Genomic DNA, 55,694 nt, shown 5'->3' on the forward strand with positions numbered 1-55,694 from the left:
CCCGACGCAAAACCGAGCAAGTCATACACTCCAGGCCCGAAAGCACCAGAATCCGACTCAAACCCGCAGGCGAGAAGAAGAAGAGGCAAGTGTCAATCCTAGGCGTGAAACCCCGGCACCGCAAACGCGACAACCAGAAGATTTATGGCTAAGATCCTGTTCCCGCTTGAGGCCGGCCTGCGTTTTCCGCTTCCAAACCTGTGGGGCAACAAGGAAGACATTACGCGGCATCCGCCCACCTGCGCAAAAACAGGACACCCCCGGGCGTGTCGCGCAGCGTGACGCGCAGCGTCACGAAAGGCGGCAGCCCCACCCCCGGCAGACTCAGCAACGGCCACCGCTGCTGGTGCGGTTTCGACAAGCTCAACCAGCGGAGCAAGCGCCACTACGACGAAGGCCCCGGCCCGAGCAGATGCTCAGACCGAGGCCTTCCTCAGTACAGCGGTTTCGACACGCTCAACCAACGGAGTGGTGGCGGCGCGCCAACGCTGGTTTCAACCCGCTCAACCAGCGGAGTGGTGGCGGCGCTCCAACGCTGCCCCCTCGACGTCGACGTTCGGCATGATGCGGTCGAGCCAGCGCGGAATCCACCACGCGCTCTTTCCCAGCAGGTGCATGAGCGCCGGCATCAGCAGCATGCGCACGATGAAGGCGTCGATGAGCACACCGAAGGCCAAGCCGAATCCGATCGAGCGGATCATGGTCGACTCCGAGAAGATGAATCCGCCGAACACCGACACCATGATCAGGGCTGCGGCCGTCACGACGGAACGCCCAGCGCGGAAGCCCTGCGCAACGGCATCCCGAGCATTCGCACCGTGCACGTAGGCCTCACGCATGCCGGACGCCAGGAACAGCTGGTAGTCCATGGCCAGTCCGAACAGGATTCCGATGAGGATCACCGGAAGGAAGCTGAGGATCGGTCCTGTGTTGTGCAGACCGATGATGTCGGCGAACCAGCCCCACTGGAATACCGCCACGGTGGCGCCGTAGGTCGCCAGCAGCGAGAGCACGAAGCCACCCGTTGCGATGATCGGCACCAGAATCGAGCGGAACACCAGAATCATGATGAGCAGCGACAGCCCGACAACGAGCAGCAGGTACGTCGGCAGCACGTCGAGCAGGCTCTCGGAGATATCGATGTTGATCGCCGCCTGGCCGGCAACGCCCAGCGTGATGTCACCGTTCACCGGAGGCAGGGCGCGCATCTCGCGCACCAGCGCATCCGTCGACTCCGCGTTCGGCCCCTCGGCCGGAATCACCTGGAAGGCGGCAAGGCTGTTGTCGTCGGAGACGGCGATCGGCGCGACCGCGGTCACATTGTCGAGGCCGTAGAGCTCCCGCGCGACCGCGAGTTGCGCCTCGAGCACCTCTGTGTCGCCGCTCAGCCCTTCCGGCAGCTCGGCGGTCACCAACAGGGTCGCGTTCGAACCGGCCCCGAATTGTTCGGCACTGATCGTGTAGCCGTTGTAGGTGGGAGAGCCTTCCGGCTCTGAACTGCCATCGGGCAGGCCGACGCGCATCGAGAGTGCCGGGATGGCGACGACCAGAAGCAGCGCGACACTGAGCACGGCGGTGACGACCGCGCGCCAGGTCGACATCGCCTTGACCGGCTTCTCCGTCTTCGCGCCATCGGCCAAACGCGCGCGGGCGCGGCGACCGATCAGTCGTTCGCCCGCGAGCCCCAGCAGGGCCGGGGTCATGGTGACCGCCAGCAGAACTGCGACCAAAACACAGACGGCTCCGACCGTACCCATGAGGGCGAGGAACGGCACCCCGGTCACGTTGAGCGCGAGCAGCGCCACGATCACGGTGGCACCGGCGAACACGACGGCGTTGCCCGCCGTGCCGTTGGCGAGGCCGATCGACTCACGCACCTCGGCGCCGGCGAGCAGCTGCTTGCGGTGCCTGTTGATGATGAAGAGCGAGTAGTCGATACCGACCGCGAGCCCGAGCATGACACCGAGCACCGGGGTGACGGAGGTCATCGACACGATGCCTGAGAAGGAGAGCGAGGCGAGCACTCCGATGCCGACACCGACGAGAGCGGTGATGAGCGGGAAGGAGGCAGCCAGGAGGGATCCGAGCATCACGATGAGCACGATGGCGGCCATCACCAGACCGACCGCCTCGCCGACGCCGAAGATGCTGGGCACGCTTTGGCCGATGGTGGTCGAGTAGGAGACGTCGACGCCGTCGATCGGGGATCCCGTGAAGTAGTCGATCGCTGCCGCCTTCGACGCCTCGTCGAGCTCGAGCATCGGAACGCTGAACGACACGTTGACGACGGCCGTCGAGCCATCCTCTGAGACCATGCGGATGCTCTCCGCCATCGAGAGGAGCTCGGTGCCCATCTCCGCCGTGTGCGCGCCCTCATCGAGTTCGGCCTGTTTGGCATCCAGTTCGGCGAGGCCGGCCGTGACCTGCTCTGCCTGCGAATCGAGCTGGGCCTGCTGCGCGTCCAGCTCGGCCTGCTGGGCGTCGAGCTGCTCTGTGGGCATGCCGGCGACGTCGAGTTGCGCGCGCGCATCGTCGATCTGCAGTTGTGCAGCGTCGAGCTGCGCTTGGCCGGCGTCGAGCTGAGCCTGCCCGGCCTCGAGCTGCTCGCGGCCCGCGTCGAGCTGGGCCTGTCCATCGGCGAGCTGCTGCTCGGCATCCGCCAGCTGCTGCGACTGCTCGGCCCGTTGTTCTTCGGTGGCGAAGGGATCAATCACGGTGGCGACGTCGGGCAGCGACTCGGCGCCCTCGACGAGGGCGGAGATCTCGGCCTGCTGCTCGGCAGACAGCGCCGATCCGTCGGAGGTGGAGAAGATGATCGTGCCCGATGCACCCGCGTAATCGGGAAGCTCCTCGGCCAGCGCGTCGGTGACCGCGCCGGATGCGGTTCCGGGGATGTCGAAGTTCGAGGCGAGCGAACTGAAACCGACGAGGAATGCCCCACCGGCGACGGCGAGAACGGCCAGCCAGGAGAGGATCACCAGCCAGGCGCGTCTCGCAGAGAATTTTCCAAGCCGGTACAGCAGTTCAGCCACGTCGTTCCTTCAGGTCAAGTCCGAGTTGTCACGTTACGGAACGGAGTGTCTCGTTGCAAAATCCGCTGCTCGGTTCCCAGCCCGTACCCAGCCCGGGCGGCGCGGCCGACGCCGTGTGCCCACCCGCTGCGGGTGCCGCGGCCGGCTGCACCGGAATATGGTGGGGTGCATGAGGAGCACGCGACCGGGACGAGCACGCAGCGAGAGCGCACGGCTGGCGATCATGCACGCGGCCGTGCGACTGTTGCCCGAGCTGGGGTTTTCCGGTCTCACGATCGAACGGATCGCATCAGAAGCGGGCGTCGGCAAGCAGACCATCTACCGCTGGTGGCCGTCGAAGAGTGCAATCCTCGCCGAGTGCGTGCTCGACGGACTCACACCGGGTTTCTCGCCCGTTGTCGCCAACAGCGGCGATCTCGAAGCCGATCTGACCGAATGGTTGGCCGTGCTGCAGACGGCGCTGGATGAGCCGGGGTTCCGCTCGCTCATGCGGGGCATGGTGGTCGCGGCCGTCGAAGACGACCGATTGCGCTCGGCGCTCTACGAGAACCTCGCCCTCCCGAGCGAGCCACTCCTCGTTGTGCGGCTCGAACAGGCCCGGGCGAGTGGTCAGCTCCGAGGCGCCGCGAGTCCCGGCGTGCTGGCGGAGTCACTCGTCGGCGCCGTGCTCTACCGACTGTTGGCGACCGCGGCCGATCAGAGCGTGCGCGTCGATGACCTGGTGGAGCTGGTGGTTCAGCCGCGGCCATGAGGTCCCGGTGTCACCGGGTCGCCCGCCGATTGCTTGCCGGTGATTGAGCCGGCTCAGGCGGAGGGGGCGTGCACCTTCTGCTGCGCGGCGAGGATTCCGTCGGTGATGACGAGCTCGACGGCATCCGCGGCATCGGAGAGCAGGTTCGGCAACACGGAGCGTTCGGTCGAGGAGAAGCCCTGGAGCACGAAGTCGGCCGGATCCTGCCGACCGGGCGGGCGACCGACGCCGACGCGAACGCGCACGTACTCCGGCGAGTTCGCGGCCTTGGCGATGTCGCGCAGGCCGTTGTGACCGCCGTGACCACCGCCGGACTTGAGCTTGACGGAGTCGAACGGGATGTCGAGTTCGTCGTGGACGACGATGAGGCGCTCCAGCGGCAACGAATAGAACTTCAGCAGGGCGGCGACGGGGCCACCCGAGGTGTTCATGTAGCCATTCGACTTCGCGAGCACGAGCTTGGGCCCGCCGGGGCGCAGAAAGCCCTCGGCCACCTGGGCGGGAGTCTTGTGTTTCTTGAACGTCGCGCCGAGGCGGGAGGCAAGCTCATCCACGACCATCTGGCCGACGTTGTGGCGGTGGCTGGCGTAGCCGGGCCCGGGGTTGCCGAGCCCGACCACCAACCAAGTGTTGCCGGGCACAGAGTTCACAGTTTGCTCCTTCTGTGCCCGACGAAACAGGGTGAAAATGATTACTCGGCTACTTCAGCGGTCTCGTCAGCCTTCGCTGCGGCCTGCGTGTGCACGGCGATGACGAGGGCGTCAGCGTCGGTGAGCAGCGTGGAGCCCTTGGGCAGCTCGATGTCCTTGGCGAAGACCTCTGCGCCGTCTTCGAAGCCCTCGACGTTCACGACGACGTGCGTCGGGATGTGGGTGGCCTCGGCCTCGAGCAGGAGGGTGTGCAGACCCTGGTCGACCAGGGTGCCACCGAAGGACTCGCCCTCGACGTGGATCGAGACCTCGACCTGAACCTTCTCGCCCTTGCGGACGACGATGAGGTCGATGTGCTCGATGATCTGGCGAACCGGGTCCTTCTGGACGTCCTTGACGAGGACGAGCTGGCTCTTGCCGGCGATGTCCAGGTCGAGCAGCGCGTTGGACTTGCGCAGGATCAGGCCCATCTGGTGTGCCGGAAGGGTGACGTGCTGCGGCTCGGTGCCGTGACCGTAGATGACGGCAGGGATCTTGCCGACGGCGCGGATCTTGCGGGCAGCGCCCTTGCCGAAGGACTCGCGGACCTCGGTTGCAACCTTGTCTACGTCGCTCATGATGATTCTCCTTGTGGGCCGGTGCTGATACGCACAGTGCCCAGATCGATGTCTGACCAGACCGGGGGTCTGGATTGTCAACTCGAACGCATGTCAGCGTGAGGACAAGCCGTGAAGCCCCTCCCACCGCGTCGATAACGGATGCCAGATTCACCCGTACGGGCGTTTCGAGGGGCATCCCTCGCCGAAGTTCAGTGGCCTAGTCTACCCGGGAGTTTGCGAGTTTGCTGACGCTGCCACGAGAGCGTGCTCGCAGCGCCATCCGGCGCCGGCGTCAAGCCCGATATCCTCATGACATGAGCTCCCGTCTGCACCAACTTGTGATCGAGAGTCTCGGTCAACGAGTTGTGAGTGGCGAATTGGCCGCCGGCGACACGATGCATGCCGAACACCTCGAGAATGAACTCGGTGTTTCGCGCTCCGTGGTCCGCGAAGCCGTGCGCGTGTTGGCCTCTCTCGGCCTCGTGGAATCGGTCAAGCGCATCGGCATCCGTGTGTTGCCGATGAGTTCATGGTCACTCTTCGACCCCTCCGTCATCCGTTGGCGCATCGCCTCGGAGGGCAAAGGTGCGCAACTCCGGTCGCTCACCGAGCTGCGTTCGGCGGTTGAGCCTGCCGCCGCCGAGCTGGCCGCAGAACATGCACCGGATGACACGGCGGCCGAGCTGATGGCCGTTGCCGCGCAGATGCGGGCCGTGGGCCGCTCCGGCGATCTGCAGAAGTTCCTCGAGCTCGATATCCACTTCCACAGCCTCGTGCTCTGCGCATCCGGCAACGAGATGTTCACCGAGTTGCGCGGCGTCATCGGCGCGGTGTTGCGCGGTCGCACCGACTACGGGCTGATGCCGCGGCATCCGCACGAGGAGGCGTTGCAGTGGCACGTCGACGTCGCCGATGCGATCCAGGGCCGCAGGCCGGATGCCGCGCGCGCCGCCATGGACAAGATCATGCGCCGCACCACCAACGAGGTGGAGCAGGTCTGGCAGGATCAGCCCCGCCAGTTCCTGAACGACTGACGCGGCGGTTTCGACAGGCTCAACCAGCGGGGTTTCGACAAGCTCAACCAGCGGGCTCGCTCAACCAGCGGGGCGGGGCGGATACGACGACAGGCCCAACCGGCGGGACACCCGCTGATTGAGCCTGTCGAAATCTGGACGCTAGGAGAAGCGGAGCAGAACCTTGCCGCTGGTCGCAGAATCGCGGGCAACGTCGAACGCCTCCAGCGCGTCCGCGGCGTCATACTCGTGCGTGACAACCGGCCCCACCTGCAGCGATCCGTCGGCCAGCGCCGCAATCACCTCGTCGATCTCGTCGTTGAAGCGGAACGAACCGACGAGCTCTAGCTCGCGCGTGATGGCGAGCGAGATGAGCGCCGGCTGCTCGCCGGATGGCAGCAGTCCCACCATGACGACGCGCCCGCCGCGGGTCGCGCCGCGCACCGCGGAGGCGAGTCCCCGGTAGTTGCCGGAGGTCTCGAAGGCGATGTCGGCCTGCACGGCGGCGATCGCATCGGCATCCGTCGCCACGATCGTGCGCGTCGCTCCGACCGCCGTGGCGATCTCGAGCGGCTTGTCGAACATGTCGACGGCCACGATCTCGGCGGCACCCGCGCGCTTCAGCACGGCGACGACGAGCGCGCCGATCGGCCCGCTGCCGACGACGAGCACGCGCTTGCCTGCGACATCGCCAGCCCGGGCGACGGCGTGCCAGGCCACGGCGGCCGGCTCGACCAGGGCGGCATCGCGCAGCGAGAGCCCGGCGGGCAGCGCCCGCAACATGCGCGCGGGCAACACCGCGTAGCGCGCGAACGCCCCCTCGGTGTGCGGGAAGCGCGCGGCGCTGCCGAGGTAGGTGCATCCGGGCGAGAGGTTCGGGCGGTCGGCCGGGTAGGGCGATCCGTCACCGGGTCCCGGCGTCGCCGGGTGCACGGCGACCTCGGTCCCGACTGCCGGCCCGCTGCCGTCGGCGGCCGCAACGAGCACGCGCCCGACGACCTCGTGGCCGAGCAGCATCGGCGCCATGAGCCGCGACTCCCCCGCCGCGCCGTGCTGCCAGTAGTGCAGATCGGAACCGCAGATGCCGCCGTAGGCGATTTCGACGACGGCCTCGTCGCCGGCCGGGGTGGGGACCGGCACGGATTCGATGCGCATGTCGCCCGCGCTGTGCGCGACGACGCCGAGGGTCTGGGTCGGGACAGTTTCGGTGGGGATGGTGCTCATGTGTGTCTCCCGTGTGTCGGTGCTGCTAGACGACGACGGTCATGCCGCCGTCGATGAAGACGACCTGACCGTTGACGAAGTTGGAGCCGGCAGAGGCCAGCCAGACGGCCGGGCCGACGAGGTCGTCGACGGTGCCCCAGCGGTGTGCGGGGGTGCGGCCGAGGATCCACTCGTTGAAGACGGTGTCGTCGACGAGCTTCTGGGTCATCTCGGTGTGGATGTAGCCGGGCGCGATCGCGTTGATCTGCAGGCCGTGCTCCGCCCATTCGGCCGTCATCGCACGCGTGAGGTTGCGGATGCCGCCCTTCGACGCCGTGTACGGCGCGATGGTGGGACGGGCGAGATCGGTCTGCACCGAGGCGACGTTGATGATCTTGCCCGCACCGCGCGGGATCATGTGGCGCGCGGCCTCGCGTCCGACGAGGAAGGCGCTGGTGAGGTTGGTGCGGAGCACCCGCTCCCAGTCCTCGACGTCGAGGTCGAGCATGGGAACGCGGTGCTGAACGCCGGCGTTGTTGACGAGGATGTCGAGCGGACCCACCTCGGCCTCGACCCAGTTGATTCCGGATGCCGCGGCCGCGGCATCCGTCACGTCGAAGCCGATCGCGCGCACGCGCTCCTCGCCGAACTCGGCCGCGAGTGCCACGCGGGCACCCTCCAGTCGCTGCTCGTCGAGGCCGTTGAGCACGACCGTGGCGCCCGCCGCGGCGAGGCCGCGGGCGATGGCGGAGCCGATGCCCCGGCTGGAACCGGTGACGAGGGCGACCTTGCCCGTGAGATCGAACATGTTCAGTGTCATTGCTCTCTCCGTTTCAGTGTGCCGGCGTTAGAACGTGCTGGCGATGAGGTAGATCGCGAGCGAGAAGACGAAGCCGCAGATACCGATGAGGGCCTGACCGACGGTCCACGTCTTGAGCGTCGTCTTGGTGTCCATGCCGAAGAACTTGCTGACGAGCCAGAAGCCGGAGTCGTTCACGTGACCGGCGAACACCGAGCCGGCGGCGAGGCTGAGCACGATCGCGACGGTCTGCACGGCGTTGAACTCGGGGTTTCCGAGTACGACGGGCTGGATCAGCGCGGCGGCGGTGGTGAGCGCGACGGTGGCCGAACCCTGCGCGAGGCGCACGACGGCGGCGATGACGAAGCCGGCGACGATCACGGGCAGCCCGATCGCGTCAAGCGAGTCGGCGATGGCGTTGCCGATGCCGCTGGCGCGCAGGACGCCACCGAACATGCCGCCGGCGCCGGTGATGAGGATGATGGAACAGATCGGCCCGAGCGCGCTGTCGACGACGGTCTCGACGAGCGAGCGTTCCTTCTGCTGGCGCCATCCGAGCAGCCACATGGCCAGCAGCACGGTGATGAGGAGGGCGATCGGGGTCTCGCCGAGCGCACGGAGTGCCTGGACCCAGCCGTCCTCGAGCGAGACGACGCCGGCGGTGCCGAGCATGTTGAGGCCGGTGTTGAGGAAGATGAGGCCGAGCGGGAGCAGCAGCAGGAAGACGATCGTGCCGAGCTTCGGCGAGGAGCGGAACTTGTTTTCGATCGAGTCGGCCGGGGCGTCAAGGATCGTGGGAACGGGAATGTTGAAGCGGCGGCCGAGGACGTGGCCGAAGAGGTAACCGGTGAGGTACCAGGTGGGGATCGCGACGAGCAGACCGAACACCATGACGAGTCCGACATCCGCGCCGAGCAGCCCGGTCGCGGCGACGGGGCCGGGGTGCGGCGGCACGAAGATGTGCATGACCGAGAAGGCGGCCGCGGCGGGGAACGCGTAGGTGAGCAGCGAGCCGCCGAGACGGCGGGCGACCGTGAAGATGATCGGCAGCATCACGACGAGGCCGGCATCGAAGAAGATCGGGAATCCGAACATCAGCGAGGCGATCGAGAGCGCGAGCGGGGCGCGCTTCTCACCGAAGGTCTTGATGAGCGCGTTGGTGAGCACCTCTGCACCGCCGCTGACCTCGAGCATGCGGCCGAGCATGGCGCCCAGACCGACGAGCAGCGCCACGCTGCCGAGCGTCGAGCTGAAGCCGCTCATCAGGGTCGGCACGAGGCCGACGGCCGGGATGCCGGTGGCGATCGCGGTCACGACGCTGACCACGATCAGCGCCACGAAGGCGTGAATGCGGAACTTCATAATCAACACGAGCAGCAGGGCGATCGCGCCCACCGCAACGAGCAGGAGCCCGGGTGTGTTGAGCGTCCAGTTGAGCTCGAGGTCAGTCATCGTTGTCTATTCCTTCTTGTGATTCATGTCGCACATCGGGATCAATGCGCTGGTTCCGGCGTGCGCGCGGGGGTTGCGCACGGCATGAAGTTGTGGGGGCGGCTGTTCCCGGTGATCAGACGCCGCTGGTGAGAGCGCGAAGCTCCGCGCTGACGTAGTCGACGATCTCGTCTGGGCTCTTCGTGAGGTCAACGATCACGGCACGCTCGTCGCTCTGCAGCGGTTCGAGCGTGGTGAACTGGGAGTCAAGCAAGGTGTTCGGCATGTACTCGTGCACGCGGTGGCTCTGGCGCTCGGAAATCACAGAGCGCTCCCCGTTCAAGTGTACGAAGACCGTGCTGGGAGCGTAGGCGGTCAGCTGCTCGCGATACTTGCGCTTGAGCGCAGAGCAGGCGACGACGATCGGACGGCCGTCGGCTAGTTCGGAACCGATGCGCTCGGCGATGATCTCGAGCCAGGGTGCCCGGTCCTCGTCGTTCAGCGGATTTCCTGCGGCCATCTTGGCCTTGTTCGCGCTGGGGTGCAGATCGTCACCGTCGATGAACTCGATGCCGAGCGCCTCGGCCAGTGCGGTGCCGATCGTCGACTTGCCGGAACCGGAGACGCCCATGACGATGAGTGGCGGAACGCCCGACAAGTTGCTCGCGGTCGCGTTGCTGACAGACACGGTGTTTACTCCTCAGACGCTTCATTACATCTGATTCTTCATCGATACGAGATCCATAAATCAGATTTATTACGAAAACTGTATCACGCGGTTTTACGCCCAGCTCCCCCACACGGCGCGCTCATTCGGCGTTCAGAGTGCTCCCAGAACGACTGAGTTTTCGACGCTGCCGCGCGGGTGCGCCGTCACACAACGGCCGGTTGAAACCGACGCCGCGCAGTTTTGCTACCGTGTATCGCGGGTGCATCACTCTGCACGCCATCTCCCCACTGCGCATTAGGAGTATCCCCATGTCAGAAGCTCAGGCAAACATTGGCGTGATCGGAATGGCGGTGATGGGCTCGAACCTCGCCCGCAACCTCGCCAGCCGCGAAGGCAACACGGTCGCCATCTTCAACCGTTCCGCCGAGAAGACGCGCGCCGTCACGGCTGAGTTCCCGGATGCCGGCTTCGTCGCATCCGAGACCATCGAAGAGTTCGCCGCCTCGCTGCAGAAGCCGCGCACCGCGATCATCATGGTGCAGGCCGGCCGCGCCACCGACGCCGTGATCACCCAGCTGACCGAGGTCTTCGAGCCCGGTGACATCATCGTCGACGGCGGCAACGCGCTGTTCACCGACACCATCCGCCGTGAGGCCGCCGTGCGCGCAACGGGCATCAACTTCGTCGGCGCCGGCATCTCCGGCGGCGAAGAGGGTGCACTGCTCGGGCCCTCGATCATGCCGGGCGGATCCGCAGAGGCGTGGGAGACGCTCGGCCCGATCCTCAAATCGATCGCCGCCGTCGTCGACGGTGAGCCCTGCGTCACGCACGTCGGAACCGACGGCGCCGGCCACTTCGTCAAGATGATCCACAACGGCATCGAGTACGCCGACATGCAGCTCATCGCCGAGGCGTATGACCTGATCCGTCGCGGAACCGGCAAGACCCCCGCCGAGATCGCCGACATCTTCGCCGAGTGGAACACGGGCGATCTCGAGAGCTACCTGATCGAGATCACCGCCGAGGTCCTGAAGCAGATCGACCCACAGACCGGCGCCCCGCTCGTCGACGTCATCCTCGACCAGGCCGGTTCCAAGGGCACCGGCGTGTGGACCGTGCAGACGGCCCTCGACCTCGGCATCCCCGTCTCGGGCATCGCCGAGGCTGTGTTCGCCCGCTCGCTCTCGTCGAAGCCGGCACAGCGCGCCGCGGCATCCGTGCTCCCCGGCCCGGACGGCGACTTCGTCGTCGCCGATGCCGACGCCTTCGTCGAGGACGTGCGCCTGGCCCTCTACGCCTCGAAGGTCATCGCCTACTCGCAGGGATTCGACGCCATCGTCGCCGGCGCCGAGCAGTACGGCTGGGACATCAAGAAGGGTGAGATCGCCAAGATCTGGCGCGGCGGCTGCATCATCCGGGCCCGCTTCCTCAACCGCATCACCGAGGCATACGCCGAGAACCCCGCACTCGTGGCCCTGGTCACAGCGCCGTTCTTCGTCGACGTGATGACCAGCACGCAGGCGGCCTGGCGCCGAGTCGTCGTGGCCGCGGCAGAGGCGGGCATCCCCTCGCCCGCATTCTCGTCCTCGCTCGCGTACTACGACGGGCTGCGCGCAGAGCGCCTTCCGGCCGCGCTCGTGCAGGGCCAGCGCGACTTCTTCGGTGCGCACACCTACAAGCGCGTCGACCAGGACGGCACCTTCCACACGCTGTGGTCGGGCGACCGCAGCGAGATCCAGGCCGTCGACTCTCACTGACTCGACGCCCACTGATCGGGCCCGTCGCCAGCGCAGAACGCGCCGTCTCACTCGGTGAGGCGGCGCGTTTCGCCGTTCAGGCGTCGGTGCGACGTCGAGCCAGACGGATGCCGCGCGCGGCGAGCCCGATGCCCAGCACGAGCGCCGCGATCAGCACTCCCTGCCACGGCAGGGTGAATGCCAGCAGCGCGCAGCCGAACGCGCCGGCGATCGGCACCGCTCGGCTCAGCCAGCGCTCCGTGCGCGGCTGCCGCAGCGCGGCCAGGTGCGCGATGGCGTAGTAGACGAGCACGCACGTCGCCGAGAAGCCGACGAGCCAGGCCGGGTCGAGCAGCAGCACGGCCGCAATCGCGAGCGCGGCGACGCCCGCCTCGGCGACCACGGGCGAGCTCGTGCGCGCCGAGACACGGCTGAGCGCGCCGGGCAGCTCGCTGTCCCGCGCCATGGCGAGGCCCGTGCGGCTGAGGCCGGCCAGGATGCCGAGCAGCGAGCCGAGGCAGGCCAGCGCCGCGACGAGGCTGACGACGAGCACCCAGCCGCCGGCCGCACCGGCCGTGTCTGGTTCGCTCGGTGCGCCCGTGACGACCGCGGCGAGCTCGGCCAGCGGAGACGCGGAGCGCGCGAGCCGGTCTGGTCCGAGCACGAGAACGCAGGCGGTCCCGACGGCCGCGTAGAGCACCAGCGCGACACCGAGTGCTGCCAGGATGGCGCGCGGCAGGGTGTGCCGCGGGTCTCTGGCCTCCTCGCCGAGCGTCGCCATGCGCGCATAGCCGGCGAAGCAGAAGAACAACAGCCCGGCCGATTGCAGGATGCCGAGCCAGCCGGCATCCGCCCCGCCGAACTCGCCGATCGGCGCGCCGACCGCCTGGCCTCCCCCGGAAAGCCAGAGCGCCACGAGCAGCAGCAGTGCGCTGAGCCCGGCGAGCACGACGGCGACGACGGTGGCGCTGACTCTGGCCGTGCTGCGCACCCCGAGGGCGTTGACGGTGCCGAGCACGAGGATCACGGCAATGGCCACGAGCCGCTCATGGCCCGGCCACAGGTAGCCGCCGGCGATGAGGGCGATCGCCCCGGCCGACGCCGTCTTGCCTGCGAGGAAGAGCCAGCCGGCCGAGAAGCCCCACCACGGCCCGAGGAGTGCTCGCCCGTAGGCGTATGCGCCGCCGGAGACCGGGTGCGCCATGGCGAGTTGGGCCGAGCTCAGCGCGTTCAGCGTGGCCACAACGGCGGCGATCAACAGCCCGATGAGCAGTCCGGACCCGGCGACCGCGGCGGCGGGTGCCCAGACGAAGAAGACTCCCGCGCCGACCATCGAGGCCAGGCCGATGGCCATGGCTCCGGGAATGCCGAGGTGCCGTTGCAGCGTGTTCACCCGCTGATCGTAGCGAAACGGGGTGAACGGCCAGTGACGAATGGCCGGTGGCGAATGGCCGGTGGCGCCGCCCGGCATCCGCAATACTGGAAGCCGGCAAGCAACGAGGAGCATCGAATGCAGAACCCCCGGTGGCGACAGCAGGGCGAAGAGCCCGACTACCGCTTCACGCTCGCGAATGAGCGCACCTTCCTCGCTTGGATCCGCACCGCGCTCGCCCTCTTGGCCGGTGGCGTGCTGCTGCACCAGTTCTCGAATTCTCTCGGCCCACGCTGGGTCGTGGTCGCCCTCGCCGTGCTGCTGGCCGTGATCGGAGCCGTGCTCAGCGTGATCGCGTACACCCGCTGGCGCGCGAACGAGATCGCGATGCGCACCGGTGAGCCGCTGCCGTTCACGCTGTTGCTGCCGCTGCTGGCGGGATTCTCGCTGGTCGCTGCCGCCGTCATCGCCGTGCTCATGGTCTTCGGCTAACCCTCGATGAGCAGCGCGAACCCAGCCGCTCGCCCGCCGCGCGACCCCGGCCTGCAGCCGGAGCGCACGGCGCTGGCGTGGAACCGCACGGCGCTGGCCGTCGCGGTGAACGGCGTGCTCGTGCTGCGCGCCGGCATGGTCGGCAACGCTCCGCTGTTCCTCGGCGTGGGGGCCATGCTGTTGCTCGCCGCCGCGGGCGCGACCGCTTACTCCTCGGTGCGCAAACGCCAGCTGCTGCGTGCGGTCGGCACTCCCCCGACGAGCAGCGCAACGGCGCTGGCCCTGGCAGCGCTCGTGGCGCTGCTGGCCAGCGGCGCCGGCATCGCATCGATCCTGACCATCCGCTGACGAACCGACGGCCCCCGCCTCTCATGCCGGGCTCGCTCGAGTCGCGCGTGCGAACCGACGCGCGCGAGCTGAGATGATGGAAGCGATGACCAACTATCCAGAGCTCGCCATTCACGACGACGACGATTCTCGGCCACTGCACGGCAATCGGCGCAGACGGCTGACCCAGATCGTTGTGCTGCTCTGCGTGCTCGGCCTGGTTCTGCCGACGATCCTCACGACCGTCGGCGTGTCGACGGCGACCGCCGATAGGGCCTGCCAGGTGACCGTCGCCACCCTTGTGCCGGATGCCGGCGGCTCGCGCTCCGGATTCGAGCTGTTCGGCGAGGGCGGCCCCGGCTGGCAGTGCTACTCGCTCAACCAGAGCGGAGCGGAGCGGCACCTCGCACCGCTCGGGTTCCTGCCCGGGGTCCCGTCCGGGATCGTGCGCGGCCAGCAGAGCTAGCGCACCCTCACCTTCTCCTCTAGTCGCTCGGGAACACCCGCTTGTAGCGGCGCCCGTCCGGCAGCTCCACGGTCTGCGCCTCGAGCTGGCCGCGGGACACCCGCAGATAGATCGCCTGCACGGTGACGCCGAGTTTCTCTGCCGCCTCGGCCACCGAGAGTCCGGGCAGATCGGTGGGCTTGGCGCTTGGGCGGGCCGAGCGCTTGCGACCGGCCTCGTGTCTGGCGGCGATCTCCTCGTCGCTGCCCTGCCACCGCGCCTTTGCGGCGGCGGGGCTGAGCCGCGCGGCCTCTCCCAGCCGGTCCCAGCTCACGCCGGATGCGACCGCCTGTCGGACGGCGGCGAGCGTTGCCGGTTCAGCCTCGAGCGCGGCAAGCAGGCCGCGCATGGCGGCGAGGCGGTCGAGAGCGGCGGCCGCGGCATCCGGTGATGCGCCGGCGTTTGGTTCCGTGTCGAGTGAGAGCAGCAGCTCGAGAGCCGCGCGGGTGTCGGGGGCGAGGAAGGCGATGGCGGGCTCCGGAAGGTTGCAGGGCGAACGACTCTGCGCCGAGTTTAGCCGGGCGGATGCCGACGGCATCCGATCGAGAGTGCAGGAATTGCGCAGTGTCGGGCGAGAAGTGCGCAAATACTGCACTCTCGGCGTGGGCCGGATGCCGAGGCGGCGTGCGGAGGAGCGCGGCGAGGCTGGCGCCCGGCGACAGCGGCTCAAGGAGCAGCCGAGCAGAGGCGGGCGCTTCCCACGGCGGCTGAAGGAGCGCCAGCGACTGAAGCCCTGAGACATGCGGCTGCTTCGGGCGCCGCGGTTGAGCAGACGGAGCGGGTCAGACTCTGCTCAGGGGCGTGCGTGCGGGCGGAGGCGCACCAGCATCGGTGGCGGTTCCCGGGGTTGCCTGAGTACTGGCTGCCGCCTTTCTTGCCGCTGGCGCGACGAGCCTTTCGCCGCCTGATAAAAGGCGCGCAGCGCTCTTTTCTATGCCGCGCCGTCGAACATGCTCGTGACGGAGCCGTCTTCGAAGACCTCGTGGATGGCGCGGGCCAGCATCGGAGCGATGGGCAGCACCGTGAGGCGGTCCCACTGCTTGTCGGCGGACAACGGCAGGGTGTCGGTGACGACGACCTCGTCGATGAAGTCGCTCTGCAGCAGCTGGGTCGCCGGGTCGCTGAAGACGGCGTGCGTCGCGGCGACGACGACGCCGATGGCGCCGGCGGCCTTGAGCGCCTCGGCGGCCTTGACGATGGTGCGGCCGGTGTCGATGAGGTCATCGACGAGCAGGCAGACGCGACCCTCGACCGGGCCGATGATCTCGTGCACCGAGACCTGGTTCGGCACCAGCGGGTCGCGGCGCTTGTGGATGATGGCCAGCGGGGCGCCGAGCTTGTCGCTCCAGATGTCGGCGACGCGCACGCGGCCCATGTCCGGGGAGACGACCGTGAGGGTCGAGGGGTCGAGCTTCTGCTGGAAGTGCTTGAGCAGCACCGGCATGGCAAAGAGGTGGTCGACGGGGCCGTCGAAGAAGCCCTGGATCTGGGCCGCGTGCAGGTCGACGCTCATGATGCGGTCGGCACCTGCTGCCTTGAACAGATCGGCGACGAGACGGGCGGAGATCGGCTCGCGGCCGCGGCCCTTCTTGTCCTGGCGGGCGTAGGGATAGAACGGGGCGACGACGGTGATGCGCTTGGCCGATGCACGCTTGAGCGCGTCGACCATGATGAGCTGCTCCATCAGCCACTCGTTGATCGGGGCCGTGTGCGACTGGATCACGAAGGCGTCGCAGCCGCGAACACTCTCGTCGTAGCGGGTGTAGAGCTCGCCGTTGGCGAAGGTCCTGGCATCCGTCGGCACCAGCTCGGAACCGAGCTCAGACGCGATGTCGAGTGCAAGCTGCGGGTGCGCGCGCCCCGACACGAGAACGAGGCGCTTTTCTCCGCTGGACTTGATTCCGGACACGTGTGGTCTCGCTCTCCCCGACGGCTGGCCGTCGATTTTGTTGTGTTGGGTGCTGCGGTGATGCTGCGGTGCGTGGCGTTACGCCGAAGCGGCCTGCGCCGCGTCATCCGCAGCACTGCCAGCACGGTTGGCGTGAACCCAACCGTCCATGTTGCGCTGCGGGGCGACGTTGATGGCCAGGGCACCGGCAGGCACGTTCTTGCGAACGACAGTTCCGGCACCCGTGTACGCTCCGTCACCAATTGTAATCGGCGCGACGAAGACCCCGTGCGACCCGGTGCGCACATGCGACCCGATCCGCGAGGAGTGCTTGTTGACGCCGTCGTAGTTGGCGAAGATCGATCCGGCGCCGATGTTGGAGTGCTCGCCGATCGTGGCATCGCCGACGTAACTCAGGTGCGGAACCTTGCTGCCCGTGCCGATCTTCGCGTTCTTCGTCTCGACGAAGGCGCCGATCTTGCCGTCGGCGCCGAGGCTGGTGCCCGGGCGCAGGAAGGCGAATGGTCCGACGGTTGCCGCGGCGCCGACCACCGCGAGCGTGGCGTCGCTGCGGCGCACCTCGGCGCCTTCGCCGATCTCGCAGTCGCGCAGGGTCGTGTCCGGGCCGATGATCGCGCCGGTCTCGACGACCGTGGCGCCGAGGATCTGAGTGCCGGGCAGCACGGTGACGTCGGGGGCGAGCTTCGCCTTGAGGTCGATCCAGGTGCTCGCCGGGTCCTGGATGGTGACGCCGGCCAGCTGCCAGCCGCGCACGATGAGTGCGTTCAGACGCAGCCCCGCCTCGGCGAGCTGGGCGCGGTCGTTGACGCCGGCGACGAGCCACGCCTCGGCGACCGGAACGGCGCTGACGTCGGAACCGGCGGCGCGCAGCAATCCGATCACGTCGGTCAGGTACTTCTCGCCCTGGGCGTTGTCTGTGGTCAGCTTGCCGAGCTGCTCGCGCAGCGCTGCGGCAGAGAATACGTAGATTCCGGCGTTGCCCTCGCCGATGGTGAGCTGCTCCGGCGTCGCATCCTTCTGCTCGACGATGCCGTCGAATGCGCCCGATTCGCCGCGCACAATGCGGCCGTAGCCGGTCGCGTCGTCGTAGACGGCCGACATCACGGTGGCGGATGCCGCGCTGGCACGGTGGGCGGCCACGAACTGCGCGAGCGTCTCGGCGTCGAGCAGCGGCACGTCGCCGTTGACGACGAGCACGTCGCCGTCGAAGTCCTCTGGCAGAGCCGTCATGGCCTGCTCGACGGCGCGACCGGTGCCCGGGATCTCGTCCTGGTCGACGATGATGCTCTCGGGGAGCTGGGCGGAGACGACCTCGACGACCCGGTCACGCTCGTAACGCACGACGGTCACGACGCTCTGCGCGTCCAGTGCGGCGGCGGTGGCGAGCACGTGGCTGACCAGTGGCAGGCCAGCGATCGGGTGCAGAAGCTTCGGGAGCGAGGACTTCATTCGGGTGCCCTGCCCTGCCGCGAGGACGACGATGGCCAGCTTCTGATCGGTCATGAAGACGACCCTCTCTCTCAAACGTGAGTGCTCCGCCGCCAGGACTCGAACCTAGACCTAACAGCTCCAAAGGCTGTCGTGCTGCCATTACACCACGGCGGAATGCGCAGAATCGGATTCCGCGCGCCCTCCAGTCTGCCAGATCGAGCCTTCGCTTTTTGACGTCGCTGCACAGTCGTTTCGCGTCTCCGTGCGTCGGGCGGCCGGCATCCGCCCGCGATAATAGGAGAATGCCCACGAGTGATGAAGTCGACCGCATCGTCGATGCGTGGCTGCGCGAGCGCCCCGATCTGGATTTCGCGCCGCTGCAGGTGCTCTCCCGTGTCGGCCGGCTGGCCAAGCACCTCGACCGGGCCCGGCGCACCGCCTTCGCGCTCTCCGAGCTCGAATCCTCGGAGTTCGATGTGCTCTCGGCGCTCCGTCGCGCAGGCAGCCCGTTCCAGCTCTCCCCCAAGCAGTTGTTGCAGCAGACCCTGGTCTCCAGCGGCACCATGACGAACCGCATCGACCGCCTCGTCACCCGGGAGCTCGTGCAACGCCGCACCGACCCGAACGACGGCCGCGGCATCCTGGTCGTGATGACCCCGGCCGGTCTCAGCCGGGTGGATGCCGCCATCACCCGCCTCGTCGACGCCGAGGCCGAGCTGCTCGGCGCCCTCAGCGCACCGGAGCAGGAACGTCTCGCCGGCCTGCTCCGCAAGCTCAGCCTCGACTTCGACTGAGCGCCAGACACCCGCACCCACTCGGAGGATCGCATGACCGAACCACGCGTGCTGCCGAATGAGACGACGGTTCCCCTGCTGCCGTGTGCCTTCGTCGACGAGACGCTCGAGTTCTACCAGGCGCTCGGCTTCGAGGTGACATACCGGATGACGAAGCCGTACCTGTACCTCGCGTTCCGGTTCAGCGGCATCGACCTGCACTTCGGCAAGCCACCGACCAGCTACGACCCCGCCCGTGACGACGGAGGCGGCTGCCTCGTGCTGGTCGACGCCGTCGCCCCGTACCACGCAGCGTTCTCGGCCGCGCTGCGCGCGACATACGGCAAGGTGCTGGGCACCGGCCAGCCGCGAATCACGCGCTTCCGGCCGGGTGCGTCACGGTTCACGGTGGTCGATCCCTCCGGAAATTCCCTGATCTTCATCCAACGCGACGAGCCCAAGGACCTCGAGTACGGCGGTGCGGCCGGGCTCACTGGGCTGGCGAAGGCACTCGACAATGCGCGCATCCTGCGGGAGTTCAAGGATGACGACCGTGCGGCGCTCCGGTCCATCACCTCGGGGCTGCGACGCCATCGGGACGGCGCGACGGCGCTCGATCAGGCGCTGGCATTCGCGAACCTCATCGAGCTCGCCACGGAGCTGAACGAACCGGAGCCGATCGACGGCTGGCTCACCGAACTCCGCGCGATCACGCTCAGCGACACCGAGTGGCAGCGACTCGCCGGCGAGCTGCCCGCCGTCGCGAGCCGGGTGCGCCCCGCCGCTGAGTGAGCGATCCGCCCGCTGCTTGAGCGATCCACCCGCTGATCGAGCGATCCACCCGCTGCTTGAGCGATTCACCCCGCTGATTGAGCGACCCACCCCGCTGATTGAGCTTGTCGAAATCGAGGTTTCGACAAGCTCAACCAGCGGCGGCTCTAGCGGCGGAGCGCCTTGCGCGCCAGCTTGTTGCCGAGGAACTGCACAAGCTGCACGAAGATCACGATCAGGAAGACGGCGGCCCAGGTGACCACGGGTTCGAACTGCCGGTACCCGTAGAGCTGGGCGAAGTAGCCGAGTCCTCCACCACCGATGAAGCCGGCCATTGCCGTCATGTCGATGATGGCGACCACGATGAAGGTGTAGCCGAGGATCAGCGGCCCGAGCGCTTCGGGGATCACGATCGTGCGCAGGATCCGCACAGGTCCGGCACCCATCGCCCGACCGGCCTCGATGACGCCGGGCGACACCGTGATGAGGTTCTGTTCGACGATGCGGCCGATCGCGAAGGAGGCCGCGAGCGAGAGCGCGAAGATCGCAGCGTTGTTGCCGATTCCCGTTCCGATGACGGCGCGCGTAAGCGGCTGCAGGGCGGCGATGAAGATGATGAACGGGATAGGCCTGAAGAAGTTGATCACGACGTTCAGGATCGTGAAGATCGTCTTGTTGGGAAGCAGGCTTCCCGCCCTGGTCGAGTAGAGGCCCAGGCCGAGCAGGAGTCCGCCGAGACCACCGAAGAGCAGTGTCGCCGAGACCATGTAGAGGGTCTCGAATGCGGCTTCCCAGAATTCTGGCTGGAGTTCGAGGAGCTTGTCCATCAGCGCGCCTCCGACACTTCGGTCGTGGCGGCAATGTCGGTGAGCACGCCGTCGATGACGGCATCCTCACCCCGCAGTGCCAGCGTGAGGTGTCCGAAGGCCTTGCCCTGGATGTCGTTGATGCCGCCGTAGACGAGCTCGAACTCGATCCCGGCCTGGGCGAGCCGGAGGAACACGGATGCCTGGCTGGCGTCGCCGTCGCGGAAGGACAGCGTGACGATGCGCCCGGCGTGGCGCTCACGCAGCACGGCGATCTCGGCCGGCGATGGCACGCCCTTGACCACTGTGCCGACGAACTTCTGGCTGGAGGCGTTCTTGGGGCTGGAGAACACGTCGAAGACCTCGCCGCTCTCGATGATGCGGCCCTTGTCCATCACTGCGACCTTGGTGGCGAGGCTCTGGATCACCTCCATCTCGTGGGTGATCACCACCATCGTCACGCCGAACTCCTCGTTGACGCGCTTGAGCAGAGCGAGCACCTCCTGCGTCGTCTCAGGGTCGAGCGCGCTTGTCGCCTCGTCGCAGAGCAGGATGCGCGGCTCGGTCGCCAGGGCGCGGGCGATGCCGACGCGCTGCTTCTGGCCTCCGGAGAGCTGCTCAGGATAGTTCTTGGCCTTCTCGCTGAGCCCGACGAACTCGAGCAGCTCGTCGACGCGAGCCTGGATTTTCTCCTTCGATGCGCCGGCGACGCGCAGCGGGTATGCCACGTTGTTCCACACCGTCTTGGCGCTGAACAGGTTGAACTGCTGGAAGATCATGCCGATGCCGAGGCGCACCGGGCGCAGCTGCTTCTCCGGCAGCCCGGCGAGCTCCTGACCGTCGACGAGGACGCTGCCACTCGTGACCGGCTCGAGGGCATTGATGAGGCGAACGAGGGTGCTCTTGCCTGCACCGGAATAGCCGATGATGCCGTAGACGTCACCGGCCTCGATGTCGAGACTCACGTCGTCGATGGCGACGACGGCGTCTCCGCCGTCCGGGTTCGGGTACGCCTTCGTGACGTGCTGCAGGCTGACAAGAGCCATGGATACTCCTTAGCGGCGGGGCGCGGGGTGGTTGCCGGCCGCTGACTTGTTAACGGGGGGTGCGGCCGGGCGGGGAACCTGGCGCCATTGTGTGGCGCAGGTGCCCCGCCGGGCCGCGTGGTGATGCGGTGGCTCAGATTACTTCTGGGCCTTGGTGTCTGCCTCGACCTTGGCGAGTGACTTCTCCAGGTCGGCGACCGGGGTCTGCAGCGCAACGGCGGTGTCGCCCGATGCCTCGAGCAGACCGGCCTGAACGGCCTCGTCGGTCTGGAAGATCTCGACGAGCTTTTTGTAGGTCGCGTTGTCCTTGTCCTCGGCGCGGGCGGCGAAGATGTTGACGTAGGGCAGCGCGTTGGCGTCGCTCGGGTCGTCCTGGGCGATCGCGTCGGCGAAGGTCAAGCCCGCGTCCTGCACGAAGTCGTTGTTGATGACCGCGGCGGCCACGTCGGGAAGCGAGGTGGCGGTGAGTGCGGCCTCGAGCGCGGTGACCTTGACCTTGGACTTCGCCTCGTCGACGTCGTTCAGGCCGGAGAAGATGCTGCCGCCATCCTTCAGTTCGATGAGCTTGGCGGACTGCAGCACGAGCAGGGCGCGGGCCAGGTTGCTCGCGTCATCCGGAACCGCGACGGTCTCGCCCGCGGGGATGTCGGCGACGCTGTCGTACTTGGTGGAGTAGAGGCCGAGCGGGTAGATCGCCGTCGAACCGACGACCGCGAGGTCTTCGCCGGAGGAGACGTTGTAGTCGGCGAGGTAGACGATGTGCTGGAACTGGTTAAGGTCGAGGTCACCGGCGCTGAGCGCGGGGTTCGGCTGAGCGTAGTCGCCGAAGTCGACGATCTCGACGGTGATGCCCTCGGCCTCGGCTGCGTCAACGAATGCCGGCCACTGCGGGTCGCTCTTGCCGACAACACCGATCTTCACGGTTTCGTTGGCATCGCTGCTGCCGGAGCCGGCGGTGTCGCTCGTCGTGGCGCAACCGGCGAGAGCGGCGAGCAGGGGCAGGGCGGTGAGAGCGGCGAGGACCTTGGCGGACTTCTTCGAGATGGACATAACTACCTTTCGCTGTGGGTACCCGAGCGGCCGGTCGTCACGTATGTCGATCACGGAGTCTGATCACGTCTGGGCACAGCTTCGCCCCGGTGGTGTTCGGAGGGATTGTGTGCCGCTGCTGCGCGGGGTGATTACAACGGTACGCGGCAAAACTGCGACCGCAGAACCACTGCGCCTCAATTCGTCACAGTTCCTGCGGCGCTATCCCTCGATCAGCTCAGATACTTCGACCCAGCGGGCTTCGTGCTCCACCACGTCACGCTCGAGCTTCTGCAGCTGGGTCGAGAGGGCGGCGAGACCGTCGTAGTCGCTCTGGTCGTGCACGGCCAACTTCTCGTGCAGCTCGACGATCTGCTGCTGCCACTTGGCGAGCTTGCGGTCGATGGATGCCAGCTCCTTCTGCGCGTTGCGGAGTTCGGCTCCGCCGATGGCCGGCTTCTTCGGGGCGTTCTTCGCCGCGGCGCCACCGCTGCCTGAGCCACTCCCGTTGCTTGTCGAAACCCCGGAGTCTCCGCCTCCGACGACGCTCGCGAAACCGACGTTGTCGGCATCCGCCGCGACCTGCTTCTTGCGCATCTCGATGTACTGCTCGACGCCGCCGGGGAGGTGGCGGAAGTGCCCCTCGGTGACGGCGTACTGCTGGTCGGTGACGCGCTCGATCAGGTAACGGTCGTGGCTGACGACGAGGAGCGTGCCGGGGAAGGAGTCGAGGAGATCCTCCATTGCGGCGAGCATGTCGGTGTCGAGGTCGTTGGTCGGCTCGTCGAGGATCAGAACATTCGGCTCGTCGAGCACGATCAGCAGCAGCTGCAGACGGCGCTTCTGGCCACCGGAGAGGTCCTTGACCGGGGTGGAGAGCTGCGAGCTCATGAAGCCCATGCGCTCGAGCAACTGGCCGGGCGTCATCTCCTTGCCGCCGGCGACGTAGCTCGAGCGCTGACGCCCGATGACCTCGCTGACGCGGTCGTTCTGGATCGCCTTCAGCTCGTTGAGCTGCTGGGTGAGCACGGCGACCTTGATAGTCTTGCCGCGCTTGACGGTGCCGCTGGTGGGCTGCAGGGTTCCGGCGACGAGGTTGAGCAGCGTGCTCTTGCCTGCGCCGTTGACGCCCAGGATGCCGGTGCGCTCACCCGGTGCGATCCGCCAGGTCACGTCGTTCAGCACCGTCTTGGCCGGCGAGTGCTCTGTGGCGGGGAACTTGACGGTGATGTCGATCAGGTCGACGACATCCTTGCCGAGGCGCTGCATGGCCATCGACTGCATCGAGACGGTGTCGCGGGGCGGCGGCTCGTTCTCGATCAGTTCGTTGGCGGCGTCGATGCGGAACTTGGGCTTGGCCGTGCGGGCTGGGGCGCCGCGGCGGAGCCAGGCCAGCTCCTTCTTCATCAGGTTCTGGCGCTTGGCCTCGGAGACGGCGGCGGAACGGTCGCGCTCGACGCGCTGCAGGATGTACGCCGCGTAACCACCCTCGAACGGCTCGATGATGCGGTCGTGCACCTCCCACGTGGCGTTGCAGACCTCGTCGAGGAACCACCGGTCGTGAGTCACGACGATGAGCCCGCCGGCATCCCGCGGCCAGCGCTTCTTGAGGTGACCGGCGAGCCAGGCGATGCCCTCGACGTCGAGGTGGTTGGTCGGCTCATCGAGGAAGATCACGTCGTGGTCGCCGACGAGCAGCGCTGCGAGGGCGACGCGACGACGCTGGCCACCCGAGAGGGAGCCGATGATGCCATCCCAGGGGATGTCGCTGAGGAGGCCGCCGATGACGTCGCGCACGACGGGGTCGCCCGCCCAGACGTGCTCGTCGATGCCGCCGACAACGGCCTGGGCCACGGTCAGGCTCGAATCGACGGTGTCGGCCTGGTCGAGCATGGCGAGGCGCACGTCGCGGCGGCGTGTGACGCGGCCGCCGTCCGGTTCCATGCGCCCGGCCAGCAGGCTGAGCAGCGTGGACTTGCCATCGCCGTTGCGGCCGACGATGCCGACGCGGTCGCCCTCATTGAGCCCCACCGTCACTTCGTCGAAGATTACGCGGGTGGGGAATTCGAGGTGCAGCCTTTCGGCGCCAAGCATGTGTGCCATATCGCCCCCAACTCTATCGGCACCGCCTGTGCGCTCGCCCCGCGCTCACCCTCCCCTCGCCGAGACTGCAAGTTCGGGCGTTATGCGGCCTCTTACCGCCCGAACTTGCAGTCTCGGCGGGGTGGATGTCGGGCGCGGGCTCAGACGAGAGCGCCGCGGGCACGCAGGCGCGCACGGACCCGGGCGAGCGTCTCGTGCGGGCGATGGCGGATGTCGTCAATCGAGATGTAGATCACGGTCCAGCCGCGATCCTCGAGCCGCTCCCGACGTGCGATGTCATTGCGGTGCTGCGGGCTCGCCATGTGCAGGCCGCTCTGGTACTCGATCGCCACCTTGTACTCCGGGTAGGCGAGGTCGATCAGAGCGAGGAGGGCGCCGTCGTCATCGAACACGGGGTGGTTGAGTTCGGGCTCCGGCAGCCCATGAGCCACGAGGAACAGTCGCGTTGTCGTCTCCATCGGCGACATCGAACCGTAGCGGACGAGGGCGAGTGCCTCGCGCAGCTTCCGCACGCCGCGGCGGCTCCCATAGCTGTAGACGGCGTTCTTCAGCTCGTCCAGTGTCGCAAGCGGCGGATTGCCGGAGTATGGCTCATCCCCGGTGACCAGGTAATCCCCGGCCGCGACAAGCTCCTCGATGCTCAGCTCGCGCCACAGCTCACACCACGTATCCACCGGGCTGCTCAGGAACAGCTCACCCCGACGCACGGGTTCACGGTCCCACGCCTCGTGGTGTCCCCGGACTCCCTGCGCTCGCGGAAGACCGCCCGCGGGGCGAGCACTGACGTGGATCGTCTGCGCCCGCTCGACGGCGCGTGGCAGCGGGATCCCGTAGAACAATGCGGCTGTGCTGTGGCTGAAGAACTGTGTCTGCGGCATCCGCAGGGCGTACGCCTCGGCTCGCGCTCGGTGATCCATGGGAGCCGAGTGCGCTGAGACAACGCCGTGGAATGGCCGCGCGAGAGTCGGATGCCGCCACTGCGCATCGCTCACCCCGAGCCGTGTGGCTTCAGCTCGGCTCAGGCCGGGGCGCCGCCGGAAGGATTCGGGAATCTCACCGCGTACTCGCATGCGTCACAGTGTGCCGCTCGCGGAGCGCCCCTGCGCGGTTATCCACAACCGCCGTCGCCCGCGCCGGTTCTCCACAGTTTCGCGCCACCCTCCGCACGCGCCGAGACTGCAAGTTCGGGCGCTATGAGGCGCTATTCCACCCGAACTTGCAGTCTCGGCGAAGGCGGGGTGAGCGGCGGCTAGGAGTGGAGGACGCGGGCGCCGTGGACCGGGCCGTGGGCGCGGACCGCGGTCAGCCGCGAGGCCGACAGGGCCACCTGGAGTTCGAGGGCGGTGTCGGCGTCCGGTGCGAGGAACGCCAGTGTCGGGCCGGATCCGGAGACGATGCCGGCGAGTGCCCCGTTGGCCTCGCCGAGTTCGAGGATCTGGCCGAGGCCGGGTGCCAGTTGCAGCGCCGCAGCCTGGAGGTCGTTGTGCAGCGCCTCGGCGAGCAGCGCGGAGTCGCCCGCGCGGAGCGCGTGCAACACGCGGGCGTCCACCTGCGGGGATGCCGGCGCCGGCGCGATGTCGGCGAGGTGGCGCGCGCGGTGGCGGTCCAGCTCGGAGTAGACGGCCGGGGTCGACATGCCGAACTCGGCGATGGCGAGCACCCAGTGGAAGTTGCCCTGGGCCAGGGCCGGGCTGAGCTGGTCGCCGCGGCCCGTTCCGATGGCGGTGCCGCCGGCGAGTGCGAACGGCACATCTGCGCCGAGCTTGGCCGCCAGCGCGTGCATGTCGTCTTTGCCGAGATCGGTGCCCCAGAGCGCATCGCAGGCGATCAGGCTGGCCGCGGCATCCGCTGAACCACCGCCCATCCCGCCGGCGATCGGCACGTTCTTCTCGATCTCGAGGCGCACGCCGCCGCGGAAGCCGGTCTTGCGGGCGAGGAGCTTGGCGGCCCGGATGGCGAGGTTGCTGCCGTCGACCTCGAGGGCGGAGGTGTCGACGCTGCCGCCGAAGCTCACAGAGAAGTCGTCGGCCGGATAGGCCCGCACGTCCTCGTAGAGCGAGACCGCCTGATAGGCCGTTGCCAGGTCGTGGTAGCCGTCGTCCTGCAGCGCACCGACCGCCAGGAAGACGTTGATCTTGCCCGGCGCTCTCGCATGCACGACCGGGGAGGCAGCAGCGAGAGTCATATCCTCACGCTATCCCACCCGGGCGGCGGCCTGCAGCCACCCCTGCAGGCGGAGCTTCGCCGGAGCGACGTCCTCTGGCTCCTCGAGCCTGCTCCAGGTGAGCGACACCGAGGTCTTCCCCGCCTTCGACGGAGCGGCCGTTGCCAGGATCGAGCCGGTCTCCCCTTCGTGCCCGGACAGGGGCCAGCGCGCGGTGATGTGGCGGACGGCCCGGCTCTCGGACGCCGGCGCGCCGAGCTCCGCCGCGACGGCGGCGATCACGGCGTCCAGCGTCTCCTGCTGTTCACGCGGCAGCGTCTTGGATGCGCTGACCTCGTAGCTGCCGTCCTGGCGCTGGCCGGGGTTGCGGATGCCGCGGGCCTGCTCATAGCCGACGGTGACCCCCTGAGCCCACCAGCCGCCGAGCGGGTAGTTGGCGTCGAGCCAGCGCGCGATGACGGAGTGCTTCCATGCCGCTGCCCCCTCGGCGTCGAGGATCGCGAACCATTCCGCCCAGGTCTTGCCCGTTGCGGCACGGAGAGAGTCGTCGCTCACTCCGTCTTGACGCCCCGTGACGATCTCTTCAGCCATGCTCGCCACGCTACTGGCTGTGCACGCGGACACGCCAGTGCCGCGGCTACGCTCGGGCGGACGCCGCTCTCGCGATGCGCAGGAAGTCGTGCACCGTCAGCTGCTCGCCGCGCTCGGTCGGGCTGACCCCGGCCGCCTCCAGCACGGCGCTGGCCGCGGCCGTGTCGCCGAGCACGGGGGCCAGCGACTGCCGCAGCATCTTCCGACGCTGCTGGAAGGCGGCGTCCACGAGCGCGAAGGTCGCGACGCGCTCGGCCTCCGTGCCGATCGCGCCGGTCTCGTCGATGGCCGCGTCACCGGAGCTCGCGGCATCCCGCCGATCGAATCCGACGAGGATCGAGTCGACGTTCGGCACCGGCCAGAACACCTGGCGCGACACCTGACCGGCCGTGCGCCAGGAGCCGTACCACTCGGCCTTCACGCTCGGGCTGCCGTAGACCTTGGATCCCGGTGTCGCCGCGAGGCGCTGGCCGACCTCGGCCTGCACCATGACGATGCCGGAACGGATCGAGGGGAAGTGCTCGAGGAAGTGCAGCAGCACCGGCACGGAGATGTTGTACGGCAGGTTCGCGACGAGCCGTGCCGGATCGCCAGGCAGCTCGGTGACGCGCATCGCGTCCTGCGTGATGACGGTGAGCGGCACGCCGGGCTGCATGAGCTCGACCGTCTTCGGGAGTTGCTCGGCCAGGCGCTTGTCGATCTCCACCGCCGTGACGGACGCACCGATCTCGAGCAGGCCGAGGGTGAGCGAGCCGAGTCCGGGACCGATCTCGACGACGTGCTCGCCCGGCTTCACGCCGGCGGTCTTCACGATGCGGCGCACGGTGTTGGCGTCGATGACGAAGTTCTGCCCGAGCTTCTTGGTCGGTGTGACGTCGAGCAGCTCGGCGAGGTCACGGATCTCGGCCGGCCCCAGCAAGCGGCCATGACCCGGCACGGTCTCCGGGATCTCTTCTTCGTGGCGGTGTGCGGTCATGCGATGCCTCCGATGGCCTCGGTGCTGGCGGGAAAGGCGGTGTTGGCAGAGCGGGCAGCGACGGCGCCGACCTCGGCCGGGTGGGCTGCGGATGCCACGGGCTCTGCGTCCCAGCGGCCGTAGACGAGTTCGGTGTTCGAGGTGATCTGCGCGGCGAGCACCGAGGCGTCCGTTCCGAGTTCCGCGGCGATCGCGCGCAGCGTCAGCGGCAACAGATACGGTGCGTTCGGACGGCCCCGGTACGGGGTCGGCGTGAGGAAGGGGGCATCCGTCTCGATCAGGATCTGAGAGCGGGGAATCACCTGGAGGGCGTCACGCAGGTTCTGCGCGTTCTTGAAGGTGACCGTTCCGGCGAAGGAGAGGTACCAGCCGTTGTCCGCACAGAGCTGGGCCATCTCGGCATCGCCGGAGAAGCAGTGGAACACGGTGCGCTCCGGCGCGCCGACGCGCAGCAGCGTCTCGATGACGGCCGCGTGCGCATCGCGGTCGTGGATCTGCATGGCCAGGCCGTGGCGCTTGGCGATGTCGATGTGCGCCTCGAAGGAACGCAATTGGGCGGCGCGGCCCTCTTCGCCGGTGCGGAAGAAGTCGAGCCCGGTCTCACCGACGGCGACGACGCGTGGCAGGCCGGCCAGCCGGTCGATCTCGGCGATGGCGGCGTCGAGTCCGCCCTCCCAGCTGCCGTCTGGGCCGCCGGCGGTGTCGTAGAGCGGCGCCTCGTTCGGGTGGATCGCGACGGCGGCCAGCATGCGCGGCTCGACCGCGGCGGTCGCAGCCGACCACTGCGAGGTCGGCACATCGCCGCCGACCTGGATCACACCGCGCACGCCGACGGCCGATGCCCGATCGAGCTGCTCGCGGTAGTCGATCGGGTTCTCGCCGTCGGCGATCTCGAGGTGCGTGTGGTTGTCGTAGACACCGACGGTGAGCGCCTCGGGCAACGGTGGGTAGCTCAGCTCGCGTCCCTCGGTCTGCTCGCGCTTGCGCACGTGCGCCGAGGTGTCCATGTTCGCGTCGCTCATCGTCAGTTCCTTGTGGCCTTGGTCTCGACACCGCCGTGGGCGGCCCACTCGACCAGCGGGTGAATTGCGGTGTTACTCGGTCGTCTCGATGCGCGGGAACAACGCCTCGAGCGGGGCGACGGATGCCGCACCGCTCCACTCCCAGGCGTGGTCGATGCGCTGGTCCTGCACGGCGCCGTCGCCGCCGAGCGCGGTCCACAGCTTCGCGGTCGCCTTGGGCAGCACCGGCGAGAGCAGCACGGCGAGTGTGCCGAGGCCGCGGACGGCCGTGTACAGCACCGTCTCCAGGCGCTCGCGCTCCTCGGGCTTCTTGGCCAGCGCCCACGGCTCCTGCTCGGTGATGTAGCCGTTCAGGCCGTCGACCAGCGTCCACACCTCGTGAATCGCCTCGTGGATGGCGAGGCGGTCGATGGCGATGGATGCCGTGGCGGTCGCCGTGCGCTCGATCGCCTGGATGGCGACATCCGCCTCGCTGAATGCGCCGGGGGCTGGAATGACGCCGTCGCAGTAGCGCGAGACCATGGCGATCACGCGCGAGGCGAGATTGCCGAAGCCGTTGGCCAGCTCGGAGGTGTAACGGGCGTGCAGGTCTTCCCACGAGAAGGAGCCGTCCTGGCCGAAGCTGATCGCGCGCAGGAAGTAGTAGCGGAACGCGTCGGAGCCGAAGGTGTCGGTGATCTGCGTCGGTGCGATGCCGGTCAGCTTCGACTTGGACATCTTCTCGCCGCCGACGAGCAGCCAGCCGTGGCCGAAGACGCGGTGCGGCACCGGCAGCCCTGCGGCCATGAGCATCGCCGGCCAGATCACGGCGTGGAAGCGGAGGATGTCCTTGCCGACGAGGTGGGTGGCCGGCCAGCGGCGCTCGAACTCGGCCTCGTCCTGGCCGTAACCGACCGCGGTCACGTAGTTCAGCAGCGCGTCGAACCAAACGTAGACGACGTGCGACTCGTCCCAGGGCACCTTGACACCCCAGTCGAAGCTGGAGCGGGAAATCGAGAGGTCGTCGAGACCGGAGCGCACGAAGGCGAGCACCTCGTTGCGCGCGCTCTCGGGCTGCACGAAGTCCGGCCGCTCCTCGTAGAGGGCGAGCAGCTGCTCCGCGAAGGCGCTCATCTTGAAGAAGTAGTTCTTCTCGTGCAGCAGCTCGACCGGCTTGGAGTGGATGGCGCAGACCCTCTGGCCCGCATACTCGCCGGAGCCGTCGACGAGGTCACCCGCCTGCTTGTACTCCTCGCAGCCGACGCAGTAGTAGCCCTCGTACTCGCCGGTGTAGATGAATCCGGTGTCGTAGAGGTGCTGCAGGAACTTCTGCACGTTCTCTTCGTGCCGCGGCTCCGTGGTGCGGATGAAGTCGTCGTTGGAGAGGTCGATCGTCTCCAGCAGCGGCTTCCACGACTCCTCGACGAGCTTGTCTGCCCACTCCTGCGGCGTCACGCCATTGGCGGTCGCCGTACGCAGGATCTTCTGGCCGTGCTCGTCGGTTCCCGTCAGGAACCAGGTGTCGTCGCCACGCTGACGGTGCCAGCGCGCGAGCACGTCGGCGGCCACCTCCGTGTAGGCGTGTCCGATGTGCGGGACGTCGTTGACGTAGAAGATCGGCGTGGTGACAAAGAAAGAGGAGCCATCGGACATGGGCTCCATTCTATTCGGGCGCCGGATGCCGCCGATCCCCCGTTACGCAGGGCCGGACTCAGTGCTCCTCCGCCAGCTCGTCCGATGGGTGCGGATGCCGCTGCCCCGGCAGGTGCCCGATCACGGGCGGCAGGTTCTCCCGCACCCGCATCGGCTCGTGTTCGGTCGGGACGTCGACCGTCGCCGCAGCTTCCTTGAGCGGCACCCCGTGCCAGCTCGCCTCGTGGATGTGCTGGTGAGCGTAGCCGACCGGGTGCATGCCGAGCACGATCTTGCCGCGGGTGTGGCCGCGGTCGAGTTCCTCGAACGCTTCCCGCACCTGTTCGAGCGGGAAGATGTCGGAGACGGGCACGAGCAGGCGGTGCTGCTCGGCCAGCCGGGCGAGCTTGGCGACGACGTCGATGCCCTTGGCGCCCAAGGCGTGTTCGTTCTCGGCGGTCGGCCTGGCATCCGGATCGGCCTCCGCGGCATAGTCGAAGGCCCGGTACTCGTCTGCGCCGTACTCGTTGGGGCCGTAGTCGAGCACTCCGTCCCAGTCGATGACGCTGCGGATGCGCGCGGGCGCGACCCGGAGCGCGTCGGCGATCTCGAGGTTGTCCCCGCCGTAGGCGTCGAGGAAGGCATCGACCCCGTTCGGCGCGGCCTCCTTGATCCGCAGCACGATGTCGTCGTCGTGGATGACGGGGATCACGCCGATCTGGCGGAGGAAGTCGATGTTGCGCTCGCTGGCCGTTCCGATGACGGTCGCCCCGCGCAGCGCGGCCAACTGCGCGGCGATGCAGCCAACGCCCCCGGCCGCCGCCGAGATGACGACCGTGTCACCGGAGGCGATGCCGAGCGCGTTGACCGCCGCCCACGCCGTGGTGCCCGTCACGAACAGGCCGCCGGCGACCTCCCACGGGAGGTGCGGCGGCTTGGGGGTGAGGTTCGTGGCGGGCACGGTCAGGTGGGTGGCGTGCGAAGCTCGAGATGCGTGCCCGATCACGGCATCGTTCACCTCGCACTGGGTGACGCCGCGACCCGTTGCGCGAATGAATCCGGCGAAGTCTGAGCCCTGGCCCTGCGGGAAGTGCGCCGGCATCCGCTCGGCGAGCAGCCCCTCACGGAGGCGGGAATCGGCCGGGTTGAGCCCGGCGGCGATCACCTCGATGAGAACCTCGCCCTCGGCGGGCTCCGGCATCGGAATGTCGACGATCTCGAGAACCTCGGGGCCGCCATAGCGCGAGTATTTGATTGCTTTCGGCACGGTGCACCTCCACCACTGGCGATAACACTGTTAACGCCGGCGGGGCAGCCATTGTTCCCGACCGATCGCTACTCGCCCCGATTGATCACCGGGCGGGCTGGCTCGCGCTGCCGCCCTGCTTGCCCGGCTTGCCTGGCCCGGCCGGCTTTGCCTCGAGCGCGGCCTGGTACAGCTCGCGCTTGCCGAGGCCGGTGCCCTCCGAGACGACGGCCGCGGCATCCTTCAACCGCTCCCCCGCCGCAACCAGCGCGAGCACCTCTGCGACACCGCTCGGCAGATCGCTCACCCGCTTCTCGGCGCCGGCCACGACGATGCAGATCTCGCCCTTGACGCCGGATGCCGCCCACTCGGCGAGTTCGGCCGCGCTGCCGCGCTTGACCTCCTCGTAGAACTTCGTCAGCTCCCGGCACACCACGACCCGGCGCTCCGCACCGAACACGGCGGCCATGTCGCCGAGCGATGCGGCGAGACGGTTCGGCGACTCGAAGAAGACCATGGTGCGGCGTTCGTCACGGAGTTCGGTGAAGGTGCTCACCCGCTCGCCGGACTTGCGCGGGAGAAACCCCTCGAAGGTGAAGCGGTCCGTCGGCAGCCCGGAGACGGCCAGCGCGGTGAGCACGGCGCTCGGCCCCGGCAGCGCCGTCACCGTCACGCCGGCCGCTGCTGCGGTGTCGACCAGGTGGAAGCCGGGGTCGGAGACCGTGGGCATGCCGGCGTCGCTCAGCACGAGCACATCGGTCTCACGGGCCAGCTCGACCAGCTCGATCGACTTCTCGCGCTCGTTGTGGTCGTGCAGCGCGATGAGGCGGGGCCGGTTCTCGATTCCCAGCGCGGCGAGCAACCGCTGCGTGACGCGGGTGTCCTCCGCGGCGATCACCGTGACGGTGCTGAGCGCCTCGACCAGTCGCACCGAGGCGTCTTTGAGGTTGCCGATGGGGGTGGCCGCAAGAATGATCATGTCTCCAGTCTGGACTAGTCTCCTTCCCGGCCCGGCCTCCTTCCCGGCCTGGCCTCCTCACCGGACTAGCCTCCTCTCTGGCCTAGCATGGGCGAATGGGCATCGGAGGGCTGCGGCACGCTGGCGGCGACGGTGCACCCACCGAGGTCTCGGCGGCGCCGGTGGCGAGCGACGACGAGACGCCGAGCCCGTCTGTGCTCGGCGCGGAGGCAACGGCCCCTGAAACGCCGGGCCCGGATGACGACGCCGAACAGAGCGCGGACAGCGCTGTCGACGAGCCGCGTGGCAGCCGACTCGACACGTGGTGGGCACACGTGCTGCGCACCCGGCGTCGGCAACGCCTCTGGTACTGGGGCGGTCCGATCGCCGTCACCCTGCTCGCCGCTGTGCTGCGGCTCTGGGATCTCGCCACCCCGCACTCGCTCGTCTTCGACGAGACCTTCTACGTCAAAGACGCGTACACGCTGCTGAACAACGGCTACGAGTCCACCTGGCCGGAAGGCGCCGACGCGAGCTTCAACTCCGGAGACACCGACGTCTTCACCGGCGAGGGCTCCTTCGTCGTGCATCCACCGCTCGGCAAGTGGATCATCGCGCTCGGTCTGGCGGCGTTCGGCGCCGACAATGCCGTCGGCTGGCGCATCGGCACCGTCGTCGTCGGAGTCCTCGCCGTCTTCCTGCTCACGGTGATCGCCCGGCGCCTGTTCTCCTCGACGATCGTCGCCGTCATCGTCGGCTTCCTCTTCGCCGTCGACGGGCACGCAATCGTGATGTCACGGGTCGCCCTGCTCGACGGCATCCTGATGTTCTTCGCCCTGCTCGGATTCGGTGCGATCCTGCTCGATCGCAGTTGGCACGAGAAGCGCCTCGGCGCCTGGTTGTCAGAGCGCAGGCAACGCGCGGCCGCCGGCCTTGTCGCCGAACCGAGCTGGGGCCCGGCGCTGTGGTGGCGTCCGTGGCTGCTGGCCGCTGGACTCGCCTTCGGGCTGGCGGCGAGCGTCAAGTGGTCCGGGCTGTACTTCCTGGCCGCGTTCGGCCTCTACGTCGTCGTCGTCGACGCCCTGGCCCGCCGCCGCGCCGGCGTGCCGTTCTGGGCCAGCGCCGCCGTGCTGAAGCAGGGCCCCGTCTCCTTCCTGTTGCTTGTGCCGATCGCGCTGGCGACCTTCATCACCAGCTGGACGGGCTGGTTCGTCACCGCCGGGGGCTTCTATCGCAGCTGGGCGTCGGAGGCCGGGAATGCCTGGACCGGCGCCATGGCCTGGGTTCCGGAGAGCGTGCAGAGCTTCTGGCACTATCAGCTCGCCGCGTACAACTACCACGTCGGCCTCAGCACACCGCACCCGTACCAGGCGAACCCCCTCACCTGGCTGTTCATGACCCGGCCGACGAGCATGTACTACGAGGGCTCGACCCTGGGTGAGAGCGGATGCCAGTTCGACGCGTGCAGCGCGGCCATCCTCTCCGTGGCCAACCCCCTGATCTGGTGGTCGGCGACGGCCGCCGTGTTCTATCTCGTCTACCGGGTCGTCCGCTACCGCGAGTGGCAGATCGGCCTGATCCTGATGGGCATGGTCGCCGGGTACCTGCCCTGGCTGATGTATCTGGATCGCACGGTCTACCAGTTCTACACAATCGCCTTCGAGCCGTACATGCTGCTCGCCCTGGGCGTCGTGATCTCGCTCGTGCTGGGCACACGCGACGACGTCTGGTGGCGCAGACAGCGCGGCGTCAGCCTGGTCAGCATCTTCCTCATCTTCGTTGTGCTGGTCAGCGCCTTCTTCTACCCGATCTGGACGGGCCAGCGGGTGCCGTTCTGGTTCTGGAACCTGCACATGTGGCTGCCGGGCTGGGTCTGATTTCCCGCGTGTTGTCGGGCCCGATCAGACTCATAGCCGCCTCGGAACATACACCCCTTATATTCCCGCCACGGCATGAAAGCAGCGCGTAATCGAGGGCATTTCTCAGCCAGTTCGTCGTAGGCTTCAGCTATCTGATCGCACTGTCGCCGCATTCTCTTCGACACCGTGAGCTCCGGGCAACCGCCCACTCCAGACTGGGAAGTCACTCACACGAAGGCTGACGATGAGCGAAGTTACCGCTGCACCCGACACCTCTGCGGGAGCCACGGCATCCGTCACGATCACGAAGCCCTCCGTGCGCATTGTTCGCACGAAGCCTGGCGGTGACCGTAAGAACCCCACAACCGAGTACTCGGCGCTGCTGCACACGGTGCGCAACCTCGGGCTGCTCCGCCGGGCCACCTGGTTCTACTGGATGGTGTTCGGAATCCTCCTCGTCGCACTCGGCGGCATCGTGACCGGCTTCGTGCTGCTCGGCGACAGCTGGTTCCAGCTGCTCATGGCCGCCGCACTCGGCATCGTGCTCACCCAGTTCGCCTTCCTGGCGCACGAGGCGTCGCACCGCACCGTGTTCGAGTCGGGCAAGGCCAACGACACGGCCGGCCGGATCCTCGCCAACGCCTTCGTCGGAATCAGCTACTCGTGGTGGATGACCAAGCACTCCAGGCACCACTCCAACCCGAACGTCGTGGGCAAAGACCCCGACATCGACAACGACTTCATCGTGTTCCAGCCGGACGAGGCCGCCAAGGTCAACCGCCTGCACGCCATCGTCACCCGCAAGCAGGGCTGGCTGTTCTTCCCGATGCTCACCCTCGAGGGCCTGAACCTGCACATGCACGGCCTGCGCACGGTCATGGGCAAGGGCAAGGTCGACAAGCGCGGCCTCGAGATCAGCATGATCGTCACCCGCCTCGCCGCCTACCTCGCGGTGCTCTTCATCTTCCTGCCCGTCGGAATGGCCTTCGCCTTCCTCGGTGTGCAGCTGGCCGTGTTCGGCGTCTACATGGGTGCGTCGTTCGCCCCGAACCACAAGGGCATGCCGATCCTCCCGCACGACTCCAAGGTCGACTTCCTGCGCCGCCAGGTGCTCACGAGCCGCAACATCCGCGGCGGCTGGGGCATGCTCACCTTCATGGGCGGCCTGAACTACCAGATCGAGCACCACCTGTTCCCGAACATGCCGCGCCCGCACCTGCGCAAGGCCCAGGAACTCGTCAAGGAGTACTGCCAGGCGCACTCGATCAACTACACCGAGACCGGGCTGTTCCAGAGCTACGGCATCGTGGTCGACTACCTGAACCGGGTGGGGCTCTCGGCCCGCGATCCGTTCGACTGCCCGATGACGCAGCGGTTCCGCACGCACTAGCCACCAAGGACAGAGTCACCAAGGACATAGTCAGCGAAAAAGGACGGGATCCTCGATCCCGTCCTTTTTCGCTGCCCACGTCCTTTTTTGCCGCCGCCAACGGGTGTCCGCAGCGATCACCGAGGGGCGTTAGGCTCGATAGGTGAAGTGGTTGCCCGGTGTTTCTCTCGCGGCTTCCGCGGCCCTCCTCTCGTGGGCGATCCACGCACTCATTCCGGCGATACCGCTTCTGACGGCAGCCGTGGCGCTCGGCATCATCGTCGGCCAGATCCCCGCCGCCCGCCACCCGCTGAACGGCGTCCTCGCACCCGGGTTGTCTGTGGCGTCCAAGCAGTTCATGCGTCTCGGAATCGTGCTCCTGGGCCTGAAACTCAGCCTGGTCGACATTCTCGGCCTCGGCTGGCTGTCGATCGTCATGATCGTCGCGATCGTGCTGCTCACCTTCGTCGGCACGATCGGCCTCGGCCGCGCATTCGGGCTGCCGGGCCACCAGCCGCTGCTCATCGCCACCGGATTCTCGATCTGCGGCGCGTCGGCGATCGGCGCGATGAGCGGTGTCGTCAAGGCCAAGGACGAGGAGACGGCGACGCCCATCGCCCTCGTCACGCTGTGCGGAACGCTCGCCATCGCCGTGCTGCCGTTGCTCTGGCATCCGCTCGGCCTCAGCAATGAGCAGTTCGGCCAGTGGGTCGGCGCCAGCGTGCACGACGTCGGGCAGGTCGTCGCGACCGCTCAGATCGCCGGGCCGGCCGCCCTCGCCGTCGCCATCGTCGTCAAGCTCACCCGCGTGCTCATGCTGGCACCGATGGTGGCCGTCGCGGCCGGCGTCGAGCGGCGCAAGCACGGCGCGGCCGTCGAGCTCGCCACCCGCACCGGCGGCGCCGCACCGGAAGCCGCCGCCCGCCCGCCGATCGTTCCACTGTTCGTCGCCGGATTCCTCGCCGCCGTGCTCGCGCGAACCCTGCTGCCCGTGCCGGAGAGCGTGCTCGAGGTCGCCGACTGGGTGCAGACGGCCCTGCTCGCGATGGCATTGTTCGGGCTCGGCTCCGCGGTGCGACTCGGCGAACTCGTGCGCACCGGTTGGCGTGCCATCATCGTCGGTCTGCTCAGCTGGGCGCTGATCGCCGCCCTCGCCTACGCCGCGGTGCAGCTGGCCTGACCCCGAACATGCTGACCGCCGTGGTGCCGCGTCCGTCATCCTGAGTAACGGGGATTCGGCAGCGCGAGTCCATGGGTCGACGATGGGTCACATGGCCCCCACTCGCCCCGCCCTGGTCGGCATCTCACACGGCACCTCGTCGCCAGCCGGCCAGGCCGCGGTCGCCGCCCTGATGGGCAGGGTGGCCGAGGCCCACCCCGAGCTGACCGTCGCCAGCGGCTTCGTCGATGTTGAGCGGCCGAATCCGCAGGAGACCCTGGCCGGGCTGCCCGATCTGCGCCGGGCGATCGTGGTCCCGTTGCTGCTCTCGGCCGGCTACCACGTGCACGTCGACCTCGCTCGCGCGGTTGCGGCGGAGACCGAGCGGCCGGTGACGCTCACCGCGGCGCTCGGGCCCGACGACCGGCTTGTGGCGCTGCTGCAGCATCGTCTGAGCCAGGCCGGCCTCCGGGACGACGACGTTCTCGTCCTCGCCGCCGCCGGCTCCAGCGATCAGCGGGCGGTCGCCGACTGCCTGGTCGTCGCCGAGCGCCTCGCCGCGGCGTCCGGTCGGGACGTCGTCATCGGATTTCTCTCCGCGGCCGAGCCGAGGCTCTCGGATGCCGTCGGCGCTGCGCGTGCCGCCAACCCGGGCCGGCGCATCGTCGTGAGCAGCTATCTGCTGGCACCCGGCTACTTCCACTCGCTCGCCGAACAGGCCGGTGCCGACGTCGTGACTCTGCCGCTGCTGACCGCCGACGAGCCCGCGCCGGAACTCCTCGTCGAGGTCGTTGCCAGCCGTTATCGCGAAGCAGTGTAGGCGCAGAGCGCGCTGCGGCGCAGCTCTGTTACGCCCCGCTGCACTCCGTGACCGGTCGTGACCTCGCCCCCTCGCGCGCACTGCGCGCGTCAATGAGTCTTGCTCAATCGCAGTGACGCATCTGCACTCCCGTGCCGCGTCGACCGAGAAGGAGAGCATCGTGTCGTTGAACCTGGCTGAGACCGCAGAGGCGGCGCGTCCCGCGCGCCCCGCCTCGCGCCCGAACGGCCAGTGGAAGATCGACGGCACTGCTCCGCTCAACGGCAACGAGGAGTGGAAGCAACAGGACAACGGACTGAACGTGCGGGAGCGGATCGAGCAGGTCTACTCCAAGAACGGTTTCGCCTCGATCGACGGCACCGATCTGCACGGCCGTTTCCGGTGGTGGGGCCTGTACACGCAGCGGAAGCCCGGCATCGACGGCGGCAAGACCGCCACGCTGGAGCCGCACGAGCTTGAGGACGAGTTCTTCATGCTCCGGGTGCGCATCGACGGCGGCCAGCTGAGCACCGGTCAGCTGCGCGTCATCGGCGAGATCTCCCAGGAGTTCGGCCGGGACACGGCCGACCTCACCGATCGACAGAACATCCAGCTGCACTGGATTCGGGTCGAAGACGTGCCGGAGATCTGGCGCCGGCTCGAGGCCGTCGGCCTCGGCACCACGGAGGCCTGCGGCGACGTGCCGCGCGTCGTCCTCGGCTCCCCCGTCGCCGGCATCGCCCTCGACGAGCTCATCGACCCCACCGAGACGATCGCCGAGATCACGGCGAAGTACATCGGCGTGCCGGAGCTCGCCAACTTGCCCCGCAAGTTCAAGACCGCGCTGACCGGTCACCCGAGCCAGGATGTCGTGCACGAGATCAACGACGTCGGCTTCGTCGCCGTCGCACATCCAGAGCTCGGCATCGGCTACGACCTCTGGGTCGGTGGCGGCCTCTCGGTCAGCCCTCGCCTCGGTGAACGGCTCGGCGTCTTCGTCCGTCCAGACAAGGTCGCCGACGTGTGGCTCGGTGTCGTCTCGATCTTCCGCGACTACGGATACCGCAGGCTCCGCAACAAAGCCAGGCTCAAGTTCCTGCTCGCCGACTGGGGGCCGGAGAAGTTCCGGCAGGTCCTCGAGGACGAGTACCTGCACGAGGCACTCCCCGACGGGCCGCCGGCACCGACACCGACCCGTCAGGGCGATCACGTCGGCGTGCACAAGCAGAACGACGGACGCTTCTACATCGGCGTCACCCCGTTCGTCGGCCGCGTCTCCGGCACCGTCCTCACCGCTCTCGCCAACCTCCTCGAGAAGCACGGATCCACCCGGCTGCGCACGACACCGCACCAGAAGATCGTGCTGCTCGACATCACCGAGGAGAACGTCGAGCCGCTGATCACCGCGCTCGACGCGATTGGCCTGGAGGCCCGGCCGAGCCTGTTCCGCCGTTCGACCATCGCCTGCACCGGCATCGAGTTCTGCAAGCTCGCCATCGTCGAGACCAAGCAGACAGCCACCGATGCCGTGCTCGAGCTCGAGAAGCGCCTCGCCGGGATCGAGGTCCCCCAGCCGATCAGCCTGCACGTCAACGGCTGCCCCAACTCCTGCGCCCGGATCCAGACCGCCGACATCGGCCTGAAGGGTCAGCTGCTCCCCGACGGCGCCGGAGGACAGGTGCCCGGATTCCAGGTTCACCTCGGCGGCGGCCTCGCCTCCGTCGGGCGTGACGAAGCCGGCCTCGGCCGCACCGTCAGAGGACTCAAGGTCACCGCCGATGACCTCGCCGATTACGTCGAGCGCCTCGTCCGGCGATTCCTCGCCGAGCGCGGCGACACCGAGACATTCGCCAGCTGGGCGCACCGCGCAGACGAGGAGGCACTCCAATGAGCACCGAAGTTGTGAGCACCGCCGTACTCCGCGACCCGAAGCTCCGCCCCGCGGACGAGCTGCGCCTCCTCGCCGAACGGGGAGCCACCGAGCTCTCCGACGCCTCGGCCGAACAGCTGATCGCCTGGGTCGCCGAGAATTTCGACACCCGCGCCGTCGCGGTCGCCTGCTCGATGGCGGATGCCGTGCTGCCGACACTCGTCGCCGATCAGTTGCCGGGCGTCGACGTGCTCTTCCTCGACACGGGCTACCACTTCGCCGAGACCTACACGACGCGCAACGAGGTCGCCAGGGCCATCGACGTGACGATTGTCGATGTGCTGCCGGAGCGCACCGTTGCCGAGCAGGATTCCGCCCTCGGCAAGGACCTGTTCGCCCGTGACGCCGGTGCTTGTTGTGCGGCGCGCAAGGTCGCCCCGCTGAACCGCGCTCTGCGCGGCTACGAGCTCTGGTTCACCGGGGTGCGCCGCGACGAGGCGCCCACCCGCATCAACACCCCCCTCATCGAGTGGGATGCGCGCAACGGGCTGGTCAAGGTGAACCCATTGGCCGCGTGGAGCTTCGACGAACTGCAGGGTTACGCCACCGCGCATTCCGTGGTGCTGAACCCGTTGCTCACCCAGGGCTACCCCTCCATCGGCTGCGCACCGTGCACGAAGCCGGTCAGCGCAGGAGACGACCCCCGTTCCGGCCGCTGGGCCGGGCTCGAGAAGACAGAATGCGGACTTCACCTATGACCTCGACACCAGCCCTCTCCCCTGCCCTCTCGACGGCGCCGATCTTCTCGTCCGGGCGGCCAACGCTCGACCAGCTCGACCTGCTCGAAAGCGAAGCGATCCACATCATCCGGGAGGTCGTCGCTGAGTTCGAACGACCCGTGCTGCTGTTCTCCGGTGGCAAGGACTCCGTCGTCGTGCTCCACCTCGCCGCCAAGGCCTTCTGGCCGGGGACGGTGCCGTTCCCCGTGCTCCACGTCGACACCGGCCACAATTTCCCGGAGGTCATCGCCTTCCGCGACGCCACGGTCGAGCGTCTCGGCATCCGGCTCGCGGTGGCCAGCGTGCAGGACTACATCGACGACGGGCGTCTCCAGGAGCGCGCGGACGGAACCCGCAATCCGCTGCAGACCCAGCCGCTGCTCGACGCGATCGCGGCAGGCAGGCACGACGCCGTCTTCGGCGGCGCACGCCGCGACGAGGACAAGGCCAGGGCCAAGGAACGCATCCTCTCGCTGCGCGACGAGTTCGGCCAGTGGGACCCGCGCAATCAGCGCCCAGAACTCTGGAATCTCTACAACGGACGCCACACCGTCGGGCAGCACGTGCGCGCGTTCCCCATCAGCAACTGGACAGAGCTCGACATCTGGCGCTACATCGAGCGTGAGGGCATCGAGCTCCCCCCGCTGTACTACGCGCACGAGCGCGAGGTGTACCGGCGCGACGGGATGTGGCGCGCAACCGGACCGGTCAGCGCGCCGGGCCCCGACGAGACGGTCGAGCTCCGAACGGTGCGCTACCGCACGGTCGGCGACATGAGCTGCACCGGCGCCGTCGAATCCGACGCCGCCACCGTGCACGCCGTCGTGCACGAGGTCGCCCAGTCGACGATCACCGAACGCGGTGCGACCAGGGCCGACGACCGCATCTCAGAAGCCGCGATGGAAGATCGCAAAAAGGACGGGTACTTCTAATGACCGACGCACTGCTGACACGCCCCCTGGAGGGCACCCTCTTCCGCTTCGCCACGGCCGGTTCCGTCGACGACGGCAAGTCGACGCTGGTCGGACGACTGCTGCACGATTCCAAGGCGATCCTCGCCGACCAGCTCGACGCCGTCACCCGCACCTCGGCTGAGCGGGGTTTCGGCGGCGTGGGCGGCGGCATCGACTTCGCCCTGCTCACCGACGGTCTTCGGGCCGAGCGCGAGCAGGGCATCACGATCGACGTCGCTTACCGCTACTTCGCCACCGGGCACCGCTCGTTCATCCTCGCCGACTGCCCGGGCCACGTGCAGTACACGCGCAACATGGTCACCGGCGCGACAACGGCCGACGCCGTCGTCGTGCTCATCGACGCCCGCAACGGGGTGCTGGAGCAGACCCGCCGCCACCTCTCGGTCGTGCAGCTGCTCCGGGTTCCCCACATCATCGTGGCCGTGAACAAGATCGACCTCCAGGGCTACGACGAGGCGGCATTCGACCGCGTCGCGGCCGGTGTGCGGGCCGTGACGGGCGAACTCGGGATCGACGGGGTGCACGTCATCCCGGTCTCGGCCCTCGCCGGAGACAACGTCGTCGACCGCTCGATCAACACCCCGTGGTACGACGGCCCCAGCCTCCTCGAACTGCTCGAGACCCTCCCCCTCATCGACGAAGCGGAAAGCGCACTCGAGGCGTTCCGTCTGCCGGTGCAGCTGGTCATCCGCCCGCAGGGCGCAGTGGCCGTCGCCCCGGAGGACGCGGACTCGTACCGCGATTACCGGGCATACGCCGGTCAGGTCGCCTCGGGATCCGTGAGCGTCGGCGATTCCGTCACCGTGGTTCCGGGCGGCGGCACCACCGTCGTCACGGGCATCGACTTCGCGGGCGTCGAACTGGAGACGGCAATCGCACCGCAGTCGGTCGCCCTCCGCCTGCGCGATGATCTCGACGTCGCGCGCGGCGCGGTCATCACGGCCGCCGACCGCGTGCCCGAGCTGAAGAAGGACCTCTCCGTCGCGCTGTTCTGGCTCGATCCGCGCCCGCTTCGTCCGGGGGCACGGGTGCTCGTCAAGTTCGGAACGTCCACGGTGCAGGCGATCCTCACGACCGTCACCGGACGCCGCAATCTGGACACGCTCGCCATCGAGGCCGCAGACGGCCTCGACATCAACGACATCGGCCACGCCGGCATCCGTCTCGCATCGGCCCTGCCGGTCGAGGAGTACTCGGTCAACCGCCGGGCAGGAGCATTCCTCGTCATCCACCCCCAGGACGGCGCGACGCTCGCCGCCGGCATCGTCATCACCGACACCACGGAGAGTGCAGCATGAACCGCGGAAAGCTCAGCACCACCATCGGCATCGCGTCGCTCGGACTGCTCGCGACGATGCTCAGTGGCTGCGCAGCGCCCGCCGGAGATGTGCCCGCGGCAGGCCCGGCCACGGAGCTCCGGCTCGGCTACTTCGACAACGTCACCCACGCCCCAGCACTCGTCGGCCTGGAGAAGGGCTTCTTCGAGGAGGAGCTCGGGGACACCACGCTGACGCCCCAGATCTTCAGCGCCGGCCCGGCGACGATCGAAGCCCTCAGCGCCGGCGCGATCGACGCCGCCTACATCGGCCCCAACCCGGCGGTGAACAGTTTCGTCGCGAGCGGCGGCCAGTCGCTCCGCATCGTCGCCGGCGCGGCGAGCGGGGGCGCTGCCCTGGTCGTGCGGCCGGGGATCGACAGTCCGGCAGATTTTGCGGGCACCACCCTCGCCACCCCACAGCTCGGCAACACCCAGGACGTCGCGCTGCGCAACTGGCTGTCCGCGGAGGGCTACGAGACCAGCACAACCGGCGGCGGCGACGTCGCCATCACGCCGACCGAGAACGCTCAGACGCTCGCCCTCTTCCAGAGCGGGCAGATCGACGGCGCCTGGCTTCCGGAACCGTGGGTGTCCCGTCTCGTGCTCGACGCCGGTGCAGAGGTGCTCGTCGACGAGGCATCCCTCTGGGAGGACGGCGCCTTCCCGACAACGGTCCTCGCAGTCCGCGCCGAGTTCCTGGCCGAGCACCCCGATGCGGTGGAGGCCCTCCTGGCCGGGCACACACAGTCCGTCGCCTGGCTGAACGAGAATCCGAGCGAGGCGGGAGCGGTGATCAACGCCAAGCTAGCCGCCGACACCGGCAAATCCCTGCCGGATCCCGTGATCGAGCGCGCGCTCGAACACGTCACCTTCACCACAGACCCGCTCGCGGCAACCTTCCCCGTGCTCCTGAAGGCCGGAGTCGACGCGGGCACCGCCAAGGCGGGCGACATCAACGGTCTGTTCGACCTCGCGGCGCTGAACGCCGTGCTCTCCGCGGCAGGCGCCGCACCGGTCACGGCCGGCGAACTGGGGACCGAATAGCCCATGGCCGGCCAGAGCGCAATCAAGATCGACGCCGTGAGCAAGCGTTTCACGCCGACGGGGCCACTCGTGCTCGACACCGTGAGCCTCACGATCGAGCCGGGCGATTTCGTCTGCCTTCTCGGCGCATCCGGCTGCGGCAAGTCGACCCTGCTCAACATCATCGCCGGCCTTGAACACCCGAGCTCCGGCAGCATCACCGTCGCCAGCGGCAACGCCGCGGTGATGTTCCAGGACTCGGCGCTCCTCCCCTGGCTGACGGCCAGCCGCAATGTCGAGCTCGCGCTCAGGCTGCGCGGAGTGCCGCGGGCCAGGCGTCGCAGCGAGGCGCGTGAGCTGCTCGACGTGGTCAACCTCGCGGATGCCGCAGAGAAGCGCCCACACGAGCTCTCCGGTGGCATGCGCCAGCGGGTCGCCCTCGCGCGTTCACTCGCCCAGGACCGCCAGGTGCTGCTGATGGACGAACCGTTCGCCGCGCTCGACGCCATCACGCGCGATCTGCTGCACGAGGAGCTCGATCGGGTGTGGCGGGAAACCGGGCGAACGATCGTCTTCGTCACCCACAATGTGCGCGAGGCCGTGCGCCTCGGTCAGCGTGTGTTGCTGATGTCGTCGCGTCCAGGCCGGATCGCGAATGAGTGGCAGGTCTCCGGTGACGCACATCGGCGCATCGAATCCCCAGAGGTCTCGCGTCTCTCGGCCGAGATCACGGATCAACTCAGACAGGAGATCCGCCGCAATGCTGCCTGACACCCTCACCGCGGAGACGCGGAACACGCACGCTGCCGTGACCACCGCGGACGGCGCAGACGATCGAGCCGCCTCGGAGCTGCGCACGCTCGAATCCGGGCTCGACGCCCTGCAGAGCGTCGCGGTCACCGAGAAGAGCCCGTGGCGACGGTTCCTCGACAGCGTTCTGCCGCCGGTGCTGCTGCTCATCGCGCTGACCGCCGCCTGGCAGTTCTACGTCGTCATCGCCCAGCCGCGCCCCGACCTCGCCCCAGGACCGCTCGACGTCGCCGCATCCATGGCCGAACTCTGGTCGGATGGCCGGCTGCAGCTCGCCGTGCTCACCAGCCTGGAACGCGGCGGCATCGGATTCCTGATCGCGGTCGCCATCGGCACTCCGCTCGGTCTGCTGCTCGCGGAGTGGAGGCTGCTCCGACGCGCCCTCGGCCCGCTGCTCTCCGGCCTGCAGGTGTTGCCGTCCGTTGCCTGGGTGCCGGCCGCGATCCTCTGGTTCGGTCTCAGCGACGCCACCGTCTATTTTGTGATTCTGATGGGAGCGATCCCGTCGATCGCGAACGGCCTGGTCGCCGGCGTCGACCAGGTTCCGCCGCAGCTGCGTCGCGTCGGAACGGTGCTGGGGGCCAACCGCGGTCAGCTCGCCACCCTCATCGTTCTCCCGGCCGCAATGCCCGGCTACTTCGCCGGCCTCAAGCAAGGCTGGGCCTTCTCCTGGCGTTCGCTGATGGCCGCCGAGATCATCACGATGGGCGGCACCATCGGCTTCGGCCTCGGTTCCATGCTGCAGCAGAGCCGCGAGCTCGCCGATCTGTCGGCTGTTCTCGCCACGATCCTGGTGATCCTCGCGATCGGAATCCTGGTCGAACTCGTCTTCTTCGCCCCGATCGAACGACGGCTCCTGCGCCGCAGGGGCCTCCGCCCCGGCGGCATCCGATAGCGCCTTGCATCACGCGGGATGAGCCCGCTGCCGTCGCGCCCCCAGCACTTCCCACTGCCCGCTCCCCTCTGCCCACTCACCTCTGCATTCCGCACAGCCCGAAAGGCCCCCTCATGACCTCCGCGTCCCCCCTCCGCGTCGCGATCATCGGCGCCGGCCCGGCCGGCATCTATGCCGGCAACATTCTGGCCGCCGCCGTGCGTGAGGCCGGTGGCGAGCCGAGCATCGATCTATTCGATGCGCTGCCCGCCCCGTACGGCCTGATCCGCTACGGCGTCGCCCCCGACCACCCGCGGATCAAGGGCATCGTGAACTCGCTGCACGAGATGCTCGACTCCGGCGTCATCCGGTTCATCGGCAACGTGAACTACGGCGTCGACCTCGACCTGACCGATCTGCGCGCCCACTACCACGCGGTCATCTTCGCCACCGGCGCCATCCGGGACGCCGAGCTCGACATCCCCGGCACCGAGTTGCCCGGCTCCTTCGGCGCGGCCGACTTCGTCTCCTGGTTCGACGGGCACCCGGATGCCCCGCGCGACTGGCCACTCGACGCAACGGACATCGCCGTGATCGGCAACGGCAACGTCGCCCTCGACGTGGCGCGGATGCTCGCCAAGCATGCGGACGACCTGCTGCCCACCGACATCCCCAGCAACGTCTACGCGGGGCTCGCCGGCTCGCCCGTCACCGATGTGCACGTGTTCGGACGCCGCGGCCCCGCCCAGGTGAAGTTCACGCCCATCGAGCTGCGTGAACTCGCCGAGGTTCCCGACGTGGATGTGATCGTCTACGAGGAGGACTTCCAGGCCGACGAACACGGCGAGGCGGGTGTCGCCACGAACAATCAGCTCAAGGTCATGACGCGCACTCTGCGGGGTTGGCTCACGAAGGAGCAGACGGGCGCCTCGCGGCGCTTGCACCTGCACTTCTGGCACGCCCCGGCCGAGCTGTACGGCGATGGCCGGGTCGAGGGGATGCGCTTCGAACGCACAGAGCCGACCGGCGACGGCGGCGTGCGCAGCACGGGCGAGATCCGTGACTTCCCACTCCAGGCCGTCTACCGCGCGGTGGGCTACAAGGGCAGCGCGCTGCCGGGACTGCCATTCGACGACGAGCGCGGGGTCGTGCCCAACGATGGCGGGCGGGTGCTGGACGCCGCGGGAACGCCGCTTCCCGGGCTCTACACAACCGGCTGGATCAAGCGCGGCCCTGTCGGCCTGATCGGACACACCAAGGGCGACGCCCTCGAGACGGTCGGCACGATCATCGCGGACCTCGACCTGCTCGCCGCGCCTGCCGAGCCAGACACCGAGGCGATCCTCGAGGTGCTCGAGGGCCGCGGCATCCGGTTCACCAGCTGGCCGGGCTGGCTCGCCCTCGATGCGCATGAACGGACGCTCGGCGAGGTCGACGAGTCGCCCGTCGCCCGCGAACGCGTGAAGGTCGTCGCTCGCGACGAGCAGGTCGACATCGCACGCGCCGAGATCTTCGTCGCCTGATGACGTACGTCATCGCGCTGCCCTGCGTCGACGTCAAGGACAGGGCATGCATCGACGAGTGCCCAGTCGACTGCATTTACGAGGGCGAGCGTTCGCTCTACATCCACCCGGACGAATGCGTGGACTGCGGCGCCTGCGAACCGGTCTGCCCGGTTGAGGCCGTGTACTACGAGGACGACCTGCCGGAACAGTGGGGCGAGTACTACACCGCCAATGTGGCATTCTTCGACGAGATCGGTTCGCCGGGCGGCGCCGCGAAGGTGGGAACGTACAGCTTCGACCACCCGCTCATCGCGGCCCTCCCCGCCCAGGGCGGCGCGCATGCCTAGCGAGCACGAACTCTACGACTGCGTCGTGATCGGTGCAGGGCCTGCCGGACTCTCGGCCGCGCTCAACCTCGCGCGCGCACGGAAGCGCGTGCTCGTCGTCGACAGCAACCGCCCACGGAACGCGGCGACGATGATCTCGCACGGTTTCATCACGCGCGACGGGCTGCCTCCGCACGAGCTGCGCCGCATCGCCCGCGAGGAACTGGCGCTCTACCCGAGCGTCGAGGTGCTGCAGCGCGCGGCGGTGCTGGCGGTGTCGCGGAGCGAGTCTGCCGACTCGGGCGACACCGCTGAGTGGGCCGAGCGCTTCGTGATCGAGATCACCGGCGCGACGCCATCCGCCGCGCGGGCGGTGCGCAGCCGGTCGATCCTGGTCGCCACCGGTCTGCGCGAGACGCTGCCTGCGCTGCCGTCGATCCGCGCCTACTACGGGATGAGCCTGTTCAGCTGCGCCGCCTGCGACGGGTACGAGCAGCGCGACCAGCCGCTCGCGCTCATCGGCGAGACCGACGATCTGCTTGAGCGGGCGCTGCTGGTGGCGCAGTGGACGAGCGCGTTGACGGTGTTCACCAACGGCGTTGCGCCGCTGAGCGTCGCGGACGAGGCGGTGCTGGCAGCCCACGGCATCCGTCTGGATCGGCGGGCGATCGACGACCTCGAGGGCGATCGCGGCGCCATCTCCGCCGTGCGCATGGCCGATGGCGACCGGGTGCCGGTGACCGGTGGTTTCGTGCGCCCGTTGTGGCATCCCGTCGTCGACTTCCTCGACCGTGTCGCTCTCGCCACCGACGAGCACGGACATCTGACAACCGATCGTGATGGCCGCACCTCCGCCCCGGGCATCTACGCGGCCGGCGATGTCGCCGCGCCCGGGCCGCAACAGCTCATCGTCGCCGCAGGTGCCGGCGCGCGCGTCGCGGCGATCATCACCCACGATCTCCTCGGGGTGACGACCGCACACTGAGCACGCCGCGCCCTGCGAGCCGGGCTAGTGGCTGCCGTCGACGAGCTTCAGCCCGATGACACAGCCGATGAGTCCGAGGATGAGCAGGATCTTGATCACCGACGCCGGCTCGCCGCCGAAGAGCATGGCGTAGAGCACGGTGAGCGACGCGCCGATTCCGACCCAGACCGCATAGGCGGTGCCGACGGGGATGTCACGCATGGCGTAGGCCAGGCCGCCCATGCTGATGACGAGGGCGACACCGAAGGTGACCGTTGGCCAGAGCTTGGTGAAGCCCTCCGACTTGCCGAGTGCTGTCGCCCAGACGGCTTCGAGCACGCCGGACGCAATGAGGATGATCCATGCCATGACTGTTCACTCCCGTGGCCAGTCTTGTCGCATTCCGGGTACTGATCCCTCGTCCGGGGCCGCCGTCTTGGAAGCCATGTTCAGCCTAGCGGAGCCCTCTGTGCACCCACTGTGCAGTCGTCATTCGGCCACGGTCGGACACGGCGCGCGACTAGTTGGGCAGCGGGTCGGCCACGACGCAGACCTGCGCGAAGTGCTCGACGACGGGGAACGGCTCGTAAAAGTGGTGCAGCAGTTCCCGCCAGCGCAGGTACTCCGGCGAGCCGCGGAAGCCGGGGTCGTGCGCCTCGACGCTCGTCCACTCCACCAGCAGCAGGTACTCGTTCGGTGTCTCGATCGAGCGCGAGAGCCGCAGCCCGCGGAAGCCGGGCATCGCGGCGATCAGCGTGCGCGCCTCGGCGAACGCCCGCTCGAATTCCTCCTCGCGCCCTGGCGATACGGGTAAGAGCGCGTGTTCCAGAATCATGAATGCCAGCGTACCTTTTCGTCGACCGGCTTCCGGATGCCGCCGGCACCCGCCATCATGGGTGCATGCCTCTCGACGCCAACGCAGCCCTCATCGTCATCGACATGCAGCAGGGTTTCGCCGACCCGGCGTGGGGCCGGCGCAACAACCCGGACTGCGAGGCCAACGTCGCGGCGCTCCTCGACGCGTGGGTCGGATCGGATCGCCCCGTCGTTCTGGTGCGACACGACTCCGTCGGCGAGGCCTCCCCGCTCAACCCGGACAACCCGGGGAACGCACTGCTCGACTTCGTCGCCGCAGCACCGCACCAGCTGTTCGTGACCAAGCAGGTCAACTCGGCCTTCTTCGGAGAGCCGGACCTCTCGGAGTGGCTGAGCGCACTCGACATCGAGCAGATCGTGGTCTGCGGCATCCAGACGAACATGTGCGTCGAGACGACCGCGCGCATGGGTGGCAACCTCGGATTCGAGGTGTTCGTTCCGATCGACGCGACGCACACCTTCGACCTCGAGGGCCCGAACGGCGCACGCCTGAGCGCCGACGAGCTCGCCGCCGCGACGGCGGTCAACCTGCACGGCGGTGAGTTCGCCACCGTGCTGAGCACGGCCGAGCTGCTCGAACGCGTCTGATCCGGCGCTGTTGCGCCGCGTTACGGACACGCGCCGCTGGCCCGGGCGCACGGGCTAGCGTGTGGGCATGGCAGATCGTGAGTACGGCTTCAAGACCCGCGCCATTCACGCGGGCAACATCCCTGACCCGGTGACCGGGGCGCGTGCGCTTCCGATCTACCAGACGAGTGCGTTCGTCTTCGACGACACCGCGGATGCCGCGGCCCGCTTCGCGCTGCAGAAATATGGCAACATCTACTCCCGCTTGGCGAACCCGACGGTCGCGAGCTTCGAGGAGCGAGTCGCCAGCCTCGAGGGTGGCCTCGGCGCCGTGGCGACGGCCAGCGGCCTGAGCGCGCAGTACATCACCTTCGCCAGCCTCGCCGGTGCCGGCGACCACATCGTGGCCAGCGCGAACCTCTACGGCGGCTCGATCACGCAGCTCGACGTGACGCTGCGCCGCTTCGGCGTGGAGACGACCTTCGTCCGCAGCTCCGACCCGGCCGACTATGCCGCGGCCATCACCGAGAAGACCAAGCTGATCTTCGCCGAGACGATCGCGAACCCCTCCGGCGAGATCGCCGACATCGAGGGCCTGTCGGATGTCGCGCGGGCGCACGGCATCCCGCTCATCATCGACTCGACCATCGCCACCCCGTACCTCAACCGCCCGTTCGAGTGGGGCGCGGACATCGCCATCCACTCGGCGACGAAGTTCCTCGGTGGGCACGGCACGACCCTCGGCGGCGTCGTCGTGGAGAGCGGCCGCTTCCACTGGCACAGCGACAAGTTCCCGCTCTTCGGTGAGCCGGTGCCGAGCTACGGCGGGCTGCAGTGGTCCGGCAACTTCGGCGAATACGCCTTCCTCACCCGCCTCCGCGCCGAACAGCTGCGCGACATCGGTCCGAGCCTCGCCCCGCACAGCGCCTTCCTGCTCGCACAGGGCGTCGAGACCCTGCCGTACCGCATCCAGGCGCACGTCGACAACGCACGCACCGTGGCCGAGTGGCTCGAGGCCGACGACCGCATCGAGAGCGTGCTCTGGGCCGGACTGCCGAACCACCCGCACCACGAACGCGCACAGAAGTACCTGCCGAAGGGGCCGGGCTCGGTGTTCAGCTTCGTCGTGAAGGGTGGGCGCGCCGCCGGGCAGACGTTCATCGAATCGCTGAACCTGGCCAGCCACCTCGCCAACATCGGCGACGCAAAGACGCTCGTCATCCACCCCGCGTCGACGACCCACGCCCAGCTCACCGAGCAGCAGCTCATCGACGCCGGCGTGCTGCCGGGTGTTGTGCGCATCAGCGTCGGCATCGAAGATGTCGATGACATCATCTACGACCTCGACCAGGCCCTCGCGGCCGCGACGGGAGCATGACCATGAGCACAACGGACGCCGCAACCCCGCTGGTCGGCCAGTCCCCGCTGGTTGGCCAGACCTCGCCGGTTGAGCCTGTCGAAACCACAGACGCGGTCGTGACGACGCAGCTCGCGAACGGCTTGAGCTGCGAGCTGCCGGCCGACTCGCCCCTCGCCAAGCTGCTCCGCTCGCAGCGCACCTGGGTGGGCCCGGACGCCAAGGCGCGCCTGCGCATCCTGCGCGAGGCGAAGTCGATCGCGATCGTCGGCGCATCGCCGAACCCGGCCCGCTCGAGCTACTTCGTCGGCACCTACCTGCAGCAGTCCAGCGACTACCGCGTGTACTTCGTCAACCCGAACGCCGACACGATCCTCGGCCAGAAGGCCTACCCGGATCTGGCGAGCCTGCCGGAGGTGCCCGACATCGTCGACGTGTTCCGCCGTGGCAGCGACATCCCGAGCGTCATCGACGAGGTCGTCGCCGTCGGCGCCCCGACCATCTGGGTGCAGCTCGGCATCTGGAACCAGGATGCCGCGGAGTACGGCGAGTCGAAGGGACTCACCGTCGTGATGGACCGCTGCATCAAGATCGAGCACGCCCGCTTCAACGGTGGCCTGCACCTGCTCGGCTTCGACACCGGCCAGATCACCGCCCGCAAGACGATCCGCTGACTCCGCCTTCCCGCTGGTCGACACCCCTCGCCAGCGCCGCGCCTTCCCGTTGGTCGAGTAGGCGCGCCAGCGCCGTATCGAGACCCGGTTTCTGGCGGGAAACCGGGCCCCGTGCGGGGTCTCGATACGCTCGTCCCTCGCTACTCGACCAACGGGGTGGAGACGAACGGAAACACGGCCGTGATGCTAGGCCTTGCGGATGCTGCGGACGCCGACGACGAGCCCGACCACGGCCGTCGCGATCGCCGCGACGAAGCCGCCGAGCACCGCGATGGAGCCGAGATCACCGGCGAACAGTGCGCGCTCCGCCGCAACGACGTAGCTCAACGGGTTGACCGCTGCGGCCGCCTTCATCCAGTCCGGCCCGTTCTCGATCGGCAAGAGCATGCCGGAGAGGATCATCAGCGGGAAGATGAGGGTCTGGTGGATCACCCAGAACATCCAGTCCCGCTCCCGGCAGGCCAGGGCCACCGAGTAGCTGAGCGCGCCGAAACCGATGCCGAAGATCGCCAGCAGCACGAAGCCGATCAGCAGCCCGGCCACGTTGATCTGGAATCCGAACGGCAGGGCGACGAGGCAGACGATCAGGCCCTGCATCGCGAGCGGCACGATCTCCTTGAGCGAGCGGCCGATCAGCAGGGCGCTGCGGGCCAGTGGCGCGACGAGCGTGCGCTCGTGCGAGCCGGACTGCATCTCGCCGAGCAGGTTCGCTCCCGTGCTGGCCGTGCCGAACAGCGCCACCATCACGAGGATGCCCGGCACGAACCACTGCAGTGTCTCGGCGGCGGGCAGACCGGATGACGCGACGAGCAGCGGCCCGAACAGGCCGAGGAACACGAGCGGCTGCACGAGGCTGAACAGTGCGCTGAACGGATCGCGCATGACGGGCCGGAGTTCTCGCACGAAGACGTTCCAGATGTCGGCGAAGATGCGGGTGCGGCCGGGGACAGCGCTTGCCCGCGCCGTCTGGCCCCTGTCACTCTGGGCCGAGCCTGTGCCGGTCTCGATCACGGCGTCGCTGCGGGTGTCGTGGCGGGTGTCGTGGCGGCTGTCGATGGTGTTCATGCTGCGTCCTCCTCGGACTCGTGAGAAACGGATGGTGTGTGCTCTGCCGAGGCGGGCGCCTGACCCTCTTCGCGCAGGCTCCGACCGGTGAGCGCGAGAAACACGTCGTCGAGTGTCGGCTGGTGGATCGACGCCGCCCGGGGCGGCAGTCCGGCGGCGTCGAGCGAGCGCAGGATCACCGGCAGCGCCTCGTCGGCGGCGAGTGCCGGCACCACAACGGAGGTTCCGGATGCCGTTCCGTGGGTGTGTGCGGCCGCGGCCGCGGCATCCGAAGCCGAATCGAATCCCAGCTCGACCCGGTCGCCGGCCAGATCGCGCTTCAACGCCTGCGCGGTGTCGTCGGCGATGAGCCGCCCGTGATCCATCACCATCACCCGTTCGGCCAGCTGATCGGCCTCGTCGAGGTAGTGGGTCGTCAGGAAGATCGTCGTGCCATAGCGCCGGCGCAGCTCGACGATGTGCTGCCAGAGGTTGGCACGGCTCTGCGGGTCGAGCCCGGTGGATGGCTCATCGAGGAAGAGCAGCTCCGGCCGGTGGATCAACCCGAGCGCGATGTCGACGCGGCGGCGCTGCCCCCCGGAGAGCGTCTGCACCTGGCGGCCGGCGATGGCGCCGAGGTCGAGTGATTCGATCAACTCATCGGCCCTGAGGCGGGTCTCGCGCCGGCCGATCCCGTAGAACGCGCCCTGGCTGTGCAGCTCATCGCGCACACGCTGGGTGTAGCCGGCCGATGAGCCCTGCCCGATGTAACCGATGCGTCGGCGCACCCCGGCCGGGTCGCGGCGGATGTCGCAGCCGACGACGCTCGCCTCGCCGGAGCTGGCCGGCAGCAGGGTGGTGAGCAGGCGCAGCGTCGTCGACTTGCCTGCACCGTTCGGCCCGAGGAACGCGACGAGCTCGCCCGCCGCGACGTCGAGGGTGAGATCGGCCACGGCCTCCACCGCGCCGCCGGACTTTCCTGAGCCGGGGAACGTCTTGCCGAGCCCCCTGGCCGCGATCATCTTGTGCTCTGTCTGTGTTGTCATGCCTCCACGTTAGGAAGCAAATAGGACACTTTCTGTCCTAATAAAGGAGATACTGAAAACATGTCAGACACCACGAGCAGAACGCTGGAGCTCCTCTCCCTGCTGCAGAGCCATCGGCACTGGTCGTGCCGTGAACTTGCGGAACGCCTCGCCGTGAGCGAGCGCACCCTGCGCCGCGACATCGACCGCTTGCGGGAGCTCGGCTACGAGATCGATGCCAGCCGTGGCGCGATCGGCGGCTACCGCCTGACGGCCGGCACCGGGCTGCCGCCGCTGCTCCTCACCGACGATGAGGGAGTCGCGATCGCCATCGGTCTGCGCTCCCAGACGACATCCGGGCTGCGCGATTCGGAGCACACGACGCTCAGCGCACTCGCGAAGATCGAACAGGTTCTCCCCCCGGCGCTCCGCAGGCGGATCGACGCGCTGCAGTCGCACATGTCGGTCGCGCCGGGGCAGGGGCCCGCCGTCGACCCCGAGCTGCTCGGCCTCCTCGCGCTCAGCTGTCGCGACAGCGAACGGATCCGCTTCAGCTACACCGATGCTCGCGGCGCGGAATCCACCCGCAGCGCGGAACCGCACATGCTCGTGCCGCGTGGGCGTCGCTGGTACCTCGTCGCGTGGGATCGTGACCGTGCCGCCTGGCGCACCTTCCGGCTCGACCGCATCGCGGCGCTGGTACAGACACGCGTGCTCTTCGCCGCCCGGGATCTCAGCGCGGCGGCCGCCGCCGAGCTCGTGGCCGAGGCCGTGTCGTGGCGGGAGAACACCCTGAGCGCCGAGGTACACATCGCGGCCCCGCTCGGCGCGGTGCAGGAGAAGCTGGGCTGGTGGGCGCGCGACACGGCGGCGCTGGATGCCGGCACGACCGTGTGGACGCTCACCGGCGACTCCGCCGCGCACATCGCGACCGCGCTGCTCTGGATCCCCGCCGAATTCGCCTTCACCGTGCACGGCCCACCCCAGCTGCTGCGCCAGCTCGCCGCCTTCGCCGACCGCTTCGGCTCCATCGCGTCCTAGCCCGGCTGGCACGCCCTGCTTGCGGTGCGGCTAGGGTGAGTGCGTGATTCGTATTCCGGGGAGGGCGCTGCGCATCCTGGCCTCGTGCTGGCCGATGCTGCTCGCCCTGTACCTGGCCGGAACCGTGGCGCACCACCTGCTCATCAGCCTGTCGGCGTTCGTCGGCTCGAGCGTTGGCCTCGCCGCGTATTTCCTGCTTCCGCTCGCGATCCTCGCCAAACTCATCGCGTACATCGGAATGTTCCTCGTGATGCGTTCCGAGATGCGCGCCCTCGCGGAGGTTCCGACGGGCTCGACGGGCTCGACGGGCTCGACGGGCTCGGTGGCCAAGCGGACGATGTTCTGGGACGTGGTGACGGCCAGCATCCTGCCGTTCATCGCCTTCTACGCCGCCTGGGGCTTCCTCGGCGAGGACAGCAATCGCTACGCCGCCGAGGTGTTGGCGCAGAGCTGGGGCCCGGCCGA

At 68.4% G+C, this 55,694-nt stretch carries 54 protein-coding genes, 1 tRNA gene and 1 riboswitch (1 of these 56 running past the window's edge); of the genes, 27 read left to right on the plus strand and 28 right to left on the minus strand.

Going from position 1 to position 55,694, the window contains the following annotated elements; translation table 11 throughout:
• Window positions 1–503 precede the first annotated feature (503 nt).
• On the minus strand, window positions 504–3,032 hold the full coding sequence (locus ASC66_RS06130) for an MMPL family transporter (protein ID WP_055836481.1): 2,529 nt from the start codon (window positions 3,030–3,032) through the stop codon (window positions 504–506).
• A gap of 169 nt (window positions 3,033–3,201) precedes the next feature.
• On the opposite strand from ASC66_RS06130, the gene ASC66_RS06135 reads away from it, so the two are divergent.
• Window positions 3,202–3,783, plus strand: coding sequence for a TetR/AcrR family transcriptional regulator (locus ASC66_RS06135; protein WP_162243478.1), 582 nt, complete (start codon window positions 3,202–3,204; stop codon window positions 3,781–3,783).
• A gap of 53 nt (window positions 3,784–3,836) precedes the next feature.
• Here the strand turns inward: ASC66_RS06135 and pth are convergent, their stop codons facing one another.
• Together pth and ASC66_RS06145 are read right to left on the minus strand one after the other, a co-directional pair.
• Window positions 3,837–4,424: an aminoacyl-tRNA hydrolase gene (pth, locus tag ASC66_RS06140; RefSeq protein WP_055838242.1), complete on the minus strand. Its 588-nt coding sequence runs from the start codon at window positions 4,422–4,424 to the stop codon at window positions 3,837–3,839.
• A 50-nt stretch (window positions 4,425–4,474) separates the two neighbouring features.
• The gene (locus ASC66_RS06145) at window positions 4,475–5,050 is read right to left on the minus strand and encodes a 50S ribosomal protein L25/general stress protein Ctc (RefSeq protein WP_055836486.1); all 576 of its coding nucleotides are present in this window, start codon (window positions 5,048–5,050) and stop codon (window positions 4,475–4,477) included.
• Between the two features lie 296 nt (window positions 5,051–5,346).
• On the opposite strand from ASC66_RS06145, the gene ASC66_RS06150 reads away from it, so the two are divergent.
• Complete coding sequence (locus tag ASC66_RS06150) at window positions 5,347–6,066, plus strand: FadR/GntR family transcriptional regulator (RefSeq protein ID WP_055836488.1); 720 nt, start codon at window positions 5,347–5,349, stop codon at window positions 6,064–6,066.
• Window positions 6,067–6,207: 141 nt separating this feature from the next.
• On the opposite strand, the gene ASC66_RS06155 is transcribed toward ASC66_RS06150, so the two are convergent.
• The 4 genes from ASC66_RS06155 to ASC66_RS06170 form a co-directional block, all read right to left on the minus strand.
• Window positions 6,208–7,269 carry an L-idonate 5-dehydrogenase gene (locus tag ASC66_RS06155; RefSeq protein WP_055836491.1) on the minus strand — a complete coding sequence of 354 codons (1,062 nt, stop codon included), beginning with the start codon at window positions 7,267–7,269 and terminating at the stop codon, window positions 6,208–6,210.
• Window positions 7,270–7,294: 25 nt separating this feature from the next.
• Complete coding sequence (locus ASC66_RS06160; protein WP_055836499.1) at window positions 7,295–8,068, minus strand: SDR family oxidoreductase; 774 nt, start codon at window positions 8,066–8,068, stop codon at window positions 7,295–7,297.
• A gap of 27 nt (window positions 8,069–8,095) precedes the next feature.
• Window positions 8,096–9,499 (minus strand): GntP family permease, encoded by a 1,404-nt coding sequence (locus ASC66_RS06165; RefSeq protein WP_055836501.1) that lies wholly within the window; start codon window positions 9,497–9,499, stop codon window positions 8,096–8,098.
• A 115-nt stretch (window positions 9,500–9,614) separates the two neighbouring features.
• Window positions 9,615–10,166, minus strand: coding sequence for a gluconokinase (locus ASC66_RS06170; RefSeq protein WP_353612517.1), 552 nt, complete (start codon window positions 10,164–10,166; stop codon window positions 9,615–9,617).
• A 290-nt stretch (window positions 10,167–10,456) separates the two neighbouring features.
• Here ASC66_RS06170 and gnd point away from each other — a divergent pair, with 290 nt between their 5' ends.
• Complete coding sequence (gnd, locus tag ASC66_RS06175; RefSeq protein ID WP_055836504.1) at window positions 10,457–11,905, plus strand: NADP-dependent phosphogluconate dehydrogenase; 1,449 nt, start codon at window positions 10,457–10,459, stop codon at window positions 11,903–11,905.
• Between the two features lie 76 nt (window positions 11,906–11,981).
• Here gnd and ASC66_RS06180 read toward each other — a convergent pair whose 3' ends face one another.
• Window positions 11,982–13,277 (minus strand): APC family permease, encoded by a 1,296-nt coding sequence (locus tag ASC66_RS06180; protein ID WP_055838247.1) that lies wholly within the window; start codon window positions 13,275–13,277, stop codon window positions 11,982–11,984.
• A gap of 117 nt (window positions 13,278–13,394) precedes the next feature.
• Here ASC66_RS06180 and ASC66_RS06185 point away from each other — a divergent pair, with 117 nt between their 5' ends.
• From ASC66_RS06185 to ASC66_RS06195, 3 genes are all read left to right on the plus strand, one after another.
• Complete coding sequence (locus ASC66_RS06185) at window positions 13,395–13,748, plus strand: YidH family protein (protein WP_055836506.1); 354 nt, start codon at window positions 13,395–13,397, stop codon at window positions 13,746–13,748.
• A gap of 6 nt (window positions 13,749–13,754) precedes the next feature.
• The gene (locus tag ASC66_RS06190; protein WP_055836509.1) at window positions 13,755–14,096 is read left to right on the plus strand and encodes a DUF202 domain-containing protein; all 342 of its coding nucleotides are present in this window, start codon (window positions 13,755–13,757) and stop codon (window positions 14,094–14,096) included.
• Window positions 14,097–14,181: 85 nt separating this feature from the next.
• Entirely contained in the window at window positions 14,182–14,541 is a 360-nt protein-coding gene (locus tag ASC66_RS06195; RefSeq protein ID WP_055836511.1) for a hypothetical protein, read from the plus strand.
• A 19-nt stretch (window positions 14,542–14,560) separates the two neighbouring features.
• On the opposite strand, the gene ASC66_RS06200 is transcribed toward ASC66_RS06195, so the two are convergent.
• From ASC66_RS06200 to ASC66_RS06215, 4 genes are all read right to left on the minus strand, one after another.
• Window positions 14,561–15,118 carry a hypothetical protein gene (locus ASC66_RS06200; RefSeq protein WP_055836514.1) on the minus strand — a complete coding sequence of 186 codons (558 nt, stop codon included), beginning with the start codon at window positions 15,116–15,118 and terminating at the stop codon, window positions 14,561–14,563.
• 393 nt (window positions 15,119–15,511) lie between these two features.
• Window positions 15,512–16,489: a ribose-phosphate diphosphokinase gene (locus tag ASC66_RS06205; protein WP_055836517.1), complete on the minus strand. Its 978-nt coding sequence runs from the start codon at window positions 16,487–16,489 to the stop codon at window positions 15,512–15,514.
• 78 nt (window positions 16,490–16,567) lie between these two features.
• On the minus strand, window positions 16,568–17,992 hold the full coding sequence (glmU, locus tag ASC66_RS06210; protein ID WP_055836520.1) for a bifunctional UDP-N-acetylglucosamine diphosphorylase/glucosamine-1-phosphate N-acetyltransferase GlmU: 1,425 nt from the start codon (window positions 17,990–17,992) through the stop codon (window positions 16,568–16,570).
• A 30-nt stretch (window positions 17,993–18,022) separates the two neighbouring features.
• Window positions 18,023–18,094: transfer RNA gene (locus ASC66_RS06215), tRNA-Gln, on the minus strand.
• A gap of 128 nt (window positions 18,095–18,222) precedes the next feature.
• Here ASC66_RS06215 and ASC66_RS06220 point away from each other — a divergent pair.
• Both ASC66_RS06220 and ASC66_RS06225 read left to right on the plus strand, forming a co-directional pair.
• On the plus strand, window positions 18,223–18,714 hold the full coding sequence (locus ASC66_RS06220; protein WP_055836523.1) for a MarR family winged helix-turn-helix transcriptional regulator: 492 nt from the start codon (window positions 18,223–18,225) through the stop codon (window positions 18,712–18,714).
• Between the two features lie 33 nt (window positions 18,715–18,747).
• Window positions 18,748–19,485 carry a DUF8817 family protein gene (locus ASC66_RS06225; protein WP_055836527.1) on the plus strand — a complete coding sequence of 246 codons (738 nt, stop codon included), beginning with the start codon at window positions 18,748–18,750 and terminating at the stop codon, window positions 19,483–19,485.
• A gap of 146 nt (window positions 19,486–19,631) precedes the next feature.
• Here the strand turns inward: ASC66_RS06225 and ASC66_RS06230 are convergent, their stop codons facing one another.
• The 12 genes from ASC66_RS06230 to rsmI all read right to left on the minus strand — a co-directional run bounded on the left by ASC66_RS06230 (window position 19,632) and on the right by rsmI (window position 33,037).
• Window positions 19,632–20,291, minus strand: a complete 660-nt coding sequence (locus tag ASC66_RS06230; protein ID WP_055836529.1) for a methionine ABC transporter permease — start codon at window positions 20,289–20,291, stop codon at window positions 19,632–19,634.
• Window positions 20,291–21,316 (minus strand): methionine ABC transporter ATP-binding protein, encoded by a 1,026-nt coding sequence (locus ASC66_RS06235; protein WP_055836533.1) that lies wholly within the window; start codon window positions 21,314–21,316, stop codon window positions 20,291–20,293. The genes ASC66_RS06230 and ASC66_RS06235 overlap by 1 nt, the downstream gene beginning before the upstream one ends.
• Before the next feature lie 138 nt (window positions 21,317–21,454).
• On the minus strand, window positions 21,455–22,366 hold the full coding sequence (locus ASC66_RS06240) for a MetQ/NlpA family ABC transporter substrate-binding protein (protein ID WP_055836536.1): 912 nt from the start codon (window positions 22,364–22,366) through the stop codon (window positions 21,455–21,457).
• A gap of 201 nt (window positions 22,367–22,567) precedes the next feature.
• Window positions 22,568–24,448 carry an ABC-F family ATP-binding cassette domain-containing protein gene (locus ASC66_RS06245; RefSeq protein WP_055836538.1) on the minus strand — a complete coding sequence of 627 codons (1,881 nt, stop codon included), beginning with the start codon at window positions 24,446–24,448 and terminating at the stop codon, window positions 22,568–22,570.
• Window positions 24,449–24,588: 140 nt separating this feature from the next.
• Window positions 24,589–25,326 carry a putative endonuclease domain-containing protein gene (locus ASC66_RS06250; protein WP_055836541.1) on the minus strand — a complete coding sequence of 246 codons (738 nt, stop codon included), beginning with the start codon at window positions 25,324–25,326 and terminating at the stop codon, window positions 24,589–24,591.
• 371 nt (window positions 25,327–25,697) lie between these two features.
• Window positions 25,698–26,633 (minus strand): 4-(cytidine 5'-diphospho)-2-C-methyl-D-erythritol kinase, encoded by a 936-nt coding sequence (locus ASC66_RS06255; RefSeq protein WP_055836544.1) that lies wholly within the window; start codon window positions 26,631–26,633, stop codon window positions 25,698–25,700.
• Between the two features lie 9 nt (window positions 26,634–26,642).
• Window positions 26,643–27,203 (minus strand): DUF4287 domain-containing protein, encoded by a 561-nt coding sequence (locus ASC66_RS06260; RefSeq protein ID WP_055836548.1) that lies wholly within the window; start codon window positions 27,201–27,203, stop codon window positions 26,643–26,645.
• Window positions 27,204–27,249: 46 nt separating this feature from the next.
• Window positions 27,250–28,179, minus strand: a complete 930-nt coding sequence (gene rsmA / locus ASC66_RS06265; RefSeq protein ID WP_055836550.1) for a 16S rRNA (adenine(1518)-N(6)/adenine(1519)-N(6))-dimethyltransferase RsmA — start codon at window positions 28,177–28,179, stop codon at window positions 27,250–27,252.
• Window positions 28,176–29,201, minus strand: a complete 1,026-nt coding sequence (locus ASC66_RS06270; RefSeq protein WP_157509682.1) for a TatD family hydrolase — start codon at window positions 29,199–29,201, stop codon at window positions 28,176–28,178. Before ASC66_RS06270 ends, rsmA begins: the two co-directional genes overlap by 4 nt.
• A gap of 72 nt (window positions 29,202–29,273) precedes the next feature.
• On the minus strand, window positions 29,274–30,833 hold the full coding sequence (gene metG / locus ASC66_RS06275) for a methionine--tRNA ligase (RefSeq protein ID WP_055836553.1): 1,560 nt from the start codon (window positions 30,831–30,833) through the stop codon (window positions 29,274–29,276).
• A gap of 58 nt (window positions 30,834–30,891) precedes the next feature.
• Window positions 30,892–32,079 carry an NADP-dependent oxidoreductase gene (locus ASC66_RS06280; protein WP_055836556.1) on the minus strand — a complete coding sequence of 396 codons (1,188 nt, stop codon included), beginning with the start codon at window positions 32,077–32,079 and terminating at the stop codon, window positions 30,892–30,894.
• A gap of 85 nt (window positions 32,080–32,164) precedes the next feature.
• Window positions 32,165–33,037: a 16S rRNA (cytidine(1402)-2'-O)-methyltransferase gene (rsmI, locus tag ASC66_RS06285; protein WP_055836559.1), complete on the minus strand. Its 873-nt coding sequence runs from the start codon at window positions 33,035–33,037 to the stop codon at window positions 32,165–32,167.
• Between the two features lie 95 nt (window positions 33,038–33,132).
• On the opposite strand from rsmI, the gene ASC66_RS06290 reads away from it, so the two are divergent.
• The 14 genes from ASC66_RS06290 to ASC66_RS06355 all read left to right on the plus strand — a co-directional run bounded on the left by ASC66_RS06290 (window position 33,133) and on the right by ASC66_RS06355 (window position 48,666).
• Complete coding sequence (locus ASC66_RS06290; protein WP_082492091.1) at window positions 33,133–34,893, plus strand: dolichyl-phosphate-mannose--protein mannosyltransferase; 1,761 nt, start codon at window positions 33,133–33,135, stop codon at window positions 34,891–34,893.
• A gap of 226 nt (window positions 34,894–35,119) precedes the next feature.
• Window positions 35,120–36,265 (plus strand): fatty acid desaturase family protein, encoded by a 1,146-nt coding sequence (locus ASC66_RS06295; RefSeq protein WP_055836562.1) that lies wholly within the window; start codon window positions 35,120–35,122, stop codon window positions 36,263–36,265.
• Between the two features lie 142 nt (window positions 36,266–36,407).
• Window positions 36,408–37,424, plus strand: coding sequence for a YeiH family protein (locus tag ASC66_RS06300; RefSeq protein WP_055836565.1), 1,017 nt, complete (start codon window positions 36,408–36,410; stop codon window positions 37,422–37,424).
• Window positions 37,425–37,515: 91 nt separating this feature from the next.
• Window positions 37,516–38,223: a sirohydrochlorin chelatase gene (locus ASC66_RS06305; protein ID WP_055836567.1), complete on the plus strand. Its 708-nt coding sequence runs from the start codon at window positions 37,516–37,518 to the stop codon at window positions 38,221–38,223.
• A gap of 160 nt (window positions 38,224–38,383) precedes the next feature.
• Window positions 38,384–40,093 (plus strand): nitrite/sulfite reductase, encoded by a 1,710-nt coding sequence (locus ASC66_RS06310; protein ID WP_286145582.1) that lies wholly within the window; start codon window positions 38,384–38,386, stop codon window positions 40,091–40,093.
• The gene (locus tag ASC66_RS06315) at window positions 40,090–40,830 is read left to right on the plus strand and encodes a phosphoadenylyl-sulfate reductase (protein ID WP_055836570.1); all 741 of its coding nucleotides are present in this window, start codon (window positions 40,090–40,092) and stop codon (window positions 40,828–40,830) included. Before ASC66_RS06310 ends, ASC66_RS06315 begins: the two co-directional genes overlap by 4 nt.
• Window positions 40,812–41,783: a sulfate adenylyltransferase subunit CysD gene (cysD, locus tag ASC66_RS06320; RefSeq protein WP_502691578.1), complete on the plus strand. Its 972-nt coding sequence runs from the start codon at window positions 40,812–40,814 to the stop codon at window positions 41,781–41,783. Before ASC66_RS06315 ends, cysD begins: the two co-directional genes overlap by 19 nt.
• Window positions 41,783–43,123: a sulfate adenylyltransferase subunit 1 gene (locus ASC66_RS06325; protein WP_055836573.1), complete on the plus strand. Its 1,341-nt coding sequence runs from the start codon at window positions 41,783–41,785 to the stop codon at window positions 43,121–43,123. Before cysD ends, ASC66_RS06325 begins: the two co-directional genes overlap by 1 nt.
• Complete coding sequence (locus ASC66_RS06330; RefSeq protein WP_055836576.1) at window positions 43,120–44,187, plus strand: ABC transporter substrate-binding protein; 1,068 nt, start codon at window positions 43,120–43,122, stop codon at window positions 44,185–44,187. The genes ASC66_RS06325 and ASC66_RS06330 overlap by 4 nt, the downstream gene beginning before the upstream one ends.
• A gap of 3 nt (window positions 44,188–44,190) precedes the next feature.
• The gene (locus ASC66_RS06335) at window positions 44,191–44,937 is read left to right on the plus strand and encodes an ABC transporter ATP-binding protein (protein ID WP_055836579.1); all 747 of its coding nucleotides are present in this window, start codon (window positions 44,191–44,193) and stop codon (window positions 44,935–44,937) included.
• Entirely contained in the window at window positions 44,927–45,871 is a 945-nt protein-coding gene (locus ASC66_RS06340; RefSeq protein WP_055836581.1) for an ABC transporter permease, read from the plus strand. Before ASC66_RS06335 ends, ASC66_RS06340 begins: the two co-directional genes overlap by 11 nt.
• Window positions 45,872–45,984: 113 nt before the next feature.
• The gene (locus ASC66_RS06345; protein WP_055836583.1) at window positions 45,985–47,373 is read left to right on the plus strand and encodes an FAD-dependent oxidoreductase; all 1,389 of its coding nucleotides are present in this window, start codon (window positions 45,985–45,987) and stop codon (window positions 47,371–47,373) included.
• Window positions 47,373–47,702 (plus strand): ferredoxin, encoded by a 330-nt coding sequence (gene fdxA / locus ASC66_RS06350; protein ID WP_055836586.1) that lies wholly within the window; start codon window positions 47,373–47,375, stop codon window positions 47,700–47,702. Before ASC66_RS06345 ends, fdxA begins: the two co-directional genes overlap by 1 nt.
• The gene (locus ASC66_RS06355; RefSeq protein WP_055836589.1) at window positions 47,695–48,666 is read left to right on the plus strand and encodes an NAD(P)/FAD-dependent oxidoreductase; all 972 of its coding nucleotides are present in this window, start codon (window positions 47,695–47,697) and stop codon (window positions 48,664–48,666) included. Before fdxA ends, ASC66_RS06355 begins: the two co-directional genes overlap by 8 nt.
• A 24-nt stretch (window positions 48,667–48,690) precedes the next feature.
• Here ASC66_RS06355 and ASC66_RS06360 read toward each other — a convergent pair whose 3' ends face one another.
• On the minus strand, window positions 48,691–49,014 hold the full coding sequence (locus ASC66_RS06360; RefSeq protein ID WP_055836592.1) for a DMT family transporter: 324 nt from the start codon (window positions 49,012–49,014) through the stop codon (window positions 48,691–48,693).
• Between the two features lie 13 nt (window positions 49,015–49,027).
• A riboswitch (guanidine-III (ykkC-III) riboswitch) is annotated at window positions 49,028–49,093 on the minus strand.
• A 72-nt stretch (window positions 49,094–49,165) separates the two neighbouring features.
• Window positions 49,166–49,480, minus strand: a complete 315-nt coding sequence (locus tag ASC66_RS06365; RefSeq protein ID WP_055836595.1) for an antibiotic biosynthesis monooxygenase family protein — start codon at window positions 49,478–49,480, stop codon at window positions 49,166–49,168.
• 2 nt (window positions 49,481–49,482) lie between these two features.
• On the opposite strand from ASC66_RS06365, the gene ASC66_RS06370 reads away from it, so the two are divergent.
• The 3 genes from ASC66_RS06370 (at window position 49,483) to ASC66_RS06380 (ending at window position 52,119) form a co-directional block, all read left to right on the plus strand.
• A complete protein-coding gene (locus tag ASC66_RS06370; protein ID WP_235496737.1) occupies window positions 49,483–50,109 on the plus strand; it encodes a cysteine hydrolase family protein in 627 nt (208 codons plus the stop codon).
• A gap of 67 nt (window positions 50,110–50,176) precedes the next feature.
• Window positions 50,177–51,466: an O-acetylhomoserine aminocarboxypropyltransferase/cysteine synthase family protein gene (locus tag ASC66_RS06375; RefSeq protein ID WP_055836598.1), complete on the plus strand. Its 1,290-nt coding sequence runs from the start codon at window positions 50,177–50,179 to the stop codon at window positions 51,464–51,466.
• A gap of 122 nt (window positions 51,467–51,588) precedes the next feature.
• The gene (locus tag ASC66_RS06380; RefSeq protein WP_055838262.1) at window positions 51,589–52,119 is read left to right on the plus strand and encodes a CoA-binding protein; all 531 of its coding nucleotides are present in this window, start codon (window positions 51,589–51,591) and stop codon (window positions 52,117–52,119) included.
• 186 nt (window positions 52,120–52,305) lie between these two features.
• Here ASC66_RS06380 and ASC66_RS06385 read toward each other — a convergent pair whose 3' ends face one another.
• Both ASC66_RS06385 and ASC66_RS06390 read right to left on the minus strand, forming a co-directional pair.
• Window positions 52,306–53,184 carry an ABC transporter permease gene (locus ASC66_RS06385; protein WP_082492094.1) on the minus strand — a complete coding sequence of 293 codons (879 nt, stop codon included), beginning with the start codon at window positions 53,182–53,184 and terminating at the stop codon, window positions 52,306–52,308.
• Window positions 53,181–54,185, minus strand: a complete 1,005-nt coding sequence (locus ASC66_RS06390) for an ATP-binding cassette domain-containing protein (RefSeq protein WP_055838268.1) — start codon at window positions 54,183–54,185, stop codon at window positions 53,181–53,183. The genes ASC66_RS06385 and ASC66_RS06390 overlap by 4 nt, the downstream gene beginning before the upstream one ends.
• An 84-nt stretch (window positions 54,186–54,269) precedes the next feature.
• Here ASC66_RS06390 and ASC66_RS06395 point away from each other — a divergent pair, with 84 nt between their 5' ends.
• Window positions 54,270–55,229: a helix-turn-helix transcriptional regulator gene (locus ASC66_RS06395; RefSeq protein ID WP_055836601.1), complete on the plus strand. Its 960-nt coding sequence runs from the start codon at window positions 54,270–54,272 to the stop codon at window positions 55,227–55,229.
• A 43-nt stretch (window positions 55,230–55,272) separates the two neighbouring features.
• Window positions 55,273–55,694, plus strand: partial view of a hypothetical protein gene (locus tag ASC66_RS06400; RefSeq protein ID WP_157509683.1) — the 5' end (the start) only. It continues 859 nt past the right edge of the window; the window shows 422 of its 1,281 coding nt (coding positions 1–422); its start codon is at window positions 55,273–55,275; its stop codon lies off the right edge, out of view.

The organism is Leifsonia sp. Root4 (genome assembly GCF_001425085.1).
GTDB lineage: Bacteria > Actinomycetota > Actinomycetes > Actinomycetales > Microbacteriaceae > Microterricola.

Bases quoted from the DNA above. Each gene is read 5' to 3' on its own strand.
- ASC66_RS06290 (WP_082492091.1), top strand. From the start codon at position 33,133: ATGGGCATCGGAGGGCTGCGGCACGCTGGCGGCGACGGTGCACCCACC.
- ASC66_RS06245 (WP_055836538.1), bottom strand. From the start codon at position 24,448: ATGGCACACATGCTTGGCGCCGAAAGGCTGCACCTCGAATTCCCCACC.
- ASC66_RS06165 (WP_055836501.1), bottom strand. From the start codon at position 9,499: ATGACTGACCTCGAGCTCAACTGGACGCTCAACACACCCGGGCTCCTG.
- ASC66_RS06345 (WP_055836583.1), top strand. From the start codon at position 45,985: ATGACCTCCGCGTCCCCCCTCCGCGTCGCGATCATCGGCGCCGGCCCG.
- ASC66_RS06230 (WP_055836529.1), bottom strand. From the start codon at position 20,291: ATGGACAAGCTCCTCGAACTCCAGCCAGAATTCTGGGAAGCCGCATTC.
- ASC66_RS06360 (WP_055836592.1), bottom strand. From the start codon at position 49,014: ATGGCATGGATCATCCTCATTGCGTCCGGCGTGCTCGAAGCCGTCTGG.
- ASC66_RS06250 (WP_055836541.1), bottom strand. From the start codon at position 25,326: ATGCCGCAGACACAGTTCTTCAGCCACAGCACAGCCGCATTGTTCTAC.
- ASC66_RS06155 (WP_055836491.1), bottom strand. From the start codon at position 7,269: ATGAGCACCATCCCCACCGAAACTGTCCCGACCCAGACCCTCGGCGTC.
- ASC66_RS06185 (WP_055836506.1), top strand. From the start codon at position 13,395: ATGCAGAACCCCCGGTGGCGACAGCAGGGCGAAGAGCCCGACTACCGC.
- cysD (WP_502691578.1), top strand. From the start codon at position 40,812: ATGCGGACTTCACCTATGACCTCGACACCAGCCCTCTCCCCTGCCCTC.
- gnd (WP_055836504.1), top strand. From the start codon at position 10,457: ATGTCAGAAGCTCAGGCAAACATTGGCGTGATCGGAATGGCGGTGATG.
- ASC66_RS06225 (WP_055836527.1), top strand. From the start codon at position 18,748: ATGACCGAACCACGCGTGCTGCCGAATGAGACGACGGTTCCCCTGCTG.
- ASC66_RS06325 (WP_055836573.1), top strand. From the start codon at position 41,783: ATGACCGACGCACTGCTGACACGCCCCCTGGAGGGCACCCTCTTCCGC.
- ASC66_RS06335 (WP_055836579.1), top strand. From the start codon at position 44,191: ATGGCCGGCCAGAGCGCAATCAAGATCGACGCCGTGAGCAAGCGTTTC.
- ASC66_RS06200 (WP_055836514.1), bottom strand. From the start codon at position 15,118: ATGCCGTCGGCATCCGCCCGGCTAAACTCGGCGCAGAGTCGTTCGCCC.
- ASC66_RS06305 (WP_055836567.1), top strand. From the start codon at position 37,516: ATGGCCCCCACTCGCCCCGCCCTGGTCGGCATCTCACACGGCACCTCG.
- ASC66_RS06330 (WP_055836576.1), top strand. From the start codon at position 43,120: ATGAACCGCGGAAAGCTCAGCACCACCATCGGCATCGCGTCGCTCGGA.
- ASC66_RS06270 (WP_157509682.1), bottom strand. From the start codon at position 29,201: ATGAGCGACGCGAACATGGACACCTCGGCGCACGTGCGCAAGCGCGAG.
- ASC66_RS06260 (WP_055836548.1), bottom strand. From the start codon at position 27,203: ATGGCTGAAGAGATCGTCACGGGGCGTCAAGACGGAGTGAGCGACGAC.
- ASC66_RS06220 (WP_055836523.1), top strand. From the start codon at position 18,223: ATGCCCACGAGTGATGAAGTCGACCGCATCGTCGATGCGTGGCTGCGC.
- ASC66_RS06395 (WP_055836601.1), top strand. From the start codon at position 54,270: ATGTCAGACACCACGAGCAGAACGCTGGAGCTCCTCTCCCTGCTGCAG.
- ASC66_RS06365 (WP_055836595.1), bottom strand. From the start codon at position 49,480: ATGATTCTGGAACACGCGCTCTTACCCGTATCGCCAGGGCGCGAGGAG.
- ASC66_RS06160 (WP_055836499.1), bottom strand. From the start codon at position 8,068: ATGACACTGAACATGTTCGATCTCACGGGCAAGGTCGCCCTCGTCACC.
- ASC66_RS06295 (WP_055836562.1), top strand. From the start codon at position 35,120: ATGAGCGAAGTTACCGCTGCACCCGACACCTCTGCGGGAGCCACGGCA.
- ASC66_RS06340 (WP_055836581.1), top strand. From the start codon at position 44,927: ATGCTGCCTGACACCCTCACCGCGGAGACGCGGAACACGCACGCTGCC.
- glmU (WP_055836520.1), bottom strand. From the start codon at position 17,992: ATGACCGATCAGAAGCTGGCCATCGTCGTCCTCGCGGCAGGGCAGGGC.
- ASC66_RS06240 (WP_055836536.1), bottom strand. From the start codon at position 22,366: ATGTCCATCTCGAAGAAGTCCGCCAAGGTCCTCGCCGCTCTCACCGCC.
- ASC66_RS06355 (WP_055836589.1), top strand. From the start codon at position 47,695: ATGCCTAGCGAGCACGAACTCTACGACTGCGTCGTGATCGGTGCAGGG.
- metG (WP_055836553.1), bottom strand. From the start codon at position 30,833: ATGTCCGATGGCTCCTCTTTCTTTGTCACCACGCCGATCTTCTACGTC.
- ASC66_RS06135 (WP_162243478.1), top strand. From the start codon at position 3,202: ATGAGGAGCACGCGACCGGGACGAGCACGCAGCGAGAGCGCACGGCTG.
- fdxA (WP_055836586.1), top strand. From the start codon at position 47,373: ATGACGTACGTCATCGCGCTGCCCTGCGTCGACGTCAAGGACAGGGCA.
- rsmI (WP_055836559.1), bottom strand. From the start codon at position 33,037: ATGATCATTCTTGCGGCCACCCCCATCGGCAACCTCAAAGACGCCTCG.
- ASC66_RS06190 (WP_055836509.1), top strand. From the start codon at position 13,755: ATGAGCAGCGCGAACCCAGCCGCTCGCCCGCCGCGCGACCCCGGCCTG.
- ASC66_RS06315 (WP_055836570.1), top strand. From the start codon at position 40,090: ATGAGCACCGAAGTTGTGAGCACCGCCGTACTCCGCGACCCGAAGCTC.
- ASC66_RS06150 (WP_055836488.1), top strand. From the start codon at position 5,347: ATGAGCTCCCGTCTGCACCAACTTGTGATCGAGAGTCTCGGTCAACGA.
- rsmA (WP_055836550.1), bottom strand. From the start codon at position 28,179: ATGACCGCACACCGCCACGAAGAAGAGATCCCGGAGACCGTGCCGGGT.
- ASC66_RS06370 (WP_235496737.1), top strand. From the start codon at position 49,483: ATGCCAGCGTACCTTTTCGTCGACCGGCTTCCGGATGCCGCCGGCACC.
- ASC66_RS06385 (WP_082492094.1), bottom strand. From the start codon at position 53,184: ATGAACACCATCGACAGCCGCCACGACACCCGCCACGACACCCGCAGC.
- ASC66_RS06195 (WP_055836511.1), top strand. From the start codon at position 14,182: ATGACCAACTATCCAGAGCTCGCCATTCACGACGACGACGATTCTCGG.
- ASC66_RS06145 (WP_055836486.1), bottom strand. From the start codon at position 5,050: ATGAGCGACGTAGACAAGGTTGCAACCGAGGTCCGCGAGTCCTTCGGC.
- ASC66_RS06390 (WP_055838268.1), bottom strand. From the start codon at position 54,185: ATGATCGCGGCCAGGGGGCTCGGCAAGACGTTCCCCGGCTCAGGAAAG.
- ASC66_RS06255 (WP_055836544.1), bottom strand. From the start codon at position 26,633: ATGACTCTCGCTGCTGCCTCCCCGGTCGTGCATGCGAGAGCGCCGGGC.
- ASC66_RS06235 (WP_055836533.1), bottom strand. From the start codon at position 21,316: ATGGCTCTTGTCAGCCTGCAGCACGTCACGAAGGCGTACCCGAACCCG.
- ASC66_RS06375 (WP_055836598.1), top strand. From the start codon at position 50,177: ATGGCAGATCGTGAGTACGGCTTCAAGACCCGCGCCATTCACGCGGGC.